This window comes from Thermobacillus sp., from assembly GCF_003390775.1.
In the GTDB taxonomy this organism is placed as follows: Bacteria; Bacillota; Bacilli; order Paenibacillales; family Paenibacillaceae; genus Thermobacillus; species Thermobacillus xylanilyticus.
This window is the reverse complement of the sequence record NZ_QEWA01000059.1, coordinates 1-43,158: the sequence shown is the minus strand read 5'-3', so window position 1 is coordinate 43,158 and position 43,158 is coordinate 1. Positions and strand designations below refer to the sequence as shown.

The 43,158-nt window shown below is 60.3% G+C and carries 38 protein-coding genes, 14 tRNA genes, 1 rRNA gene and 3 pseudogenes; 9 read left to right on the top strand and 47 right to left on the bottom strand.

The window, feature by feature from the left end:
* Window positions 1-240: transposase (locus C6W55_RS16845; RefSeq protein WP_286893971.1), on the top strand; the 240-nt coding region annotated here is incomplete at its 5' end.
* Here the strand turns inward: C6W55_RS16845 and C6W55_RS16840 are convergent.
* From C6W55_RS16840 to C6W55_RS16800, 9 genes are all read right to left on the bottom strand, one after another.
* The gene (locus C6W55_RS16840; RefSeq protein WP_286893970.1) at window positions 146-829 is read right to left on the bottom strand and encodes a reverse transcriptase domain-containing protein; all 684 of its coding nucleotides are present in this window, start codon (window positions 827-829) and stop codon (window positions 146-148) included. The two genes, C6W55_RS16845 and C6W55_RS16840, sit on opposite strands and share 95 nt — an antisense overlap.
* 732 nt (window positions 830-1,561) lie before the next feature.
* Window positions 1,562-2,386: a carbohydrate ABC transporter permease gene (locus C6W55_RS16835; RefSeq protein WP_015255648.1), complete on the bottom strand. Its 825-nt coding sequence runs from the start codon at window positions 2,384-2,386 to the stop codon at window positions 1,562-1,564.
* Complete coding sequence (locus C6W55_RS16830) at window positions 2,383-3,267, bottom strand: carbohydrate ABC transporter permease (RefSeq protein WP_015255649.1); 885 nt, start codon at window positions 3,265-3,267, stop codon at window positions 2,383-2,385. Before C6W55_RS16830 ends, C6W55_RS16835 begins: the two co-directional genes overlap by 4 nt.
* A gap of 112 nt (window positions 3,268-3,379) precedes the next feature.
* On the bottom strand, window positions 3,380-4,675 hold the full coding sequence (locus C6W55_RS16825) for an ABC transporter substrate-binding protein (protein ID WP_286893968.1): 1,296 nt from the start codon (window positions 4,673-4,675) through the stop codon (window positions 3,380-3,382).
* Window positions 4,676-4,807: 132 nt separating this feature from the next.
* Window positions 4,808-5,944: a response regulator transcription factor gene (locus tag C6W55_RS16820; protein ID WP_213485660.1), complete on the bottom strand. Its 1,137-nt coding sequence runs from the start codon at window positions 5,942-5,944 to the stop codon at window positions 4,808-4,810.
* A 20-nt stretch (window positions 5,945-5,964) separates the two neighbouring features.
* On the bottom strand, window positions 5,965-7,770 hold the full coding sequence (locus C6W55_RS16815) for a cache domain-containing sensor histidine kinase (RefSeq protein ID WP_286893967.1): 1,806 nt from the start codon (window positions 7,768-7,770) through the stop codon (window positions 5,965-5,967).
* 236 nt (window positions 7,771-8,006) lie between these two features.
* Complete coding sequence (locus tag C6W55_RS16810; RefSeq protein ID WP_286893965.1) at window positions 8,007-8,324, bottom strand: hypothetical protein; 318 nt, start codon at window positions 8,322-8,324, stop codon at window positions 8,007-8,009.
* Window positions 8,317-8,703 carry a BlaI/MecI/CopY family transcriptional regulator gene (locus tag C6W55_RS16805; protein ID WP_213485657.1) on the bottom strand — a complete coding sequence of 129 codons (387 nt, stop codon included), beginning with the start codon at window positions 8,701-8,703 and terminating at the stop codon, window positions 8,317-8,319. The genes C6W55_RS16810 and C6W55_RS16805 overlap by 8 nt, the downstream gene beginning before the upstream one ends.
* Window positions 8,704-9,162: 459 nt before the next feature.
* Entirely contained in the window at window positions 9,163-10,185 is a 1,023-nt protein-coding gene (locus tag C6W55_RS16800; RefSeq protein ID WP_286893964.1) for an alpha/beta hydrolase, read from the bottom strand.
* A gap of 88 nt (window positions 10,186-10,273) precedes the next feature.
* On the opposite strand from C6W55_RS16800, the gene C6W55_RS16795 reads away from it, so the two are divergent.
* Window positions 10,274-11,068 carry a helix-turn-helix domain-containing protein gene (locus tag C6W55_RS16795; RefSeq protein ID WP_286893963.1) on the top strand — a complete coding sequence of 265 codons (795 nt, stop codon included), beginning with the start codon at window positions 10,274-10,276 and terminating at the stop codon, window positions 11,066-11,068.
* Here the strand turns inward: C6W55_RS16795 and C6W55_RS16790 are convergent.
* From C6W55_RS16790 to C6W55_RS16760, 7 genes are all read right to left on the bottom strand, one after another.
* Window positions 11,038-13,245 carry a glycoside hydrolase family protein gene (locus C6W55_RS16790; protein ID WP_286893961.1) on the bottom strand — a complete coding sequence of 736 codons (2,208 nt, stop codon included), beginning with the start codon at window positions 13,243-13,245 and terminating at the stop codon, window positions 11,038-11,040. The genes C6W55_RS16795 and C6W55_RS16790 overlap by 31 nt on opposite strands.
* A gap of 22 nt (window positions 13,246-13,267) precedes the next feature.
* Window positions 13,268-14,794 (bottom strand): carboxylesterase/lipase family protein, encoded by a 1,527-nt coding sequence (locus tag C6W55_RS16785; RefSeq protein WP_286893959.1) that lies wholly within the window; start codon window positions 14,792-14,794, stop codon window positions 13,268-13,270.
* 93 nt (window positions 14,795-14,887) lie between these two features.
* Window positions 14,888-15,814: a carbohydrate ABC transporter permease gene (locus C6W55_RS16780; RefSeq protein WP_213485648.1), complete on the bottom strand. Its 927-nt coding sequence runs from the start codon at window positions 15,812-15,814 to the stop codon at window positions 14,888-14,890.
* A 2-nt stretch (window positions 15,815-15,816) separates the two neighbouring features.
* Window positions 15,817-16,773, bottom strand: a complete 957-nt coding sequence (locus C6W55_RS16775) for an ABC transporter permease (RefSeq protein ID WP_015255660.1) — start codon at window positions 16,771-16,773, stop codon at window positions 15,817-15,819.
* A gap of 86 nt (window positions 16,774-16,859) precedes the next feature.
* The gene (locus C6W55_RS16770; RefSeq protein ID WP_015255661.1) at window positions 16,860-18,560 is read right to left on the bottom strand and encodes a type 2 periplasmic-binding domain-containing protein; all 1,701 of its coding nucleotides are present in this window, start codon (window positions 18,558-18,560) and stop codon (window positions 16,860-16,862) included.
* Between the two features lie 399 nt (window positions 18,561-18,959).
* A complete protein-coding gene (locus tag C6W55_RS16765; protein WP_286893958.1) occupies window positions 18,960-19,232 on the bottom strand; it encodes an alpha/beta hydrolase fold domain-containing protein in 273 nt (90 codons plus the stop codon).
* Complete coding sequence (locus C6W55_RS16760) at window positions 19,177-19,704, bottom strand: alpha/beta hydrolase (RefSeq protein ID WP_286893957.1); 528 nt, start codon at window positions 19,702-19,704, stop codon at window positions 19,177-19,179. Before C6W55_RS16760 ends, C6W55_RS16765 begins: the two co-directional genes overlap by 56 nt.
* Before the next feature lie 305 nt (window positions 19,705-20,009).
* Between C6W55_RS16760 and C6W55_RS16755 the strand changes: the two genes are divergently transcribed.
* From C6W55_RS16755 to C6W55_RS16740, 4 genes are all read left to right on the top strand, one after another.
* The gene (locus C6W55_RS16755) at window positions 20,010-20,432 is read left to right on the top strand and encodes a MerR family transcriptional regulator (RefSeq protein WP_286893955.1); all 423 of its coding nucleotides are present in this window, start codon (window positions 20,010-20,012) and stop codon (window positions 20,430-20,432) included.
* A 10-nt stretch (window positions 20,433-20,442) separates the two neighbouring features.
* Window positions 20,443-21,369, top strand: a complete 927-nt coding sequence (locus tag C6W55_RS16750; protein ID WP_286893954.1) for an NADP-dependent oxidoreductase — start codon at window positions 20,443-20,445, stop codon at window positions 21,367-21,369.
* A 113-nt stretch (window positions 21,370-21,482) separates the two neighbouring features.
* The gene (locus tag C6W55_RS16745; protein WP_286893953.1) at window positions 21,483-22,340 is read left to right on the top strand and encodes an NAD-dependent epimerase/dehydratase family protein; all 858 of its coding nucleotides are present in this window, start codon (window positions 21,483-21,485) and stop codon (window positions 22,338-22,340) included.
* 4 nt (window positions 22,341-22,344) lie between these two features.
* A complete protein-coding gene (locus tag C6W55_RS16740; RefSeq protein ID WP_286893951.1) occupies window positions 22,345-23,691 on the top strand; it encodes an MFS transporter in 1,347 nt (448 codons plus the stop codon).
* Window positions 23,692-23,731: 40 nt separating this feature from the next.
* Here C6W55_RS16740 and C6W55_RS16735 read toward each other — a convergent pair whose 3' ends face one another.
* The 5 genes and pseudogenes from C6W55_RS16735 to C6W55_RS18195 form a co-directional block, all read right to left on the bottom strand.
* A complete protein-coding gene (locus tag C6W55_RS16735) occupies window positions 23,732-23,980 on the bottom strand; it encodes a VOC family protein (RefSeq protein WP_286893950.1) in 249 nt (82 codons plus the stop codon).
* 54 nt (window positions 23,981-24,034) lie between these two features.
* On the bottom strand, window positions 24,035-24,961 hold the full coding sequence (locus tag C6W55_RS16730) for a MerR family transcriptional regulator (RefSeq protein WP_286893948.1): 927 nt from the start codon (window positions 24,959-24,961) through the stop codon (window positions 24,035-24,037).
* 95 nt (window positions 24,962-25,056) lie between these two features.
* Window positions 25,057-25,407 (bottom strand): c-type cytochrome, encoded by a 351-nt coding sequence (locus C6W55_RS16725; RefSeq protein ID WP_286893946.1) that lies wholly within the window; start codon window positions 25,405-25,407, stop codon window positions 25,057-25,059.
* Between the two features lie 175 nt (window positions 25,408-25,582).
* The gene (locus C6W55_RS16720; protein WP_286893944.1) at window positions 25,583-26,047 is read right to left on the bottom strand and encodes a DMT family transporter; all 465 of its coding nucleotides are present in this window, start codon (window positions 26,045-26,047) and stop codon (window positions 25,583-25,585) included.
* Between the two features lie 22 nt (window positions 26,048-26,069).
* Window positions 26,070-26,240, bottom strand: a pseudogene (locus C6W55_RS18195) (EamA family transporter); the annotation flags it as partial.
* A gap of 69 nt (window positions 26,241-26,309) precedes the next feature.
* Here C6W55_RS18195 and C6W55_RS18190 point away from each other — a divergent pair.
* A pseudogene (locus tag C6W55_RS18190) lies at window positions 26,310-26,513 on the top strand (LysR family transcriptional regulator); the annotation flags it as partial.
* A pseudogene (locus tag C6W55_RS16715) lies at window positions 26,465-26,932 on the top strand (LysR substrate-binding domain-containing protein); the annotation flags it as partial. The pseudogenes C6W55_RS18190 and C6W55_RS16715, both read left to right, overlap by 49 nt.
* On the opposite strand, the gene C6W55_RS16710 reads toward C6W55_RS16715, so the two are convergent.
* On the bottom strand, window positions 26,824-27,537 hold the full coding sequence (locus C6W55_RS16710) for an MBL fold metallo-hydrolase (protein ID WP_286893940.1): 714 nt from the start codon (window positions 27,535-27,537) through the stop codon (window positions 26,824-26,826). The pseudogene C6W55_RS16715 and the gene C6W55_RS16710 sit on opposite strands and share 109 nt — an antisense overlap.
* A gap of 187 nt (window positions 27,538-27,724) precedes the next feature.
* On the opposite strand from C6W55_RS16710, the gene C6W55_RS16705 reads away from it, so the two are divergent.
* The gene (locus C6W55_RS16705) at window positions 27,725-29,131 is read left to right on the top strand and encodes an MATE family efflux transporter (protein WP_286893938.1); all 1,407 of its coding nucleotides are present in this window, start codon (window positions 27,725-27,727) and stop codon (window positions 29,129-29,131) included.
* 62 nt (window positions 29,132-29,193) lie between these two features.
* Here the strand turns inward: C6W55_RS16705 and C6W55_RS16700 are convergent, their stop codons facing one another.
* The 25 genes from C6W55_RS16700 to C6W55_RS16580 form a co-directional block, all read right to left on the bottom strand.
* Window positions 29,194-30,261: a serine hydrolase domain-containing protein gene (locus C6W55_RS16700; protein ID WP_286893936.1), complete on the bottom strand. Its 1,068-nt coding sequence runs from the start codon at window positions 30,259-30,261 to the stop codon at window positions 29,194-29,196.
* A gap of 173 nt (window positions 30,262-30,434) precedes the next feature.
* Complete coding sequence (locus C6W55_RS16695) at window positions 30,435-30,695, bottom strand: dihydrofolate reductase family protein (RefSeq protein WP_286893934.1); 261 nt, start codon at window positions 30,693-30,695, stop codon at window positions 30,435-30,437.
* 27 nt (window positions 30,696-30,722) lie between these two features.
* On the bottom strand, window positions 30,723-31,268 hold the full coding sequence (locus C6W55_RS16690; protein WP_353682052.1) for a GAF domain-containing protein: 546 nt from the start codon (window positions 31,266-31,268) through the stop codon (window positions 30,723-30,725).
* Between the two features lie 14 nt (window positions 31,269-31,282).
* Entirely contained in the window at window positions 31,283-33,508 is a 2,226-nt protein-coding gene (locus tag C6W55_RS16685; protein WP_286893932.1) for a heavy metal translocating P-type ATPase, read from the bottom strand.
* A gap of 124 nt (window positions 33,509-33,632) precedes the next feature.
* Complete coding sequence (locus tag C6W55_RS16680) at window positions 33,633-33,833, bottom strand: cation transporter (protein WP_015255709.1); 201 nt, start codon at window positions 33,831-33,833, stop codon at window positions 33,633-33,635.
* Window positions 33,834-33,855: 22 nt separating this feature from the next.
* The gene (locus tag C6W55_RS16675; RefSeq protein WP_286893972.1) at window positions 33,856-34,173 is read right to left on the bottom strand and encodes a metal-sensitive transcriptional regulator; all 318 of its coding nucleotides are present in this window, start codon (window positions 34,171-34,173) and stop codon (window positions 33,856-33,858) included.
* Window positions 34,174-34,929: 756 nt separating this feature from the next.
* Window positions 34,930-36,690 (bottom strand): thiol reductant ABC exporter subunit CydC, encoded by a 1,761-nt coding sequence (gene cydC, locus C6W55_RS16670; protein ID WP_286893931.1) that lies wholly within the window; start codon window positions 36,688-36,690, stop codon window positions 34,930-34,932.
* A gap of 3 nt (window positions 36,691-36,693) precedes the next feature.
* Entirely contained in the window at window positions 36,694-38,529 is a 1,836-nt protein-coding gene (gene cydD, locus C6W55_RS16665) for a thiol reductant ABC exporter subunit CydD (RefSeq protein ID WP_286893929.1), read from the bottom strand.
* Window positions 38,529-39,542, bottom strand: a complete 1,014-nt coding sequence (cydB, locus tag C6W55_RS16660; RefSeq protein WP_286893927.1) for a cytochrome d ubiquinol oxidase subunit II — start codon at window positions 39,540-39,542, stop codon at window positions 38,529-38,531. The genes cydD and cydB overlap by 1 nt, the downstream gene beginning before the upstream one ends.
* The gene (locus C6W55_RS16655; protein ID WP_015255715.1) at window positions 39,529-40,959 is read right to left on the bottom strand and encodes a cytochrome ubiquinol oxidase subunit I; all 1,431 of its coding nucleotides are present in this window, start codon (window positions 40,957-40,959) and stop codon (window positions 39,529-39,531) included. Before C6W55_RS16655 ends, cydB begins: the two co-directional genes overlap by 14 nt.
* Before the next feature lie 281 nt (window positions 40,960-41,240).
* Window positions 41,241-41,326 (bottom strand) — tRNA-Leu (locus tag C6W55_RS16650).
* 21 nt (window positions 41,327-41,347) lie between these two features.
* Window positions 41,348-41,424: transfer RNA gene (locus C6W55_RS16645), tRNA-Arg, on the bottom strand.
* Between the two features lie 15 nt (window positions 41,425-41,439).
* Window positions 41,440-41,513 (bottom strand) — tRNA-Cys (locus C6W55_RS16640).
* A gap of 11 nt (window positions 41,514-41,524) precedes the next feature.
* Window positions 41,525-41,599: transfer RNA gene (locus C6W55_RS16635), tRNA-Gly, on the bottom strand.
* 6 nt (window positions 41,600-41,605) lie between these two features.
* A tRNA-Gln gene (locus C6W55_RS16630) sits at window positions 41,606-41,680 on the bottom strand.
* Window positions 41,681-41,690: 10 nt separating this feature from the next.
* Window positions 41,691-41,766, bottom strand: a tRNA-His gene (locus tag C6W55_RS16625).
* Between the two features lie 20 nt (window positions 41,767-41,786).
* Window positions 41,787-41,860, bottom strand: a tRNA-Trp gene (locus tag C6W55_RS16620).
* 39 nt (window positions 41,861-41,899) lie between these two features.
* Window positions 41,900-41,975: transfer RNA gene (locus C6W55_RS16615), tRNA-Thr, on the bottom strand.
* 87 nt (window positions 41,976-42,062) lie between these two features.
* A tRNA-Asp gene (locus C6W55_RS16610) sits at window positions 42,063-42,139 on the bottom strand.
* 37 nt (window positions 42,140-42,176) lie between these two features.
* Window positions 42,177-42,253 (bottom strand) — tRNA-Met (locus C6W55_RS16605).
* A gap of 41 nt (window positions 42,254-42,294) precedes the next feature.
* Window positions 42,295-42,370 (bottom strand) — tRNA-Val (locus C6W55_RS16600).
* Window positions 42,371-42,452: 82 nt separating this feature from the next.
* Window positions 42,453-42,527, bottom strand: a tRNA-Glu gene (locus C6W55_RS16595).
* Between the two features lie 18 nt (window positions 42,528-42,545).
* A tRNA-Ser gene (locus C6W55_RS16590) sits at window positions 42,546-42,636 on the bottom strand.
* A 6-nt stretch (window positions 42,637-42,642) separates the two neighbouring features.
* A tRNA-Asn gene (locus C6W55_RS16585) sits at window positions 42,643-42,718 on the bottom strand.
* A gap of 151 nt (window positions 42,719-42,869) precedes the next feature.
* Window positions 42,870-43,158: ribosomal RNA gene (locus C6W55_RS16580) — 23S ribosomal RNA — on the bottom strand; the annotation flags it as partial.

Genomic DNA, 43,158 nt, shown 5'->3' with positions numbered 1-43,158 from the left:
GAACAAGTGGCCGAGTTGGGATATGTCCTTCATTTGCGTTCGCGCGGCGAAGAGAAAGAAGAAAAAGCGGCGATTCCCGGATACCGGGCCAGACGATGGGTGGTCGAACGGACCCACTCCTGGATGAGTCGCTTTCGCCGCTTGCTCATTCGTTGGGAAAAGAAAGTGGAGAACTACGAGGCCATGCTCCATTTTGCCTGCGCCTGGATTTGTTTCCGCTGCGCAGAGGTTTTCGGATAGGTACTAAGTAGAAGCTGCCGCCGTCCATTACGCCTGCTTGCAGGAAACTTGACAGGAGCCTTGGCACACTGCCGTCCACTACTTCTTCCCTCACCGCCTCGATCAATTTGTCGTGCGGGATCGTGTCGAAGCAGCTTTTCAGGTCGGCATCGATAACGTACCTGTATCCCTGTCTCAAGTCTTCTCGGATTCGTTCCAATGCCATGTGTGCACTGCGCCCCGGTCGGAATCCGTAACTGCGTTCCCTGAACTTCGATTCGAAGATCGGTTCCAGTATGCGCCTTGCCGCCGCTTGCACCACTCGGTCTCCTACGGTCGGTATGCCCAGAGGTCTCTGTGTTCCGTCGGCTTTCGGGATATAGACGCGTTTTACCGGTTTCGGTTCGTACGTCTTGTTGCGCAGGGCGGTCTGAAGGGCTTCCAGATTGTCCTCCGGATTCGACTCGAATGCCTTGATGGTCACTCCATCCACGCCAGGCGCTCCCCGATTCGCCTTCACCTCTTGAAAGGCCTCCGCCAGGTTTGGCATCGCCCATATTTTGTCGATCAGGCTGTACCATTTGCGCTTCTTTGGCTCATGTACTCCCACACGAAAGCTCCTCTTCGTCCGTTCTTTTCATCTGTTCGGTTGCTTCCTCTCCTTTGTTCTCCGTCGTTAGCCGCTCATTTCCCCGGCAGTACGGTGCGTCTCAGAGAGTACTCCGCCCCGGACGGCCTACCCTATTGTTCGGCCCCGGTTCTTCGCGCTTCCTGGCTCCCCGGCTCCTGTCTGGACACATGATTTCACTTGACGTTCGTTGCTTTTCTTCCACGGTTCCGGGCTTCGCATCAAGTCCCCGCCTTTTGAGTCGGGGCTTGCACTGGCGACGTGTTGCGCCAGTTCACCTGCCATTGCGGCTTTTCCGACAGGCTTATTCACTACTATCCCTTCGTCTGACTGCTCACCGTCCGTAGCTGTGCCTCGGCCGTCGCGACCTTGTTCACAGGTTACCGCTATGCGGGAACGATGAGCTCTCCTTGGGTCACGCCACCGGCTTTCCCCCGAACCCAGCCCTCTTAACTTACGGAGCATATGGTGGTATCGGACATCCCCACTTTTCGCAAGGTCATCCGTCTCCGTCAGCCAACATGGTTTAGCCGCCTGTTCCGGGGTTTGCCTTCAGGCCCTCCGCACGCATCCTCGCGGACTACGCACTGCCTGTCAGCTATATACTTCCGCCACCTGCGGTGTATTCGGGACTTTCACCCGTTAGCACGGTGCGCTGCCAAGCGCACGAAAAACGGCCCCAGACATCGGCTGAGGTCGCATTCTTGCAGATCGTCATCCTTTCACCGCGCCGGCCGCGATGCCTTTGACGATATGTTTCTGCATGAGCAGGAAGAAGATGAAGATCGGGATCAGCGTGATCACCGTAAGCGTCATGAACATCGGCCATTGGACGTTGAATTCGCCCTTCGCCTTGTAGATCTGCAGGACGAGCGTCGACTTGGAGGACGAGTTCAGGAACAGCATGGGCGCCAGAAAGTCATTCCAGATCCACATCGTCTCGAAGATGACGCTCGTAATCGTAATCGGCTTGAGCAGCGGCAGGATGATTCGCCAGAAGATGCCCCATATGCTGCAGCCGTCGATCACGGCGGCCTCGGACAAATCCCGCGGGATTGTCTTCATGTAGCCCGTCATCAGGAAGAAGACAAACACCGATCCGCTCGTATACAGCATGACGAGGCCGTAGAGCTTGTCGATCAAGCGCAGGTCGGTCATCAATTGAAAGAGCGGGATGAGCGTCGCCTGGAACGGAATCATGAATCCCGCAAGCAGATACAGCATCGCGAGCCGCGTAATCCGGTTCGAGTTGAACACGACGGGGTACGCGCCCATGGCGCCGATCAGCACGATCAGCACGACGGAGAACAAGGTGACGGTCAGCGTGTTGCCGAAGCTTCGCAGCACCGCCGTTCCCTCGAACACTTCGATATAATTTGTAAAAATCCACTTCGACGGCAGAGCGATCGGGTTCTTGGCCGTCTCCTGCATCGTCTTGAACGTGTTGATGATGATCAGGTAGAACGGGAAGAACGCGACGATTCCCGCAGGGAGCATCAGGAGATCGAGCAGCCAGTTTTTTTTGTTGGATTCCGTCATTGCAAATGCTGCTCCCTTCGCTGCATGATCGTGACCTGGAAGACGGCGATCGAAAGCACGATCAGGAAGAATACGATGGACATCGCCGACGCAAGGCCGTACTGGGTTTCCGTGATCCCCCGAAGCACGATGACCTGGGTGATCGTGTACGTCTCGTAGCCCGGCCCGCCCTTGGTCAAGGCGAACGGAATTTCGAATACTTTGAGCCCGCCCGTGAGCAGCAGCATGACGCTGATCGTCATGGCGGGCGCAAGCAGCGGCAGCGTAATGTGGCGCACCTGCTGCAGCCGGCTCGCCCCGTCGATCGCGGCCGCCTCGTAATATTCTTTCGGGATCGATTGCAGGAACGCCAGATACAGAATGGCATGCCACCCGGTGATCGCCCACGTCGCCACGACGACCGTGGACAGCTTGGCGAGCAGCGGGTCCGCCAGCCAGGGCTGCGGCCCGATGCCGAACACTTCCCGCAGAATCGTGTTCATCACGCCCGATCCGATCGGCGCCAGAATAAATCCCCAGATGTAGGCCAGCAGCAGTCCGCTCGGGATCGAGGGGAAGAAGAAGACGGCGCGATGCAGATTCCGGGTCAGAAATTTCCGGTCCAGGATCATGGCGAGCGGAATCGCCAGCACCGTCACGAGCAGCGCCTTGGCGAATGTGAAGAACAGTGTGAACGAGATCGCGGACAGCAGGGCGTCATCGGCGAAGATCCGCATATAATTTTTCAACCCGACGAAATCATAGACTTTCGAATAGCCGTCGAAATTCGTAAAGCTCAGGAAGAACGCCTTGAGCAGCGGGTAAATCGTAAACAGGGAGTAAACGACCAGGATCGGTACCAGGAACACCAGGTACTGCGCTTGGCGGACGATTCGGGTCATAAACAGCCTCCTCAGTGGTCTGCGCTACATGACCGTTGCACTTCGCAAGCAACGATCGTGATGAAAAAGAGGGTAGTAGGTGATCCTATACCCTCTCTACAGGACTCGCGATTTATTTATTTTCCATTTCCTGAAGCTTCTTATCGAGCAGCTCGACCGCCTCTTCCGGCGTAATCTTGTTCATCGCCATATCCTGAATGGCGATCAGGAACTGGTTGCGGAGCGCTTCCTGATGCCGCGCCCACGACACCATCGGCAAGTAGATCCGGCCTGCCATCAATCCGTCGTTGTAGGCCGGCAGATACGCCGGATGCACATTGGTGGTGTAGCCGTGCGCCGTAATGATGCCGCCCGTTCCTTCTTCGAATTGCCGGAGTCCCTCTTCCGTGCTGAGATATTCGAGGAACAGCAGCGCTTCTTCCTTGTGCTTCGTCTTGCTGTTGATGGCGAAGCCTACGCCGGGCGCCCCGTTGTAATACTTGTTGCCCGGCTCCTTGCCCGGAATCGGCATAATTTCAAACTCGATGTCCGGGTTGGTCGCCTCGATGGTGCTGATGTTCCACGGACCGCCGGGAACCATCGCGACGTTGCCGAGGGCGAATTCGTTCATCACCTGCTCGCTCGTCAAGCCGATCATGTCGGGGGTCAAAATTTCATTGTCGATCAAATCTTCCTTCCACATCTTCAGCACTTCCGTCCAGCCTTCCGCGAACGTCGTCTCCCCGTTGAACAGCTTCTCGTCGAAATCGGGATCCTTCGTCAACACGTTCGCGCCGAACATGGCGGAATGAACGATCGTAATGTCATGCATCCGGTCGTACAGCGGACGGATGCCGGCTTCTTTCAGCTTCAGGCAGATCTCGACGAATTCGTCCCATGTCTCCGGCAATTTCTCGATGCCGGCCTGTTCGAACAGCTGCTTGTTGTAGAACAGTCCGCCGGCCCATCCCGTCTGCGTGAAGCCGTACGTCCTGCCGTTCTTGCTCAGCATCGGTTTGTTGCTGTCCAGCATGACGGACATGAACGGCTGGTCGGTCAGATCCATCGCGAAACCGCCGTCGATGATCTCGTTGCGGTTCTCCGCGGCGATGATGAAAATATCCGGCGCCGTATCCGACAGCAGCATCGTCTGCAGCTTCGCAATATAATCGGTGACCGGCGGCGCGAACGAGAAGTCGAACGAGATATGGGGATATTTCGCCTTGAACCCGTCAAGGACCGGCTTCATCTCCTGTTCGTTGTTCCACGACAGAATGCTGAGCGTAACCGGTTTCGGCGCATCGGCGTCTTTGGACTCGCCGCCGCTCGTCCCGCCGTTCGTTCCTTTATTGCCGCTTTGACCGCATGCCGTCAGCACGAGTGCAGCACACAGGATGACCATCAATGGCCATGTCAATCTTTTGATCATGCTTGCGCATCCCCCTGTCCGTTGTTTTGTAAGCACTTTCAATTTCTACATGTTGAAGTATAATGGAGCCTGCTCCGAATCGGAATTCAAAATCTTGCGGGTCGAGTTGTCAATTGTTGCGCTTTCGGACGTTCAGCGGGCTTCGGCATGTCTGCGGCGGTACTCCTTGGGCGTTATGCCGTAAAACTTTTTGAACGCGCGGCTGAAATGGCTTTCGTCCAAAAATCCGGTCCGCTCCGCGATGAGGCTGTTCTTCCATTCCGTACCGGCGAGCAGTTCGGCGGCTTTCTCCATCCTCACTTTCATGACATATGACCAATAATTGACGCCGAACTCCTTCTTGAACACCCGGCACAACTGGTATTTGTCGATCCGGAATCGATCCGCGACGGACTGCAAGGTCAGGTCTTCGTGAAAGCTGCCGTCGATATGCTTTTTGATCCGCCTGATCGTATCCTGGAGCCTGGAGCCCGTCTCGGCGGGCGCCGCCGCGGCCCGGGCGCTCTCCGCGATCAGCTGCGGCAGAACCGCGGCATCCTGGGCGACCGAGCTGATCCCGATCGGCGGCGGCGAGCCGCATGGCGCATCCGGAAGCTGAAGAAGAGACTCGATGAACTCCCGCAGCATGCCGCCTGACAATGGATCCTTTCCGCCGACCAGGACCACGCTTCCATGTTTGCTTTTGCCGGCAATCGCGCATTTGAATGAACCGGCGGCCTGTTCCTTAAGCCAGCGGGCATAATGGCCGTCCGTCGCACCGTCTGCGCAAGTGATCACGGCGAATCGGTCGATCCCGAGGTAATCGAACCCCTTGCGAATCGTCTGCAGCGCTTCGGCCTCCATCTCCCCGGTATACAGCATCCGGTCGAGCTCGGCGCCGATCGTCTGCCGGAAGGCCGCTTCGGACTCCCGGATCAACTCCTCGAGCGCGTTTCGGAGCTGCACGGCGTCGACCGGTTTCAGCAAGTAACGGGAGACCTGAAGATGAATCGCGTCCCTCGCATATTCGAACTCGTCATAAGCGCTCAGGATGATCGTTTTCGGCGAATGGCCGGACTGCCTGACCCGCTTGAGCGATTCGATCCCGTTCAAGATCGGCATATGGATGTCCAGGATCAGGATATCCGGATGGAATGCCGCGACCTTGGCGGCCGCTTCCTCGCCGTCGTAGGCATGCTGCACCTCCGTAAATCCCATCGCGCCCCAGTCCATGACCTTGTCCAGATATCGGTGGAGCGAAATTTGATCGTCCGCAATCAGCAGTTTCATGTCCGCAACCTCCCTGACATTCAAACTTTCGGCAGCACGACGTAAACGGCCGTAAACGCTCCGGATTTGCTTCGGATCCGCAATCCGTAATCCGGTCCGAATTTCAATCGGATCCGCTGGTTGACGTTGTAAAGGCCGATGTGTTCCGGCCTGTGGTCCGGGTCATCGAGCTGCGCCCTCAACATTCGGAGTTGCTGCCGGGTCATGCCTTTGCCGTTGTCCCGGATGGCGACCAGAATCCCTTTCTTGACCGATACGGCGCCGATCCGCACGCGGGCTGACACCGGATTTTCCCCGAAACCGTGAAGCACGACGTTTTCGATGATCGGCTGGAGAATCAACTTGATCGTTCGGTGTTTCAAAATCTCCTGGTCCGGGATGCGGTACTCGATATCGATCCGGTTGTCATACTTTTTGTTCAGGATGTACAGGTAATCTTTGACGTTCTGAATTTCCCGCCCCAGTTCGACCATTTCTTCCGATTGCTTCATGGAATACCGCAGCAAGCTGCTCAGCGAGAGCACCAGATGATTCGATTCCTCCGTGCTGCCGCATACGATCTCGGTCTGCAAGAGCTGCAGCGTATTGAACAGAAAGTGCGGATTGATCTGCGATTGCAGCGTTTTCAATTCGGCATCTTTGCGCGCAAGTTCCGATTGGTAGTTTTGTCTGACCAGCGTCTGGATCCGGAGGACCAGTTCCTTGAACTTGCCGCCGATCACATTCAGCTCGCGGTATTTGTAATGGTTCGAAATGACATAGACGCTCTCTTCGCCGATTTTGTCCAGTGCGGAGAGCAGCCGCCCGAACGGCCGGGAGATGCGCACGGTGATCACGATGGAAATCAGCAGGTTGAGCAGCAGACAGAGATAAATAAACCCGAACAGATTGGATTTCAGCGAATCCGCCTGCCCGCGGATCACGGACATCGGGATCGTCGACACCATCTTCCACCCCTTGACGGTTGTCGGGTGGAAAGTCACCAATGTCTCCCGGCCGTCAATATCCGTAATGAAGCTGCCGGATTCTTCGGCATGGATCCGCTCGATGCCCTTGAACGCCAAGCGGGTGCCGATGGCTTCGGCATCTTTGTGCACGATGATGGTCTGCCGGCTGTCGATCATGAACACGGACTGATTGTTCTGATTGGCGGTCAACTCGAACATGCCGCTGACCTTGTTCAAATCAAGATTGGCGATGACCGCGCCGATCGGCTTGCGGGTGTGATCGTTGACGGGCAGGGCGATCGAGAGCGTAGGCTGATCGTATTTCGAAATGTATTTCTCCATGTAATAGTCCTGCTTGTGGAGCCCGAGCGGGATGAAGCCCCTGTTCGGGGTCCCCGACACCGCCTGCCTGAACCAGTCCTGTTCGGTGAACGGATAATTCCAGCGCAAGGTAATCCGGCCGTCCAGGTTGTTCACATAGCCGTTTTCGCCCAGGATCAGGATGTCGCTGATGAACGATTGCAGCGATGTCACACCGAAGGCGACATCCGCAAGATTCCGCTCATGCTGGATGCGGCCTTCGACATCCAATTGTCTGCCCGGATTCATCAACGCCCTGACGGAATAATGGCCCGCGAGAATCACCAGCGGACGCGTCGCCTCTTCAAGATTGAAGCTCAGCCCTCTTGCCGCTTGTTCCATGATCTTGTAGCTGGATTGCGTCAATTCCTCGGTAAGGCTCGCCGTGGAATCGCGGATGGACAGCAGCCCGAGAAGGAGCAGCAGCAAGATGTTCACGGTCAAAAAGGAGAACATCATCGTCCGGATGATCGATTTGCCCTTCAGGTAACGCCTCAGCACATCCATGATCCTTGACATCGTCCATGCTCCCCCCGGTCAACAAGCCGCGGACAATCCATTCAGCTCGTTTTATATTGTAAAACCAAGTTTATAAATATTGATAAAAAATTGGACCCCGCCGCATTTAATCATCATTTTCGTCAGTGTACCGCATGATCGTCAAGACTTTTTATTTTGCCCGGCGGCATGATTGCATGAAAAAGCGGCATGCTCTCCATGAAGAAAGCATGCCGCTCGTTGCATCACGCGATGATTTACGAACGAATTTGATAATGAACCGGCAGCTCCACCTTTTCACACGATGCCGTTTTCGATTCGTTTTGCAGAATGAAATAGTAATGGCCGTCTTCGGGAATGTTGCCCGTCTGTTCCGCCGTGCTCAGATGGCTTGCTTCCGGAACGGCCGTTGGTTCCCGCCATTTCCGGCTCACCCGTTCAATCAGCGCATCGAACGGAGACTCCGCCGTATTCGGGACGATGCCCGGCGCCAACGGGATGAAAAGTTTCAACAACAGGTACAGGATGGACGCTGCGACCGACATCAGGAGCAAAGCATAACAGAAATCATTCATGCCGGCCTCTCTGCTCTTGCAATCGTTTCATCAATGCTTCAATATCTTCCTTCGTCAGATCTCCGCTGTCGCACAGCGTGTTGATCAAGCCGAACACGGAACCCCGATGAACATCCCGGATAAACCGTTTGGTTTCGAGATTCAGGTATTCCTGTTCGGTCAAACAAGCCTCATAGTGATTCGCCCTTCCTGCCCTTGTCGCTTTGACCATGCCCTTTTCCATCAAACGCGCCAAAAACGTAATGACGGTGTTTTGCTTCCATGCCTTGTCTTCCGGCAGTCTGGTCAAGATTTCAGCCGTCGTTACCGGGCGGGCACAGGACCAAATGATGTCCATAATTTGTTTCTCGGCTTCGGACATTTTCTGCAGTTTTTCCATGGTCACCCTCCTTTTCCATTGTAGGTTAAATTAAATCTACATGATGTAGTTTTATTGGTCAACACCATCAAAACGTCAAGAAGATCGCCACGATCCTGGCCAAGAAGACAGGATAAAGCGATCTTCTTTCATTCCATGTTCCAATAAAGCCCTTAAAATCACTCAAGTCGCAAACCATTCCTTGAAGGCTTGGAAAGCAATAAAGCTTAATATCCACGTGCGCGAACCTTGATATTCATTTCGGATCCGTCAGTTGTATATACACCGTCATCCTCGGCGCGAGCCTTCAAGCCGGCCGTGGAACTGTACCGGCAGGCGGCGAAGCAGGCCGGCCATGATCCGGCCGCCCTGTCCGTCGCGACGACCCCGATGTTGTACGCGGCGGAGAATTCCGGCCGTCCGCAAGTATACGGCAACGGCTCCGGCTTCCGGGAACGCGCCGGGCGGCGCCGCCCTCCGTCAACGGAACGCCAGCCGGGCGAAATTGTACGCGCCGTGGTTCCACACGCCGAAATCGTGCACGCCGCCGGGAATGACAACCTGGCGGAGGCCGCCGAGCTTGTCCCCCGCGGCTTCCGCGAGGCCTTCGATCGCATCGTTATACACCGGGAAGGAAATCTCGTCCCGGTCGCCGCAGGTCATGTACAGCAGATCCAGCCGGAACGCCGAGGACCCGAGACTTTCGCCCAGCACGCGTCCGCCGCTCGACGTCGGCGCGTTCGAGAACGCGCCGGCGTACGCGAACAGATCGGTCATGCCCGGCGCGCGCACCGTCGTGTCCAGCCCGTTCCGCCAGTTGTGCCGGTTCTCCGTGTACGCCACCGAATCGCACCGCCAGCCGCCGATGACCAGGTTCAGCACCTGCATGCCGCCCATGGACAGGCCGGCGATCGCCCGATGCCGGCGGCTTGCGGAGATTCCCGCAGACGACGTATCCGCGATGTCTGCGTATGTCCGGTATTTCGATTCGATGAACGGAATGAGGTCGTACCGCAGTTCGTAGTCGAAATAATAGAAGCCGAGCAGGTTCGTACCCTCTGCGTTGAAGGACCGGTCGGCGTAATCATGGGCGCTGCGCCCGTTGGGGAACACGGCGATAAGCGGCTCGATCTCGCCTTCCGCGATCAGATGGTCCAGCAGATTGCAGATGGCATGCCGCCCGTCCGCCTCGCCGCTGCCCCGCAGCCATTCATATTCATCCCCGCCCACGCCGTGAAGCAGATACAGGACGTTGTAGCGCCGTCCGGGCTCCCGGTCGTAGCCGGCGGGCAGATAAACGTTGCATGTCTTGACGATGGCCTCGCCCCGCACCGTCTCCCTGCCCGCTTCCGCCGCGTCGGCCCGCACGTCCGTCACGAGTTGCCGGGACGCATTGATATAGTTTCGCACCGGATACGAAACTTCCGTCAACGTGCCCTGATGTTCCTTCGCAGCCGCCCGCAGCGCGCCTGCCGGAATGTCCATCACTTGCCTGACTTCCATGCCTGTCCTCCATTCACTCCATATTGACCTGCCCCGATCCGTTCCTTTACGCTGTAGATATCCTTCACGCCGATCCGGAGGGGTTCGGATGATCCATGTGTTGTACGCGCATTGCGATATGGCACACGACGGCCCTCATTTCGTCACCGACGTGCCCGCCGGCACGCACTGGCTCCTCGTCTTCACGAAGACCCCGGCCCTGTTCTGGGTGGAAGGGGAACTCAGGGAATACCCGGCCTACAGCGCCGTTCTCTACCGCCCGGGCCAGAAAGTTTACTATCGCGCGTCCGGGGACCGGTTCGTGAACAACTGGATCCGCTTCACGACGGACGAGCCTTTTGTGACGGAAACCCCGGTGCCGTGCGGCGTTCCCTTTTCCCTGGATGATCCCGACTACTGCCACAAGCTGTTCGAGCTGCTCGTCATCGAGCACAACTTCAACAAGAACTGCAAGGACTCCTCCATCCGGTGCCTGCTCCGGACGCTGTTCAACAAACTGCTGGAGTCCTGCTTCCGCAACGACATCACGCCGCAGCACTACAACCTGCTCAAGCTGCGCGTCGCGATCCAGAACAACCCGGGCGATCACTGGACAATCCCCCGCATGGCGGACTATCTCAAGATCAGCCCGGGCTATCTGCAGTCCATCTACAAGAAAACATTCGGCGTCTCCTGCATGGACGACGTCATCCAGAACCGGATCCGGCTGGCGAAGGAGTACCTGTACTACGGCTCCCTGAGCGTCGCCGAAGTCGCGTTCCGGTGCGGCTACCGCAACGTGGAGCACTTCAGCCGGCAGTTCAAGCGGCTGACCGGGCTCACGCCGCGGGAATACCAGAAGCGGGGCGAAAGTCAGCCCGCGCTTCCCGAGAGTCCGTCATAAATGCGATTGCGCCTTGCCCTCTCCTCCGGGCTGAGCTTCTGGGCGTCCGCGATTTCGAAGACGCCGAACGTGTCATACAGCCTGAGGAGCGGCTCGGCCTGAACGAACGTGCACCAGGGCAGCCAGTGGTAGTGGCTCTGCAGCGTCTGGCTCGTGAAATTGCCGCTCTCGTGGCCGATGCCGGGCATCGCGTAGCCGACGCTTCCGTCGATGTCGGTGGACTGCCGGGTGTTCTTGTGCAGGAACTCGGCGAAGTCCAGATAGTGCTCATCGCCGGTGATCAGATACAGCCGGTAATAGGTGTAGGAGCACGCGGCCATGTAAACGTCGGCCCCGCCGCCGATCGTGATGATGCTCTGCCCGCTGATGCGGTACTTGTTGAACGGATGCTTCGGCCACGGCGTGCGGACCGGGTACGACCACGCGTACGTCCACGTCTCCGTATAGTCGGCGGCGCCGACCGCGGCTTCGAGCCATTTTGCCCCGCCGGTCAGGTCGTACAGCGCCAGAAATCCGAACAGCGCGTAGATCCCGGCCTCCTTGTCCTGGATGTCCAGGTTGTCGCATGTGCCGCCCCGGTATTCCAGGTTCCGGTAATTGTTGTCGTACGCCCATTCACCGGCCCGGAGCGCCGCCGTCTTGTACTTCTCCTCGCCGGTCGCGAGATGGAACTGGACCAGGAAGCGGATGACGCTGGGCGTGTTCGATTTCGAGTCCATCCGGACGGAGCCGTCGGTGTTGTACGCGCGGTAGAAGCTGCCGTCCTCGTTCTGCATCTTCACCAGCCAATCGGCCGTCTTCCGGCAAAAATCCAGCCAATCCGCCCGCTCCTCGCCCCGTCCCCGCATGTAGAGGTACGCGTCCAGGATCGCTTCGATCCCGTCGGCCAGCATCCGCACATAATGCGGGTACGGCTCGAATCCCTGAATGTTCGGATTGTAGCACATGTGCGGCAGGCCGGACTCGGTCATCGCCGTCCGGACCCAGAAATCGAGGATGCCGATCCCCTTCTCCCGGGCTTCGGCATCGCCTGTCATGTCGCCGTAGCGCAGCAGCAGATAGCCGATTCCCGGCTGCTGCCCGACGAACCCGAACTGGAACGAGACCGTCGAGATGTCCATATGGGGCAGCTGCGCGGCGAACGGCAGGCCGTATGAGTCGCCGTATTTCCGGGTGTACCGCTCCAGATGCTTCATGCAGTTGTGATAATGGCGCTCGTTGTCCACCTCGAACAGCCGGTCGCGCATCCGTTCGTACACGATCCGCCAGTTGTCCCGCATCATGCGCTGGAAGCTGTCGTAGCGGCCGAATTGGACGGCCACGGCGTAATGCTGCTCGAACCCGTCAACGACCGGATGGTTGATGCGCCGGAATGATTTCGTTTTCCCGCGGTAATCCAGCCCGAGGAACCGATTCCGGGAGGGCAGCTGACCGTCGCAGCCGGGGTAGACGTAATCGATTGACAAACCGTCGACCTTTGTCTCGAACGGCTTGCGCACGGGAAATCCGTAGTACATGTAGTTCAGGGTGAGGCTTTCCGGCCGGCTCATCCCGATGGCGCCGGTCGTACACTTCGGGTCGGTATGGTTTTCCGCCCGGAGGATGTCCGTGGACGGCATCGTCACGTCCGCGGCCCAGCGGGACAGCGACGCCGTCTCCCCCGACCGGGTGTGCTGCATGGCGAACAGCGGCAGCGCATAGCACGTCTCCATCCGCCAGAAATACTCGCAGTCCAGATCCTTGCCGATGACGGTGTCGGGCGCGAACTCGTTCTGCTTGTACCAGACGCCCGGCGCGAAGCACCAGTAGTCGCGGGGATCGTCCGACTCCGCCATCACGAACGAGATTTTGGTGGAAAAGCCGAGATCGTCCGCCGCCCGCAGCACTTTCACGCGACGGCTTACCTTGAACCCCGTCCCGGCGGCCTCATAAGTGTCCATGAACGCGAACATCGAGCCCGAAGGCACGGTGAGTACGCCGCCTGCGACGACCCGCCCGCCGTCTTCGGCGACATCGTCGTACGCCCCGTCATAGAATTCGTTCACCGCGAAGACCGTCTTCACCGTCACGAACATCGGCCGCCTGTTGTAATACAGCATCTTGCCGTCCCGATGCACCTCGACGCCGCCATCCTTGAACAGCAGCGTGTAATCGCCGCTCACCAGCCGCACGGCCATCCCTCCCCGATCATGATGTCGTTTACTTGCGCTTGAAATACTGCTCGACCAGGAACCGGATCATCTCTCCCGGCTGCTCCCTGACGAATTCCGACTTGTCGCCGAACACCATCGCGTACGGCGCTTCCTCCGTGTACGGCTCCCACCGCGGGAGATCTTCACCCGTCGAATCGGGGCCGTTCGGATCGCCCGAGCGGATGAAGTGCGCCCAATAGTTGCACATCTGGCGCGCCAGATCGTAATGCTTGCCGACGAACGGCCGCCAGCACTTCGCCAGCGTCTCGAAGAAGAACCAGAGATCGACCGAATGGAACGTCCCGGGGTTGTCCCAGCCCGGAATTTCCGCGTCGAATTTGTAATAGTACAGCGGCGTGCCGGCGCCGGCTGCGGCATTGGCGCGGGAAGCGACGCGTATCGCGTATTCGATCGTATTGACCGACGCCGCCTTGAGCGCCTGCTCCAGATCGCCCGAATCAGCTCCGCACAACGCGAGGAACCGGTCCGCGTCTTCGCCGAACACGCCTTCGGCCATCTGCCGGAGCTCGTCGATCGAGCCGACTTGCGGCCGGCTGATGAACTCGTCGGTCGTGTTCCCCCACAGAATGGGAACGTTCCAGCGTTCATTCCGGAGGAACCGCTCGAACGGATGGCCGACGCAGAACTTGTTGTCGACGACGGCGCCCCAGAACCGCTTGTACTCGACCATCTTGTCGCGGATGTACACCGCATCGAGCTTGCGGGCTTCCGCCAGCGAGGAGACGCCGAGATACTCGAAGAACTTGATGCCTTCCTGCTCGGCTTCCGCGAGCGTCTCCCGCACGCCGGGACCGCGCTGGCCCGGATACACCGGCGAGAAGATGCCGCTCATGATGATCGCCTTGTTGAACAGGCCTTCGTTCTGCGGCGAGGTGAGCTGGGCGAGGACGCTGCCGCCGCCGGCGGACTGGCCGCCGATCGTGATATTGTCCGGATCGCCGCCGAACGCCGCAATGTTGCGCTTCACCCATTGCGTGGCGAACTGCTGGTCGAGATGGCCGAAGTTGGCGGGGGCGTCCGGCGATTCCGCCGTAATCTCCGGATGACACAGAAATCCGAACACGTTCAGCCGGTAGTTGATCGTGACGACGACGATGCCCCTGCGGGCGATGCGCTCGCCGTCGAACTCCATCTCGGACGCATGCCCGACCTGCAGCCCGCCGCCGAAATACCAGACGAACACCGGCAGCTTCTCGTCGGGACTTTTCGCCGGCGTCCAGATGTTCAGGTACAGGCAATCCTCGCTCATCGCGATGTCCGGATCGACGGCCCATTCACGGGTGTAGATGTTGTTGACATCGATCTCCTGCCGAACCTGCAGCGGGATCGGCGAGAACTCGTACGCTTTCAGCACGCCGTCCCAGTTCTTCGCGGGCTGCGGCGCCCGCCAGCGGTTCTCCCCGACGGGCGGAGCGGCGAACGGGATGCCCTTGAAACTGGTGATGCGGGGATCCGCTGCCGGAAGCCCCTGGACATAACCGTTTTCCGTTTTTGCGATTCTGAGACTGACCATGCGAACGTCCTCTCCTCTCCATGCCTTTGTGCTTTTTAAAGGGCGCACCGGATGCCGATGCGCCTCGTCTGACTCCAATGGCCGTCCGGCAGCTCACGCCTTGATCGCGCCGATCAGCATCCCTTTGACGAAGTGCCGCTGCAGGAGCGGGAACACGCACATGATCGGGAGCATCGAGGCGATGACGGCGGCCATTTTCATCCCTTCCGTGAACTGTTTGTCCGTCTGGATGTTCGACACATTGAGCTGCTGGCTGATCTGCGAGTCGATGACGATCGACCGGAGCGCCAGCTGCAGGACGGTAAGATTGCCCTTGCGGATGAAAATCATCGCGTTGAACCATTCGTTCCACCGGTCGACCGCGTAGAACAGCGTCATCGTCGCCATGATCGGCATGGACAGCGGCAGGATCACCTTGAGCAGAATCGTCCATTCACCCGCGCCGTCCAGCTTCGCCGATTCCGACAGGGCAATCGGCAGATTCGAGAAATAGTTCATCATGATGATCAGATAGAAGGCGTTGATGCCGTATGCGAACACGACCGACCAGAGCGAGTTGATCAGATGGAGCTGCTTCATCAGCAGGTACATCGGAATGATGCCGCCGTTGAACATCATCGTGACGACGACGAAGAAGATGAAAAACCGCTTGAACGGGTAATCCGGCCGGCTCAGCCCATACGCCATGCTGGTCGTCAGGAACAGGTTGATCGGCACGCCGATGAGCAGCAGGATCGTGGTCGTGCGATACCCCGTCCAGATCCGTCCGTCTTCGAACATGGCCTGATAGTTCTCCAGCGTGAATTCCTTCGGGAACAGCAGGATCGACGTCTTCAGATACTCCTGTTGGGTGACGAACGAGATCGCAAGAACGTTGATGAACGGAATGACAATCAGCAGCGCCAACACGCCAAGGATGATGACCAGGGCAATGTCCAGCGGCTCGATGCGGTTATGACTCGAACGTCTGCGCCGGACGGTTTGCCGGGCAGGTTCGGGCATCGTTTTGACCTCTGCCATATTCACGCCGCTCCTTTCGCACGCGCGCGGGCTGCCTTGCGGATCGGCGGGAAGAGCCCCTCCGAACCGAGCATCTTGCAGATGCGGTCGGCCAGCAGCAGCAGCGCGAAATTCACGATCGACCGGAACAGGCTGACGGCGGTCGAGAACGAGAAGTCCGCCGCGGACTGGAACGTGATCCGGTAGATGTAGATGTCCAGAATTTCGCCCGCCTTCGCGGTCGCCGCGTTGCTGATGTTGAAGATCTGGTCGAAACCGGCGGTCATGATATAGCCCGTCGCCAGAATCAGCATGACGACGATCGTGTTCATGATGCCGGGCAATGTGATGTACCACATCGTCTGCAGCCGCGTCGCGCCGTCAAGCTGCGCCGATTCGTACTGCTCCGTATCAATGCCCGAGATGGCGGCCAGATAAATGATCATCGTCCAGCCGGCGTTCTTCCAGTTGTCCGTAATGTAGAGCAGCGGGCGGAAAATGGTCGTGTTCCCCAGGAAGTTGACCGGATCACCGCCGAACATTCGGATGATGCCGTTCACCATCCCCTGCATGTCGAGAAAATTGATCAGGACGCTGGCCACGATAATCCAGGACAGGAAGTGGGGAAAAGTGAAAATGGTCTGGACCGTTCTCTTGAACCGGCGCATGCGCAATTCGTTCAGCAGCAGCGCCAGAATGATCGGCACCGGAAACGTGAACACGATCCGGCCCAGATTGATCCAGATCGTCCGCCAGACCGATTCCATGAAGGCCGGATCGCGAAAGACGTACTCGAATTTCTCGAAACCGACCCACGGACTGCCGAAAATGCCGAGATTGGCCTTGTACGTCTTGAACGCCAGCGTCAGTCCGTACATCGGAATGTAGGCGAAGATCACGAACCAGATGACGCCGGGCAGGAGAAGCATGTACGTCTCCTTCGACCTGATGATGCGGCGAATCAAAGCGTTGTTGTCCATAGGCAACTCCCCGAAAGGCAAGCGCCGGGCAAATCGGCCGCGATCTGCCCGGAACCGCCTGGATTACGAATTCAGCCTCACGCGTTTCAGCCGCCGAACTTCTCATTCAGCTCGTCGAGGACAGGCTGGATGAGGGGCATCTTCGAATCGACCCATTTTCTCCAGTTCTCCTCGATGTCGCCCGACTGCGTGATGAGGTTTGCGTATTCGGTGTAGTAGTCGATTTCCGCCCTTCTCTTGCTCGGCGAATCGTAGGTGTAGTAATCCCAGTCGATTGCCGTGAACGTCTCCGGCGTCGCGATCTCGGTCCGCTCGCGATACACCTTCTTCGACAGTTCCCGCAGCCGCTCGTCGGTGTTCGGGTTGTCGAAGGCGAAGTCGTCGAACAGGATAATGCTGCCGAGCAGATAGCCCCAGGACGGATACTTGCCGGTCGTGCCGGCCAGCGGCTTGCCTTCCTTCTCTTCGTCGTAGAGGGAGACGATGTTGCCGCTGTCGTCGTACGTCCAGTCGACGTCCTTCAGCCCCATGTTCGTGATGATGTAACCTTCTCGCGTCGCGTTGTAGTCGAGAATGTCCATGTAGCGCTCGAACACTTCATCCTTGATATCCGGGCTGAAGATGATCGTGCCCCAGTAGTTGATCAGGTCGACCTGATGGTAGTTGCCGTCTTCCCCGAGCACCGTCGCCAGAATGATGTTCTCGTACGGGTCGATGCCCAGGTTGTTTTTGAAGTCGTTGTAGTACGGCTGCAGGTTCGACGTCGGCGCCTGGAAGAACGTCGCGCCGGCGATGCCCTGCACGTTGAAGTACGCGCCGTGCTCCTCGTTCTTGACCGTGTAGAAGTCCTGCGCGAGCAGCCCGGACCGGTACGCCTCAGAGAAGAGCTTGAGGCCCCGCAGCGTGTCTTCCGACGCGCCGCCCCACTTGTACTGGCCGTCCTTGTCCTTGTAGAAGCTGTTCCAGTACGTGCTGTTCCGCGCGACGAACAGGTCGACGGCGTGGTTCGTGTTCTCGGCGATCGGGATCAGCTTGTCGCCGACGTTGCCGGGATCCTTATCCTTGACCAGTCGTGCGAACTCCATGATCTCCGATACCGTGTAGGCCGATTTGACCGGGAAGCCGACCGCCTCCGCCCAGTCTTTCCGGATGAACACGGACGGGTGGTTCGGCAGCGGATCGCCGGGCAGATTGTCCATGAACCGCGCGCGCGGAAGGAAGTACGTGCCGCCGAACACTTTCTCCATCTGCGGCCCGAGCGTCGTCCGCTCATAGACGGCCGCCAGGTTCGGCCAGCGCTGCTTCCAGTCATCGGGCAGCCGCTTGATCAGTCCCTGTTCGACGAAAGCCGCCGCGTCCGCGTGGATGTAGTTGTACACCGCGACGTCCGGCATGTCACCCGAGTTGATCCAGATGCGCATCCGCTCGTTCCAGTTGTCCCAGTTGAGCGCCGCGACGTCCATCTCGTAGTTGAATTTCTCGGAATAATACTGCGCGAGCGGGTCGCCCTTCGTGTAGTCGTAGCCTTCGATCGCCTGGACCGACGCGTAGCTGAACTTGACCTTCTTCGACAAGTCACTCTGCGGCTTCCATTCGCCGTCCGCGCCGCCTTCGGTTTCCGTTCCTGTGCCTGAATTCGAAGCGTTATTGCCGTTCTGCGTTGTGGATGGGGTAGTGGACGAGTCGGACGGCTTGTTGTCATCCGACTTCTTGCTGCAGGCCGCGGCGCTGAGCAGCACCAGCAACACGGCAAGTACGATGCTTACCGGTCTTGCCAATCTTGACATGCGAACACCCCTTTATTCCTGTTGGAATTTTATTTTTTATAACGGCCGGCCGAAGGGGCGGACCGCTATAAACGGAGGTCGGTTGTCTTTCCGCTTGCCATGCACGCATCCGATGGTTCAGCATGATCAAACCTATTCTCATATTTGTTTTATATTGTCAAACATGGTTTGATAGTGAATTGATAGCGTTTACATATCTGTTGCTTGGTAGTCAGTATAAGATTCCGAGCTTGGGCAGCACAATGATGTATTCTCATTGATTTTTGATCTATCCTCATATCGAGATGTGCAATTCCATCCACCCGAGCAAAAAAATAACGCCGGAACGGCGCTGCGAGATTCGGGTCCGATTGAAAATCAGAAATGAAACCCGGTATGAAAGTGCGAATATGGCAGTGTTTATGAGAAAATGCTCTCAATGAACGCCCCGGCTTCCTCCCACGCCTCGTTGGCTTCCTCCAGTTCCGGGAACAGCATCTGAAACACATGGAACATGCCGTCATAGGTCGTCTGTGTAACGTCCACGCCTGCCTTCTCTGCTTTCTTCGCCACCTTCAGCGTATCGTTCAGCAGCGCCTCATCCCCGCCGACCTGCATGAGCATGGGCGGAAAACCGTCATATTCGCCATAGACGGGCGAAATGTACGGATTGTCCGCGCGGTCGTCTCCCACATAGGGCGGCACCCAGCGCCTGTAGTCCAGATCCGTCCACGCCGACATGGTGATCAGCGCCGCCGGCATTATCGTGATCCCTGAGATACAGCGCGGTCGCGAGCGTCAGCCCGCCGCCCGCCGAATCGCCCGCCACGATGATGTCTTCCGGCTCATAGCCCTGATCCAGCAGCCAGTTGTAGGCAAACAGCGCGTCTTCCAGCGCCGCGGGGTACGGATGCTCCGGCGCGACCCGGTAGTCGACCGTCAGGACGCCCGCGCCGCTGATCTCGGCGTACTTCACCGCCGCGCGCCGGTACGTCGTGCCGTTTACCGCCAGCGAACGGTTGTACGCCCCGCCGTGCAGCTGAAGCACCGCCTTGTCCGGCTTTTCCCCCTTGGCCTGCACCCATTCCATGGCGATGCCGTCAACTTCGATTTCTTCGAGCGTGTACCCGTCCGGCATCGTCCACTCCGCGTTGAGCTGCCGCAACAGTCCGACATTTTCATTTTGTCCGATATTCGTGATGCTGCGCGGAAGACTCCGCTTCTATTCCTTCGGAACCTGAGACCAGATCCCGACGCCGATCGCCCCCGTCATGATGAGAGCAAGAAGCCATTTCATCGCCGTTCGGCCCATCGGGCCGCCTCCCTCCTGGTCGTTCCTCTTCAACTCGAACGTGTTTTGGCTTGCCGGTTTGGCAACTTTTAGACGACCTCCGCGGCGCTGCGGTTCATCATGCCGATCCGGAACCGGCCGCGCCCCTTTTGCTTTTCCCCGATGCCGGAGGCTCCGGGATGTCCAAGGATACGCTGCGGTATTACGACAAGATCGGGCTGGTGAAGCCGGTCCGGGAAGGCAACCGGTATCGCATGTATTCGGCGGAGGAACTAATCGACCTGATGAACATCCAGATCATGCAGTACGCGGGCTTTTCGCTCGAGGAGATCAAGGGGTGGATCGACTTCCGCAGGATGGAGCGGATCGATCCCGAAACGTGCGCGGAAGCGGCCGCGTTCCTGGAAGCGAAGCATGCGGAGATCCGCCGGAAGATGGAGCATCTGGAGCAAGTGAGCCATCTGCTCCGTCTGGCCGCCGACACGATGCGGAACTACAATCCCGAAAGCGATGCGCGGCTTGCGGTGCATGTCCGCGAGCTGTACCGGGATATCCGCGCCGGCGGACAACCCCATCAAGAGGAGGTGTGCGACAAATCATGAGGATCCGCAGATGAAGGCGATCCGGTTTTCCGTCTTCGGCGGACCCGAAGTGCTTCGTCTGGAGGAAGTGCCCGTACCGGTGCCGGGTGAAGGCGAGGTGCTCGTCCGCGTCCACGCCGCGGGCGTCAATCCGGGCGACTGGCAGATCCGGTCCGGACTGGCCGGCGACCGCTTCGGGCTCCCCTATATTCCCGGCTGGGACGTGGCGGGGACCGTCGCCGCGGGCGGCGCGGACGCCGGCTTCCGGCCGGGCGACGCCGTGTACGGGATGACGGCGGACAGCGGCGGCTGCGCGGAATACACGGTTGTGCCCGCCGGACAGCTCGCGCGCAAGCCGTCTGCGGCCACGTTCATCGAAGCGGCGGCGCTGCCCCAGTCCGGCTTCACCGCCTGGCACGCGCTGTTCGAGCAGGGACGGCTGGAACCCGGCCAGACAGTGCTGATCAACGGCGCCGCAGGCGGCGTCGGCCATCTGGCGGTGCAGCTCGCCCGCTGGAAGGGGGCGCGCGTCATCAGGACGGCTTCCGCCCGGAACGAGCGCTTCCTGCGGGAACTGGGCGTCGACGAATTCATCGACTACGCGGCCGGAATGCCGGCGGAGCTCGAGGGCAGCGCGGACCTCGTCCTCGACACGGCGGCCGGCGGCGACCGGGATTGGCTCATCGACGCGCTGAAACCGGGCGGCCGGCTTGTGCCGATCGTCTTCGGCCGTCATTCGGCCGGGAAGGCGGCGGAAGCGGCGGTCGAAGTTCAGGAGGTGCAGTTCCCGCCCTTCTCCTCCGCCGTGCTGGATCAACTGTCCAGTCTGGTCGACGAAGGCAGGCTGCACGTGTCGATCGATTCGGTGTTTCCGCTGGAAGAGACGGCGAAGGCGCACGTGCGGAGCGAAAGCCGGCGGGCACGCGGGAAAATCGTGATCTGCGTCCGGTCCGGGTAAGCGGCAGCCGCATGGTTGTGTTCAATCGGTCTTCACTTTGCTATACTGATGAAAATTGCTGCGCGGGAATTCAAAAGAATTTCCGCGCATATTTGTCTGAGGAGGTTGATGTCATGCGTATCTTTGTGGCGGGAGCGAGCGGCGTGATCGGACGGCGGCTGCTGCCGAAATTGGCCGCGGCCGGACACGACGTGACCGGCCTGACGCACCGCGCGGAGAACATGCCGCACATCGAAGCCGCCGGAGCGCGCGCGGTCGTGGCGGATATTTTCGATCGCGATAGCGTGATGCGCGCGCTGGAAGCGGCCCGGCCGGATGTCGTCATCCATCAGCTCACGGCGCTGAAGGAATGGAACCTCGAAGACAACGCGAACATTCGCAAGACGGGAACGCGGCATCTGGTCGACGCCGCCCTCGCCGCCGGAGCGAAGCGCATGACCGCGCAGAGCATCGCCTGGGCGTACGAGCCGGACGAATCGCCCGCTTCGGAGACGGACGGGCTGGACCTCCGCGCGGCGCCGCCCCGCAGCACGACGATCGAAGGCGTCGCCGCGCTGGAGCAAGCCGTCCAAGAGATGCCGTCTTCTGTGATCCTGCGATACGGCATGCTGTACGGCCCGGACACCTGGTACGCTCCGGACGGGCTGATCGCGGACCGGGTGCGCCGGCGCGAGATGCCGGCCACGGACGGCGTCACCTCGTTCCTCCATGTGGAGGACGCGGCGCAGGCGGCGGTGCTGGCCCTCGATTGGCCCGACGGCATCGTCAACATCGTCGACGATGAACCGGCCGCCGGCACGGAATGGCTGCCGCATTACGCCGCCCTGCTCGGCGCTCCCGCGCCGGAGCTGAAGCCCGGCCGCGGCGGATGGGAGCGCGGCGCATCGAACGCGAAGGCGCGCCGGGAGTACGGTTGGACGCCCATATACGGAAGCTGGAGGACCGGATTCGAACAAAGCCTTGCGAGGTGATGCCATGGAAGCAAGCGAAGCATCGAAGGGAGGCGGGCGTTCGGCAGGGAGCGGGCAGGCATCGAACGACAAGCATTCGGCCGGCGGCGGGTTCTTGACGCACGGCGGGCATACTGCTGACGGAGGGCATGCGGCGGCCGTTGGACCGGAGAAGGCCGAAGCGCCGGCGGCGGGCCGGACGTACCGGATGTCGACGAGCATCCTCGTCTGGTGCGCCCTCGCCGTGGTGTCGAGCCTGTACATCACCATCCCCCTTACGCCGCTTTTCGCCCGGCAATTCGATGCGCCCCTGCAAGCGGCAGCGTGGACGGGAAGCGCGTTCTCGCTGGCCTACGCCGTCGGCCTGCTGCTCTGGGGCACGCTGTCCGATCGTGCGGGACGCAAGCCGGTCATCGTATTCGGCCTGCTCGCCCTCGCCGTCATTTCCCCGCTGATCGGACTGGCCGGCACCCTGCCCGCGCTGATCGCGCTCCGGGCGGTCCAGGGGCTCGCGGCGGCGAGCTTCGCGCCTTCCGCGCTGGCGTATGCGGCGGAGATGTATCCCCCCGGCAGAAGCGTCACCGTCGTCGGGCTGATCACCACCGGTTTCATGTCGGCCGGGGTGGCGGGGCAGATCTACGGCAGCTCCGTGGGCGAATCCTGGGGATGGACATATGTCTTTTATTTGCTCGGCGGAATTTATCTGTTGTCGGCGGTTTGGCTCGGAGGGTGGCTTCCCGGGGGTAAGAGACCGCGCAGGAACGAACGGTTGCCGGATCTTCTCCGCCAATTCGGCTCCCTGCTGAAACAAAAAAAGCTCCAGGCGTGCTACCTGATCGCGGCGACCTTCCTGCTGGCCTTCGTGGGGATGTATACGGGGCTTGAAGCGGTGCTGACCCGGCAGCCCTTCGCGCTCGGGTCCGGTCAGATGCTGCTTGTCCGGGCCGCCGGCCTGCCGGGCGTGCTGCTGTCGCCCCTTGCGGGCCGGCTGGCTGCCAGACTCGGTCTGCGCAAAGTGCTGCAGGCGGGACTCGCGATGGCGGTCATCGGGCTGGCGTCCATCGCCGGCGGCTTGATGCTGCCCGCCTTCACCCTGCCGATCGTCATCCCGATGAGCCTCATGCTGGCGGCGGGCATCGCGATCGCCATCCCTGCGCTCATCGCCATCATCGGCACGCTCGGCGGAGAAGCCCGGGCCATCGCCGTAACGCTTTATACGTTCATCCTGTTCATCGGCGCGACGCTCGGCCCGCTCGCGGTCCTGTGGACGCTCCAGACGACCGGCCGGGATTACGCGGCGTTCGTCCTGCTCACGGCCCTGATGCTCGCCGGCTGGGCGGTTTCCCGGCGCCTTCCGGCCCCGGACCGCTGACGGCGGACGTGACGGCCGGTCTCTTTTTCCGCAGATTGCTTCAGGATGCGACCAGCGTCTGCGACAGTTCGAAGCAGTGGCCGTCCGGATCCTTGAACGCCGCCAGCTTCACGAAATCGGGAATCGTCCGGATCTCGCCCGTAAAGGTTACGCCCCGGGCCGAAAGCGTCCTGACCGCCTGTTCCACATTCTCGACCTCGAATACGGTCGACGTCGTGATCGGCACGACCTCTTCGGCCTCCGTGAAGCCGATGGTGCAATCCTTCGTGTTCGTCGTGATGATGGCCATCCTGTTTCTGGCAAAATGCGCGGACACCGGTTTCTTGCAAATTGCGATTTTGAGTCAGAATACCAAAGCGCCGTGGTCCTCGTACCGGATGCCCGTATCGCGCTGCAGCCGGTCCAGCGTCTCCAGATAGCTTGTGTATTCGGGGCTCAGCACGCGCATCTGCCCGATGAAAACCGTGAAGAACCCCGCGCGATCCAGACTTTCCTTGAGCTGCCGGGCGTTCTCCGCCTGCATCCGGCCGTCGGGCCACGAACGGAAAAATTCCGCTTGCTGCTTAAGCTCCTCCTTCAGCTTTTCGTACTCCGCCTCCGTCGGGGCAATGTAGCGCTGCTGCATCTCCCGGTAGGCGGCCGCGATCTCTTCGAATTCGCTGTCGTCGAGTTGATTGATCTGCCCGGCCATCGGCTCCGGGATTTCGAACGACTCCATGCTGTCAACATAGTCGACCAGCCGATCCCAGGCCGCCTCCTTGTCGGCTCCCTCAAGCGGCCCGTCCAGGAACGCGCCGAAATGCAGCGCCATGAACTTGCCCATCGCGCCGGGGAACAGCTCCAGCAGCTTGCGCCGCATGTAGTCGCCCCGGCGTTTCCGCTCCTCTTCCGCCGCGGCGGCGAACCGGATCGCCTCGTCCATCCGGGACTTGCCGCCGTCTTCCGGCGACTGCTCGGCCGCCTCGATCAGGACGAGCAGCGCGCTGCGGCGCTGGTTCAGCTCCTCCGCCTCCGCTTCGGTCTCCGCCAGACGCTTGCGCAGGAGCCCGGCCGCCCGTTCCGGATGAAGGATCAGCTCCCGGATGTCCCGGATCGGCAGGCCGAGGCTCCGGAGCAGCCGGATGTACCGCAGCCGCTCGACGTCTTCCCGGCTGTAAATCCGGTACTGGTTATCCGGATCGACGGCCGGGGTGATCAAGCCCGCTTCCTCGTAATAGTAGACGGCCTTGCGCGTCAGGCCCGTGAGCCGCATCACGTCCTTGATTCGCATCGGTCCATCGCCTCCCTGACCCCACGATACACGTTTCCCCGAGGGAAAAGTCAAGGGGCGGATGCGAATCCGGCCCCTGAATCGGTGAACCTGCTCTATTGCGCGTTTAACCATTCCACGAGGGCCTGGATTTCCTCGTCGGACAGACTGCCGCCGAACGCGGGCATCTGTCCGCGACCCTCCTTGATGACCGTGAACAGTTCATCCGCGCTCAAACGCTGGTCGACGTTCTTCAGTTCGGGTCCGAAGCCTCCTCCGAGGTCGGCGCCGTGACAGGACACGCAATTGGCTTTGTAGACCGCTTCCGCCTGCGCTGCCGTGCTGTCCGCCGGCGCCGTATTGTCCGGCTCCCGCGTGTCCGCGCCGTCATTGCCGCCGCATGCCGACACGCCTAGTCCAAACGCGGCAAGCAAGACGGCAGCGAGCCAAACCTTTCGTTTCACCATTCGTTCAAACCCCCCGAAGATGATCGGCAGCCGGCGGAAGGCCAGGCTGCCCGTTTCTTATTATGGTTCATCTTGCCGGTCGTTTATGACGGCACCGGGGGCTGGTCCGTCTCCGATACGCCACCTTACCGAAGGGAGGTTTACGTCTTCTCATCGAACATAACCTTCAATACGGTCAACGCCTTAAGATAGTCCCTGTCTGTAAAATCCCGCCCAGGACGAGCAGACCGCCCATGCCGAACATCGACGGAATCCGCTCCCCCAGCGCCGCCCACGCCAGCCAGACGCCGACGAACGGCTGGATGAACAGGAACAACCCCGCCATGCCGGACGATAAAAGCTCCATCCCTTTGTTCCACAGATAGAAACCGAGCGCGGTGGCGATGGCCCCGACGTACAGGACGCCGTGCCACACCGCTTCGTCCGCGGAGAAGCGTACGCCTTCCGCCGCGATTTCCCGGATGCTGAACGGCAGGGTGAACAGCGCGCCGAACCAGAGCGCCCATAACGTGACCCGCATGGCGGAATATTTGGCGAACAACCCGATGCCCCAGATCGAATAGAGCGCCCACGACACGGAAGCGACCAGCAGCAGGACGTCGCCGGGTCTCCCGGAGCGCGATCCGAACCCGGTCGGCAAGCGGAATCGGCTTCCGTTCCCGCTTCGCTCCCGGAGCCAGCGCCATCGTCATCACGAGCGCGGCCGCCGCAAACCGGACCAGCGTGAACGTCATCGGGGGAATCTCCCGCAGCACCGATTTGCTGACGACCTGGCTGATGCCCCGGAGCGCCGCGGCCGCGATCAAACATAACGCACCCGTCGTTTTTTTCATCCTGAACACTCCGCATGGTCCGGCCCACCGAAAAATGATGATTGATTTCGGAACCCGGACTGGTTAAAGATGATGCACAAAACCGAACGCAAGGTGAAGCCTATGAACACGCTGTGGATCCGGGCTTTTCTGGAAGCATCCGAACACAAAAGCCTGACCCGCGCCGGCGAAAAACTGTATCTCACGCAGCCCGCCCTGACCAAGCAGATCCGCAATCTGGAGGAATGGCTCGGGGCGGAACTGTTCCGGCGATCCGCGCAGGGCGTCGAACTGACGGAGGAAGGCGCCCGGTTCCGGGAACGGATTCTGCCGGTTCTGGCGGAGATCGAGTCGATCCGGAACGACCTGTGGAGCGCGCGCCAGGCTGCTCCGATCCGGCTGGGCACCCTTCCCGGTCTGGCGGCGCACTATCTGCCGCCGAGACTTACGGAACTGAAGCGGCAAGGCATCCGCGCGGAAATGAAAGTGCTGAACTCGACGGAAGAGATCATTTCGCAGCTGGCGAACTGGACGCGGGCATCGGCCAGAAAACCGCCGCATGCCCGAAATCGTTCTGGACCGCCGATCTGTTCCGGGAGCCGTTCTATGCCGTCGAGCCGGACACGCACCGTATGTCCCGGCGAAAATCGGTCACCCTGGCCGATCTGAAAGAAGAAGCGCTGATCGTGTACCCGGCGTCATGCGATGTCCGCCTGACCGTCGCGGAGGCCTGCCGGATGAACGGATGGGAGCCGGTCATCGCGCTGGAAGTGGCGTTCGGCCCGACGAGAACGATCTGCCTCATGCCCCCCCCCGCCGGACAACGGGCAGAAGACTGCTGGACTTCCTCACCGGTTTCCCGCGAGATAGAGGACGGGTTCGCCTTCGCTCCCAGGACAAAACCGGACACCGGCCCCATCTTCTGCGCCATCTCGTCCGTGCCGTGCCGTCCCCCGGTCCGCGTCAGCCGGATGCCGCTCCAGACCGCGCTCTCCCTCACGGCAACCATATTCCGGAATCCCCTTTCGGACAATTTCGCTTCGTCCTCCGCTTGGCAGAAGATTGGCAGATCTTTGGCCAGCTCCTCGACAGCTGCATCGTCCAGATGATCGCGGTGGGTATGCGTCACGATCACGCCGTCCAGATCCCCGAAGCCCGGGAATCCGGCCGGCAGATCGACGAGCGGATTTCGCCGGTCATTTGCCGCAGGGGCGGCCGGGGCCAGCGCGCCTGCCGGGCTCAGCATCGGATCCACCGCGATGGTGAAGCCGCTCATCCGCAGCACCAGCGTGGCATGGCGGACAAGCTGAATCTTCATCTGCGGTACCTCCTACGTTTTTTCCGAGTGTAGCACGGAGGTTTTCTTTGCGGAAATTCCATTCCGTTGGGAGGCATAACGAAATGTTATACCCCTGCGGCATTTCCATTTCTCCCCTCGCCGGGTGTATAATAGCTGGAGACTAACGGGCGTTTGTCCCGACGGGAAAGAGGAGACCGCACATACCATGCCAACGTCACGGTCCAAGGCGGCCGCGCCCAGCCTGACGGAAGGGCCGATCGCCAAAACGCTGTTCGTCTTTTCGCTGCCGATCTTGCTCGGCAATGTGTTGCAGACGCTGAACGGTTCCATCAACTCGATCTGGGTCGGCCGCCTGCTCGGCGAGACCGCCCTGGCGGCAACGTCCAACGCGAACTTTCTGATGTTCTTCCTGATCAGCGCCATCTTCGGCATCTCGATGGCGTCGGTCATCCTGCTGGGGCAGAATCTGGGAGCGCAGCGGATTCAAGAAGCGAAAACAGTCGTCGGCACCAGCACCAGCTTTTTCTTCATCCTGTCCATCATCACCGGCGCGCTCGGCATCCTGTTCTCGCCGCTCATCCTCGAGCTGCTGAACACGCCGGAGGAAGCCATGGACATGGCGGTGATCTACACGCGCATCATGTTCGCGGGCACGCCGTTCATGTTCGGCTTCAACCTGATCATGGCCGTCATGCGCGGCGCCGGCGATTCGAAGACGCCGTTCTATTTCCTGCTGCTGTCCACCGTGCTGGACATCGGACTCAATCCGCTGCTGATCCGGGGATACGGCCCGTTCCCCGAGATGGGCATCGCCGGTTCCGCGACGGCCGCGCTGATCGCCCAGTTCGTCAGCCTGATTCTGCTTCTGGCGTATCTGTACGGCAAGCAATACTTCCTGCGGATAACGCGGGACGAACTGCACCTGCTGCGCATGAACTGGCGGATCGTCAAGCTGACGATCCAGAAAGGCATCCCGATGGGCCTCAACATGGTGATCGTGTCGCTGAGCAACCTGCTGCTCATCCATATCGTGAACGGCTACGGCACCGAGGCGACGGCCGCGTTCGGCATCGCGAACCAGATCTCGAGCTATGTCCAGATGCCCGCACTGGCCATCGGCGGCGCGGCCACCTCGATGGCTGCGCAGAACATCGGCGCGCGCCGTTGGGATCGGGTGGGCCGCATTACCGGCGTCGGCATCGGTTTCAACGTGCTGCTGACCGGCGCGCTTGTGCTCATCCTGCTGCTGTTCAACCGCGAGACGGTCAGCCTGTTCCTGTCGGGGGACACCGGCGCAATTGAAATCGGCATGCATATCAACAACTTGACGCTCTGGTCGTTTATCATTTTCGGCATCTTCAACGTGATGGCCGGTGTCGTCCGCTCGGCGGGGGCCGTCATGGTGCCGATGATCATCTCGTTCATCGCCCTTATGATCATCCGCATCCCGCTCGCTTCGGTACTCGGGAATTATTACGGCCTCGATGCAGTCTGGTGGAGCTTCCCGGCCAGCTTCGCGATGGCCGCGCTGCTCAACGCCCTGTACTACAAGTTCGGGGGCTGGCGGAAAGCGAAGTTGCTCGAGCAAGCGAGCGGCGCGTCGCCGGCGTAAGGCGCATGAGGAACGAAGCAGCCCGCATCCGGCAATCGGATGCGGGCTGCAATTGCTTGGGATCAATCGATGCACGCGTACGCCGCGTTGCGCACGCGGTGATGGACATACTCGTCGTAGATCGAAGGATACATCTGTTGCATGAAGACGATCGACACGCCTTCGGCCGGATCGATGGACGTCCAGGTGCCGGCGGCTCCGCTCCACCCGAATTCACCGATGGAGCTGTTGGCGCCCGCCGCGGCCGGATCGACAAGCGTCCGCACGCCGAGCCCGTAGCCGTAGCCGGCATGATGCCCGTTGGCGAAATCGTTCATCTGCTGCTCGTTCAGGTGGTTCCGCCGCATCAGCTCGATCGTCTTCCGCCCGATGATGCGCTCGCCGTTATACACGCCGCCGCAGGCGAGCATCTGCGTGAAGACCGCATAATCCCGGGCCGTGGAATAGAGCCCGACGCCGCCTCCCTCGTACTTCGCCTCCGGATGATGGAGAATATCGATCGGTCCGGGCACTTCGACAAGCTTGCCGTCTTCTGACTTCTGATACACGGACGCCATCCGTTCCGCAATATCGCCCTTGAAGCGGTAGCCGGTGTCCTTCATTCCCAGCGGATCGAAAATTTCCTCCTGCAGAAACCGTCCGAGCGTCTTCCCGGAGATGACTTCGATCAGCGCCCCGAGCACATCATGGCTGTAGCCGTACAGCCAGCGGGTTCCGGGTTCGAAGGCGAGCGGCACCTGCGCCTTCGCCATCGCCCGCACTTCCGTCTGCAGATCGTAGTTGCCGTGCGTCTCCCGCAGCTCGTCGAGCACCCGGCGGATTTTCCGCTCCGGTTCGGAGTCGCCGAAGTGGTAAGGCATTCCGGACGTCATGGTGAACAGGTGCTTGATGCGAATCGGATTCCCGGCGGGCTCATAGTCGATCCCGCCGTCCGGCAGCTTCCGGACCACCGACGGTCCCTCGTATTCCGGAATGTACGCGGCGAGCGGATCGTCCAGCAGGAAATGCCCGCGCTCATACAGCATCAGCGCCGCCGTGCATACGACCACCTTCGTCATCGAGAACAGGCGAACCGGCGAGCTGACCGCGGCCTGCGAACGAAACGAACCCGTTGAAATCCTGTGCCGCATCTGCGGGCAATCCTACAGGTTCACGCCGGAAGAGATCAAAGCACTTCTGGCACGCGGTTCGCATGCTCAGGGCCAGGGCCTCACCCCGCCGTAACCTACCGCTTTCCGCGGCTGGCTGTCCTGAAACGGAAGGAGCCCGCCGTGACGGCGGGCTGCCTCGTGATGGTCAAGCTTTAGTCCTGCCGCCGGATGCGGCCGGCAGCGGGAACGAGAGGCTGATGCCGAAGCAGTTCCCCCGCCAGCCGGCCGCCGCCGCTCAGCCACAGGTTTTGGTACTTGCCTTCGTTTTTCAGCTTGCGGGTAAATGACGCGGCATCTTCCCGGACCAGCTCGACTTTGTCATTGGATTCGAAGTTCAGCTCGCGGGAGAAGACGAAATGCTTCAGATCGGGGTGAACCGCCTGCGCAATGCCGGACGGTTCCCCTGGCATCAACCCGTACTGAGCAGCCCGGCATGATCGTCATGCGCTTCGTCCGGACAAGTCGGCCTGCACGCCCTGCCGGCGAAGCTCGGCGATCGCGCTGCCGATCTGGAAAGCGAAGGACTGCAGCAGCGCCAGCTCGTCTTCATGAAAATGCTTCTTGCCGGGCGCGGCCACATTGAGCACGCCGAGCCGCTTCTCCCCGGCCGTCAGCGGTACGGTGGCGTGGTGGGTGATGCCGCCCGTGTCGCCCCGCCGATGCGTCACCGCGTCCTCGAGCCTTTTGCAGTTCAAAATGTTGACCGCCTTGTCCAGCCGGTTCTCCCAGAACCGATCCAGGCACCAGCAGGTCCCGCACCGCATATGACGCTTGTCTTCCATTTCAAGTGCCGGCGGCAGGCCGGCATCGGCGGCCAATTCATATTGCCCGATGCCGTCCGACAGGAAGATCCAGCCGGCTTTCAGGCCGGTCAGCTCCAGCAGCTTCTCCAGCACGGTGTTGAGCGTCGGCATGAGCTCGTTGGAACGGTTCAGCGTTTCCGCGATTGTTTTCAGGGTCACCAGTTCTTCGATCCGGTGCTCCATCCTCCCGCCTCACCTCACACTTTCACCCGCTGCAGGCGCAGCGCGTTCAGCACGACCGACACCGAGCTGAGCGCCATCGCGGCGCCGGCCACCCACGGCGCGAGAAAGCCCGCCGCGGCGACGGGAATGCCGAGGGAGTTGTAGGCGAGCGCCCAGAACAGGTTCTGCCGGATGTTCGTCATCGTCTTGCGGCTCATGCGGATCGCGTCGGCGATGCCGTTCAGATCGCCGCGCATCAGGGTGACGTCCGCCGCTTCCATCGCGACGTCCGTTCCCGTGCCGATGGCGATCCCGATATCGGCCGTCGCCAGCGCGGGCGCGTCGTTGATCCCGTCGCCGACCATCGCCACTTTCCGGCCCCGGGCCTGCAGTTTCTTCACTTCCTCCGCCTTGCCTTCCGGCAGCACCTCCGCCAGCACCTTGCCGATGCCGGTCTGCCGCGCGATCGCCCGCGCGGTCCGCTCGTTGTCGCCCGTGATCATGATGACCTCGATGCCCATCGCCTGAAGGCGCGCCACCGCTTCCCGCGACGTTTCCTTGATCGTGTCGGCCGCCGCCACCAGTCCGGCGTACTGGCGCTCGATGGCGATCAGCATCGCGGTCTTGCCCGCTTCCTCGAGCTGCGCCATCGCCGCCTCCGCCTGATCCGCCGGCACCCCGTACCGGTCCAGCAGCCTGCGATTGCCCGCGAGCACTTCTTTCCCTTCCACGACGGCGCGGATCCCGTGCCCGGGGATCGCCTCGAACGCCTCGGCCGCGGGCAGTTCGATGCCTCTGGCGACAATGCCCGCCACGATCGCCTCGGCGAGCGGATGTTCGGAAGGCTTCTCGGCCGCGCCGACCAGGCGCAGAAATTCGGTCTCGTCCGGCATGACGGGGACCACGTCCGTCAGTTCGGGTTTGCCCTTCGTCACCGTGCCGGTCTTGTCGAGGACGACCGTGTCGATGCGGTGAGTCAGCTCCAGATGCTCGCCGCCCTTGAACAGAATGCCGAGCTCCGCCGCGCGGCCCGACCCCGCCATGATGGATGTCGGCGTCGCCAGGCCGAGCGCGCACGGGCAGGCGATGACCAGGACGGCGATCGCCTTCCGCAGCGCGCCGGCGAAGTTGCCGGCATCCGCCCAGAAGAACCAGATCAGGAATGTCAGCAGCGCAATGCCGACGACGATCGGGACGAATACGCCCGAGATGGCGTCGGCCACCCGCTGGATCGGCGCCTTGGAGCCCTGCGCTTCCTCCACGACCCGGATGATCTGCGCCAGCGCCGTATCCTTGCCGACCTTCGTCGCCCGCACCTTCAGCATGCCGTGCTTGTTGACGGTCGCGCCGATGACGGTATCGCCCGCGCGCTTCTCTACGGGAATGCTTTCCCCGGTCAGCATCGACTCGTCGACCGACGAGCTGCCTTCCACTACTTCCCCGTCGACCGGAATTTTCTCGCCCGGCCTTACGAGGACGATGTCGCCGACGACCACTTCGTCCGCCGGGATCCGGATCTCCTCGCCGCTGCGGATGACGAGCGCCGTCTTGGCCCTGAGTCCCATCAGCGTCTTGATCGCTTCGGACGTGCGCCCCTTCGCCAGCGCTTCGAACAGTTTTCCGAGGACGATCAGGGTGATCAGGATCGCGCTCGTCTCGTAATACAGCGCCGGGGCATGATGCCGCATATCCGCGCTTGCCCACTCCAGCGTCAGGAACAGGCTGTACAGGTAGGCGGCCGAGGTGCCGAGCGCGACCAGCACGTCCATGTTGGCGCTCCGGCCCAGCAGCGCCTTCCAGGCGCCGACGTAGAACGGCCCGCCGATCACGAACTGGACGGGAGTGGCGAGCGCGAGCTGCACCCACGGATTCATGAACCACGAGGGCACCCAGATGAACGACGTGAACGAGAAATGGCCGGCCATCGCCCACAGCAGAGGGAACGACAGAACGGCCGAGATCACGAACCGGCGCGTTTGCCGCTTGATCTCCCGCCGCCGGCGGTCCTTCGGGTCTTCCCGCTGCTCCTTCGGGATCGCCTGATAGCCGAGCTGCTCCACCTTGCGGATCATGTCTTCGACGGTCACGGCCGAAGGCGAATATTCGATGCGCGCTGTCTCCATCGCGAGATTGACGTTGGCGCTTGCGACGCCGGGCAGCCGGGAGAGGCCCTTCTCGATCCGGTTGGCGCAGGCCGCGCAGGTCATGCCGGTGATCTGGAATTGGGCCTGCTTCATCTCGCGGGTTTGTTCCGCTTCCATGGGATCAACACTCCCGAATATACCCCCACAGGGTATATAATTGGTCAAAAAAAGAGGCTGAAAGGCAGGGCCGCCCGGCCCGCTTGAATCCGAACCGGACGGCTCCGCCCGACCGGGCCCCGCGTCACACGACGTCGTAGCCCTGATCCTCGATCGCTTGCTTGAGCTGTTCAAGCGTCACGGCGTTCTCGTCGTATTCAATCGTTACCGTGCCGCTTGCCAGGTCCACCGTGCCCGCGGCGCCGGCTTGCTTGACCGCCGTCTCGACGGCGTTCACGCAATGGCCGCAGGACATGCCTTCCACCTTGAGCGTAACCTTCGTCATATCGCACATCTCCTTCGTCTTATTATTTTAACAGTTTGTTCACGGTGGTGAGCAGTTCGTCGATGACCTCGAGATCGCCTTCCTGAATCCGTTCCACCACGCAGCTTCTCATGTGCCCGGCCAGCAGCAGTTTGCCCACGCTGTTCAGCGCCGCCTGCACGGCCGAAATCTGGTTGAGGACATGATCGCAGTACGTATCCTTCTCGATCATTCCCTTGATGCCGCGGATCTGCCCCTCAATCCGGTTCAGCCGGGTGATGAGATCCGTCTTCAGTTTCTCGGAATGATGGCTTCTCCTGTGCTCATCGTGCGAATGGACATGCGCTTCCGCATCGTGCATGGATTCCAACGTCCCTCACCCCCGTCGCCTCTAATACTATACCCCCCTACTGTATAAGTCAAGATGATCTCCAATCCATTTTCACCGTCTGCACCCCACCTTTTCACAATTGAGGAAAATGCCGCAGCATCACTTTTACTGTTGCATCCCGCGCCCGCGTTTATACGGTTTGGGCAGCCTGCACCGCCTTTGCGCCGTCCGTCCGTTGACATCCGGTTCCGCCGGACAACGGCGAACATCACCGGGATCATCGGCCAATGCAGGTCGGGATCCGGGAGCGGATATTGCATGAGCGTCATGTACAGCCAGGAGACAAACATAACCGCCGGTATGAGAAAAAGGGCGGGCAAATACCAAACGTTCCTCCGGACCGATCGCCAGTCGGTGAGCCGACGGAACAGATCACGGACCCCCTTCCCTTTTTCCCGCCGATAAGCCAGGATGCACGCGGTGATCAGCGGAAAGAAAGCCATCAGCGAACTGACCGGAAGATTAACCGGAATGTCGGGCCCTTCCCCGATGAGCTCAACCAGCAGCCACAGGACGGCGGAAAACGCAAAAACCATCAAACAAAACAGGAAAGATGTTTTCAACGATGGCACAGATGTTCGCATGAATCGCAACTCCTTCGAGAGCCTTTTATTTCATAGACAAAGCTCACATGCATCATGTGACAATTGCGTTCACGGCGAACAAACCGGCATCTGCCGTCCAACGTCTAATATAATTTTAGCCTTGATACGGGTCGCGGCAAGTTTACGGACGGTCCAGCGCGTAAAGCTTGCGGTATCGTTCATGGTCCCGCAAAAGCTGCTCGTGCGTTCCCTGCATCGCGATGCGGCCCCGGTCCAGAAAAACGATCCGGTCCATGCGCTCCATGCCGGCCAGGTGATGCGTAATCCAGAGCAGCGTTTTGCCGCGCAGCGCCGTGAACAGGGTATCGAGCAGATCGCGTTCGGTCACCGGGTCCAGTCCGACCGTCGGTTCGTCAAGCAGGACGATCGGGCGATTTTGCAGCAGCACGCGCGCCAGAGCGATCCGCTGCCGTTCTCCGCCGGAGAACCGGACGCCCGCTTCCCGCACCCTCGTCCCGAGGCCGTCCGGAAGCGCGGCGATCAACTTGCCGAGCCCCGCCAATTCCGCCGCTTCCCGGACTTCATCGTCCGTCGCGTCCGGCCGGCCAAGGCGGATATTGTTCGCAATGGTCGTGTCGAACACATAGGGCTGCTGGTTCAGGACAGCGAACGGGCGCGGCGACTCATTGTTTTGGATCTGTTGGACGGAGACACCGCCTATCGTGATCGAGCCGCGGTCGGGCGCCAGCTCGCCCTGGATCAGGCTCAGCAAGGTGGTTTTGCCCGCGCCGCTGCGGCCGATCAAGGCAACCTGGCTGCCGGCGGGGACATGCAGATCGATGCCGTGAAGCTGCCAGCCGTCCGTTCCGGGGTACCGGAAGCTCACGTTGACCAGACGCAGACCGGATGCATCCCGTCCGGCTTCGTCGGCGCCTTTCATCGAACCGGGCCGTGCCGGCGCCGTGTCTCCCGCGGCATGTTCGATTTCCTTCAGCCGTTGGACGGACTCCCGGTAATCCGTCGTCCGCATGACGGATTCTCCCGCTTTCACCAGCGCATCCATTAATGGGAATCCGACGAGCGCGAAAGCGGCGATCCATTCGGGACTCATGGCTCCTTTCGCGCTTTGCGCCGCGGCCCAGAGCGTCAACATGATGACGGCTCCGCAGGTCAGGCATTGAGCCAGCCACCCGGTCCGCCACTCCATGCGCCGCACGTTTCGATCCGCGGCGGCCATTTGCGCCTGACGCTGCTTGAAAGCGGAGAGAAAACGACCGGTGCGGCCGCTCAGGATCCAATCGCTCATGCCGAAAACGCCGTCCGTCAATTCCCGGTAAGCCAGGTTCCGCCGCGCCTTGCTTTGCATGCGCGTTCCGCGCGACACAAGCAGGGCAAAGACGGGCAAGGTGATGAACAGAAATCCGCAGTACATCGCCATCCAGAGGGCGAACCGGCCGTCCATCCGTCCAAGTATGACAATGCCGGCTCCATAGAGCAGCACGACCGCGGCCGCCGGCAAGATGAGGCGAAGGTAAACATGTTGCAGCTGTTCGATGTCCTCCGCCAGCATGCCGAGCAAATCGCCCGCCCGATGGCGGGAGCGAAGCCGCAGCGCTTGCGGTTCGATGATGCGGTATAGCCTGACGCGCAGGCGGGACAGGATGCGCAGCACCGCATCGTGGCTGATCAATCGCTCGAGGTACTGGACGACGGCTTTGCCGAAGCCGAACGTTCGAACGAGCACGATCGGAACATAGACCATCAAGACGTTTTCGGGCCGCAGGGCGGAACGGGAGATCAGGTAGCCGGAAGTGAAGACCAGCGCCGCGGCGCAGGCAACCGCGAGGAGGCCCGCGATCGCGGCAGCCATGAAACGCCACGGATATGCTCTCAAATTCGGAAAAATCCATCCGCCGTCGCGGTTTGCGATTGTTTTTTTCACTGGTTACCCGCCTTTCCCCGAAGCAGCTTCCAGCATATTCCGATAGACGCCTTGACGGGCCAGCAGCTCTTCGTGCGTGCCGGCTTCCACAAGACGGCCGTCCTTGAGCACCCAAATCCAGTCCATCGCCTTCATCCAATGCAGCCGATGGGAGGCCAGAAAGACCCGGCGTCCGGCAAACATGTCCAGCATGGTCTCCTTCAATTCCAGTTCGGTCTCGAGGTCGAGATGGGCGGTCGGTTCATCCAGCAGCCATACCGGCCGGTTGCCGACAAGCGCCCTGGCGAGCGCGATGCGCTGGGCTTGACCGCCGCTCAAGGAGCGGCCTCCGTCGCCAATACGTTCATGGATGCCGTCCGGCAACGAGGCGATCAGATCGCCCAGTCCGGCACTGGCCAGCGCCCGCATCACCTGCTCGTCGGACGCATCCGGCTCGTAGAAGCGCACGTTATCCGCGATCGTTGCGCTGAACAGGTAAGGGTGTTGGGGGATATACGTCAGCTGCTGCTGCCATCTTTGCCTGGTGCCTTCGGTCAGCGGCAGGCCGTCGATCCGGATATGTCCCGACGAAGGAGGCAGAAAACCGCCCAGCAAATGAAGCAGCGTCGTTTTGCCGGAACCGCTCATGCCGACGATGCCGACTTTGTGAATATGGCTGCCAATGGAGGACGACAATCCGTCCAGACGCGGCAAACCGGCTTCTCCGTCAACCTTGACATCCGACAGTTGAATCCAGGCTTGACCGGTGTCCGGCCCGGCCGGGCTGTGCGCTTGCTCCTCCCGCTTTTCGGCGGCGCGCAATTCCGTCCCGCCTGCACCGCTGATCCGCGCCGCCGAACCGCTGGTCCGTGCCTCCGAATCGCTGATCCGTGCCGCCGCGACGCGCTCTTCCGGGCCGCGCTCGTCCGCGACGACATCGCGGATCGCCGTCCAGGCTTCCTTGCCGTCCAGCGAAGCGTGATAGTCCGCGCCCAGCATGCGCACGGGCAGGAAATATTCCGGCGCGAGCAGCAGCACCGCCAGAGCGGGTTCCAGACCGATGCCGCCGCCGATCAGGCGAAGGCCCAGGCTGACCGCGACAAATGCCACCGACAAGGTGCTGAAAAAATCGAGCGCGAACGAGGACAGAAACGCCACCCGCAGCGTCCGCATCGTCGCCGACCGATACCGGTCGCTGACCTGTTCCACGACGGCTGCGTAATCGCGGCTGCGGCCGAGAAATTTCAGCGTCGCCAGGCCGCGCAGCACATCGGTGAAATGGCGGGCCAGCACCTGGAACGAGAGCCATTGCCGGTCCGCCATGCGGCGGGCGGCAAAGCCGAGCAGAATGAAAAAGCCGATCAGCACGGGCATCGTAACGGTGAGAATCAGCCCCGACGCGATGTCCAGGACATACACCGCGGCCAGAACCGAAATCGTCACGAGCCCCATGTCCATGGTCCGGATGACGGTCAATTCCAGGTACGCGCGGAAACGGTCAACGCCGTCCATCGCCAGCGTGACGAGCCGGCCGCTGCCTGCCTGAGCGGCGTAATCCGGTCCGCGCTCGAACAGCCGCTCCGTCAGCCTGAGCCGCAGCGACTCGCCCGTCCGCTCCGCGAACCTCCCCGCGCAAAGCCGCTGCAGCCATACCGCCGAATGGCGAACCATCCAGGCGGCGGCAAACCATGCGAGCGGGCCAATCGCCTCGTCGATCGTCCCGCCCTGAAACAACAGCGCGACCGCTTTCGCAAGCCCGAGCGCCTGCCCGATCATTGCCGCCGCTTGGATGAGCGACAGCGCCCCGACGGCCGCCAGGACCGGCCTGATCCCCCTCAACGCCAGAATCGCCTTGTCCATCAGTACTCCAGATGATCACGGGCGCTGACCCGTTTGCGGAACACATAATAGCTCCACGCCTGATAACCGAGGACAAACGGCAGCAGCACAGCGGCCACGATCGTCATCGCCTTCAGCGTATAGGGGCTGGAGGAGGCGTTCGACACCGTCAGGTCATAGGCGCTGCCGAACGAACTGATCATCACCCGGGGGAACAGGCTTGTGAAGTGCGTCGCAACCGGCACCAAAACCATAAGTCCGGTCATCGCGAACGCCCAACCTTCTTTTTTACGATACAGAAAATATCCCGCCAATCCCGCCGCAATCAGACCGACAGTTCCCGACATCGCCCACAGCGGCATCCGTCCTTCGAACAAATCGGTCGCCGCGAGCGCCCAACCTGCGAGCACCGCGAGCATCAATGCGACCCAGGGAAGCGTCTTGAGCGCCTTCTTGCGCGCGCGTTCGCGCAGCTCCCCGGTGGTCCGGAGCGTAAGGAAGGCCAGACCGTGAAGCAGGCACAGACCGGTGACCGTAAGCCCGCTCCACAGCGTAAAGCCGTTCACCCAATCGCCGAAGGCCGCCCGCATGTTCATGTTGTCCCCGATCGGCACTCCTTTCGCCAGGCTGGCGAACAGCATGCCGAACAGGAACGGCGGCGCCAAGCTTCCGGCGAAGATGGCCATATCCCAGCCCCTCCTCCACCGCTCGCTTTCCGATTTTCCGCGAAATTCAAAGGCGCAAGCCCGGCCAATCAAGGCCAGCAAGATCAACGTCAACGGGACATAATACCCGCTGAACATCGTGGAATACCAGTGCGGAAACGCCGCGAACATCGCGCCGGCCGCCGTGATGAGCCACACTTCGTTGGCATCCCAGAACGGGCCGATCGTATTGATCAGCACCCTGCGTTCCATATTTCCCTTTGCGAGCCATCGTGTGGACATGCCAACCCCGAAATCGAATCCTTCCAGGAAGAAAAAGCCGGCAAACAATACCGCGATCAGACCAAACCAAAGATCATGGAGCGACAACCTGACCGCCTCCTTTTTCCGGGTATGCCCCATAAGGATCAAAATCATGCTCCCGCGAGTCACGGTCCGGCTCTTCCCCGGAAACCGGGCCTTTGCGTGCCGTCCGGATGAACAGCCAGACCAGCAGGGCCAGCAGAATCAGATAGACCGCGGAGAAGGAAATGAGAGAGAACCAGATCTGACCGGCCGTGACATTGGGTGAAACGGAATCTTCCACCTTGAACAATCCGAACACCGTCCAGGGCTGCCTGCCGATTTCCGTCATGATCCAGCCTGCCGTGTTGGCGATGAAGGGCAGGAAGATGGCGCCGATCATCGCGCGGAGATACCAGCGGGGCATTTTATCCCAACGCTTGCGCAACGCCATAAAGGCGCCGTACATGCCGAGCAGAATCATCAAGACGCCGCTGCCCACCATGACGCGGAAACTCCAGAACGTCGTGCGAACCGGCGGAATGTAGTTTCCCGGACCGTACGTTTGCTCATACTCCGCCTGAAGTTCATTCATGCCCGGTACGGAGCCGGAAAACCGGCTGTACGACAAGAAGCTGAGCAAATACGGAATTTTGACTTCGTAGCGGTTCTCACGGGTTTCCGGATCAATGACCGCAAAGACCGTCCAGGGCGCCGGATCGCTGCTCCTCTCCCACAGCCCTTCCGACGCGGCCATCTTCATCGGCTGGGTGTCCATGAGATACTGGGCTTGGGAGTGGCCGAACAGCGCAATGGCGATCGAAGCGACAAAGGCGACAATGACGGACAGCTTGAAGGACGTGCGGAAGAAATCGACATTGCGTTTTCTCAGCAAACTCCAGGCACTGATGCCGGCCACCAGGAATGCTCCGGTCGCGATCGCCGCCGAGACGGTGTGCGGAAACTCCCAGATCAGCTGACCGTTGGTCAAGAGGGCCGCGAAATCGGTCATTTCCGCTCTTCCGTCGCGGATGGCGTAACCGACCGGACGCTGCATGAACGAGTTGGCCGCCAGAATCCAGAACGCGGACAACATCGTGCCGATCGAAACGAGCCAAATGCAGGCCAGGTGCACCTTCCGGGACAGACGATCCCATCCGAACACCCACAGACCGATAAACGTCGACTCAAGGAAAAAGGCCAGCAGCGCTTCAATCGCGAGCGGCGTCCCAAAAATATCGCCGACAAAACGCGAAAATTCCGACCAATTCATGCCGAACTGAAATTCCTGCAAAATCCCGGTGACAATGCCCACGGCAAAGTTGATCAGCAAGAACTTCCCCCAGAATTGAGCCATCTGCTTGTACTTGTCGTTCTTCTTGACGACGTACATCGTCTCCATGATCGCGACGAGCAACGACAGGCCGATGGAGATCGGGACGAAGATAAAGTGAAAAATTGTGGTCGAGGCAAACTGCAGCCTCGCAAGATCCAGCACGTCCATGGACGAAGCCCTCCTTCTCGTTGATCATCTCCATGACTTCGAATATTTTATGAAATTTTTCACTTTGATAGTGACAAAGACGACCTTGCCTCTGCGTACATTGGAGACAGCGTATCAATTGGCTGTTTCCTTGCCGCTCACCATTAGTATAGACCACACGGTTGACTGTGACATTAATCACAATTGACAGAATGGTGATCGGATGTTGATCATTGTGTGAAAATCAGCAAAATGCAGAAAGGCTCTTGAGATCCGACCGATCTCAAGAGCCGATATTACGATGGTGCTGGTGAAGGGACTTGAACCCCCACTCCCTCGCGGGAAGCGGATTTTGAGTCCGCCGCGTCTGCCATTCCGCCACACCAGCGCAATTGCGATTAATTGAAAATGGCGTGCCCTAAGAGATTCGAACTCCTGACCTTTTGATTCGTAGTCAAACGCTCTATCCGGCTGAGCTAAGGGCACGCGTATGGAGATGAATGGAGGCGCCACCCAGATTCGAACTGGGGATAAAGCTTTTGCAGAGCTCCGCCTTACCACTTGGCTATGGCGCCATAAATAAGAATGGAGCGGACGACGGGAATCGAACCCGCGACCCTCGCCTTGGCAAGGCGATGCTCTACCGCTGAGCCACGTCCGCATAAAGTGGCTGGGGATCTAGGATTCGAACCTAGGAATGACGGAGTCAAAGTCCGTTGCCTTACCGCTTGGCTAATCCCCAGCGTAAGATATGGGGCGATCGATGGGACTTGAACCCATGAATGCCGGAGCCACAATCCGGTGCGTTAACCCCTTCGCCACGACCGCCATGAAAGAAAATTGGATACTGGCAGGGGCAGCAGGAATTGAACCCACACTAACGGTTTTGGAGACCGCTGTTCTACCTTTAAACTATGCCCCTGTGTGAGGAATTGATGCGTCTATCCTCTGTGTCGCAATATGGTGCCGGCGAGAGGACTTGAACCCCCAACCCACTGATTACAAGTCAGTTGCTCTACCAATTGAGCTACACCGGCGCGTACCATTCCGTATGGAATCGAACCGCCGACACGAGGAATCCGGTCCTCTGCTCTACCGGCCGGGCTGCCCGGCATGATGAAGGATGGCGGAGCCGACGGGATTCGAACCCGCGATCTCCTGCGTGACAGGCAGGCATGTTAGGCCTCTACACCACGGCTCCGTGTTCATCAATGCTCGGTTGCCCCGATAGAGAGAAATGGTTGCGGGGGCAGGATTTGAACCTGCGGCCTTCGGGTTATGAGCCCGACGAGCTACCGGACTGCTCCACCCCGCGTCGAGATCGTTGGCAGCCGCTTCGCCGCAGCCTTGCAACGATGGTGGAGGCTGACGGGATCGAACCGCCGACCCTCTGCTTGTAAGGCAGATGCTCTCCCAGCTGAGCTAAGCCTCCGTGAACCCGCGCCTTCCGGCGCGTGACAAATTATAATATACTACAACTTGATCCGATAAATCAAGTCTGTTTGTGAAGGAAGTGGTGACCCGTAGGGGATTCGAACCCCTGTTACCTCCGTGAAAGGGAGGTGTCTTAACCCCTTGACCAACGGGCCGCATTGAAGGAAAGTTAATGGCGGAGAGCGAGGGATTCGAACCCTCGATACGCTGTTAACGTATACACGATTTCCAATCGTGCTCCTTCGACCACTCGGACAGCTCTCCATGAGATGGCTCCCCGAACAGGACTCGAACCTGTGACAACTCGGTTAACAGCCGAGTGCTCTACCGACTGAGCTATCGGGGAACAGCGTCAACGGTATTCTCTCTGCTCAGGATGCCTTGCACCCTGAAAACCGGATGCGAATGATTTGCTTCAAGCTGAACCCGTTTCCGGGGCCCCCGCAAAGTAATCGGACTACGCTTCGAAGACGAATCGTCACTTTGTGGGGTATTTTTAGGATAAGCCCTCGACCGATTAGTATTCGTCAGCTCCACGCGTTGCCGCGCTTCCACCTCGAACCTATCAACCTGGTCATCTTCCAGGGGTCTTACCTTTACAGCGGGAAATCTCATCTTGAGGGGGGCTTCGCGCTTAGATGCTTTCAGCGCTTATCCCTTCCGTACTTGGCTACCCAGCGGTGCTCCTGGCGGAACAACTGGTACACCAGCGGTACGTCCATCCCGGTCCTCTCGTACTAAGGACAGCTCCTCTCAAATTTCCTGCGCCCGCGACAGATAGGGACC

Excerpts from the sequence above, each read along its gene's own strand:
- C6W55_RS16780 (WP_213485648.1), bottom strand. The coding sequence starts at position 15,814 with ATGGCAGAGGTCAAAACGATGCCCGAACCTGCCCGGCAAACCGTCCGG.
- C6W55_RS16745 (WP_286893953.1), top strand. The coding sequence starts at position 21,483 with ATGCGTATCTTTGTGGCGGGAGCGAGCGGCGTGATCGGACGGCGGCTG.
- C6W55_RS16770 (WP_015255661.1), bottom strand. The coding sequence starts at position 18,560 with ATGTCAAGATTGGCAAGACCGGTAAGCATCGTACTTGCCGTGTTGCTG.
- C6W55_RS16815 (WP_286893967.1), bottom strand. The coding sequence starts at position 7,770 with ATGTCAAGGATCATGGATGTGCTGAGGCGTTACCTGAAGGGCAAATCG.
- C6W55_RS16775 (WP_015255660.1), bottom strand. The coding sequence starts at position 16,773 with ATGGACAACAACGCTTTGATTCGCCGCATCATCAGGTCGAAGGAGACG.
- C6W55_RS16710 (WP_286893940.1), bottom strand. The coding sequence starts at position 27,537 with ATGAAGATTCAGCTTGTCCGCCATGCCACGCTGGTGCTGCGGATGAGC.
- C6W55_RS16755 (WP_286893955.1), top strand. The coding sequence starts at position 20,010 with ATGTCCAAGGATACGCTGCGGTATTACGACAAGATCGGGCTGGTGAAG.
- C6W55_RS16810 (WP_286893965.1), bottom strand. The coding sequence starts at position 8,324 with ATGAATGATTTCTGTTATGCTTTGCTCCTGATGTCGGTCGCAGCGTCC.
- C6W55_RS16740 (WP_286893951.1), top strand. The coding sequence starts at position 22,345 with ATGGAAGCAAGCGAAGCATCGAAGGGAGGCGGGCGTTCGGCAGGGAGC.
- C6W55_RS16795 (WP_286893963.1), top strand. The coding sequence starts at position 10,274 with ATGATCCATGTGTTGTACGCGCATTGCGATATGGCACACGACGGCCCT.
- C6W55_RS16690 (WP_353682052.1), bottom strand. The coding sequence starts at position 31,268 with ATGGAGCACCGGATCGAAGAACTGGTGACCCTGAAAACAATCGCGGAA.
- C6W55_RS16700 (WP_286893936.1), bottom strand. The coding sequence starts at position 30,261 with ATGCGGCACAGGATTTCAACGGGTTCGTTTCGTTCGCAGGCCGCGGTC.
- C6W55_RS16835 (WP_015255648.1), bottom strand. The coding sequence starts at position 2,386 with ATGACGGAATCCAACAAAAAAAACTGGCTGCTCGATCTCCTGATGCTC.
- C6W55_RS16800 (WP_286893964.1), bottom strand. The coding sequence starts at position 10,185 with ATGGAAGTCAGGCAAGTGATGGACATTCCGGCAGGCGCGCTGCGGGCG.
- C6W55_RS16680 (WP_015255709.1), bottom strand. The coding sequence starts at position 33,833 with ATGACGAAGGTTACGCTCAAGGTGGAAGGCATGTCCTGCGGCCATTGC.
- C6W55_RS16825 (WP_286893968.1), bottom strand. The coding sequence starts at position 4,675 with ATGATCAAAAGATTGACATGGCCATTGATGGTCATCCTGTGTGCTGCA.
- C6W55_RS16675 (WP_286893972.1), bottom strand. The coding sequence starts at position 34,173 with ATGCACGATGCGGAAGCGCATGTCCATTCGCACGATGAGCACAGGAGA.
- C6W55_RS16655 (WP_015255715.1), bottom strand. The coding sequence starts at position 40,959 with ATGGACGTGCTGGATCTTGCGAGGCTGCAGTTTGCCTCGACCACAATT.
- C6W55_RS16820 (WP_213485660.1), bottom strand. The coding sequence starts at position 5,944 with ATGAAACTGCTGATTGCGGACGATCAAATTTCGCTCCACCGATATCTG.
- C6W55_RS16785 (WP_286893959.1), bottom strand. The coding sequence starts at position 14,794 with ATGGTCAGTCTCAGAATCGCAAAAACGGAAAACGGTTATGTCCAGGGG.
- C6W55_RS16790 (WP_286893961.1), bottom strand. The coding sequence starts at position 13,245 with ATGGCCGTGCGGCTGGTGAGCGGCGATTACACGCTGCTGTTCAAGGAT.
- C6W55_RS16730 (WP_286893948.1), bottom strand. The coding sequence starts at position 24,961 with ATGCGAATCAAGGACGTGATGCGGCTCACGGGCCTGACGCGCAAGGCC.
- C6W55_RS16805 (WP_213485657.1), bottom strand. The coding sequence starts at position 8,703 with ATGGAAAAACTGCAGAAAATGTCCGAAGCCGAGAAACAAATTATGGAC.
- cydD (WP_286893929.1), bottom strand. The coding sequence starts at position 38,529 with ATGGACAAGGCGATTCTGGCGTTGAGGGGGATCAGGCCGGTCCTGGCG.
- C6W55_RS16705 (WP_286893938.1), top strand. The coding sequence starts at position 27,725 with ATGCCAACGTCACGGTCCAAGGCGGCCGCGCCCAGCCTGACGGAAGGG.
- C6W55_RS16725 (WP_286893946.1), bottom strand. The coding sequence starts at position 25,407 with ATGGTGAAACGAAAGGTTTGGCTCGCTGCCGTCTTGCTTGCCGCGTTT.
- C6W55_RS16750 (WP_286893954.1), top strand. The coding sequence starts at position 20,443 with ATGAAGGCGATCCGGTTTTCCGTCTTCGGCGGACCCGAAGTGCTTCGT.
- C6W55_RS16685 (WP_286893932.1), bottom strand. The coding sequence starts at position 33,508 with ATGGAAGCGGAACAAACCCGCGAGATGAAGCAGGCCCAATTCCAGATC.
- C6W55_RS16735 (WP_286893950.1), bottom strand. The coding sequence starts at position 23,980 with ATGGCCATCATCACGACGAACACGAAGGATTGCACCATCGGCTTCACG.
- C6W55_RS16830 (WP_015255649.1), bottom strand. The coding sequence starts at position 3,267 with ATGACCCGAATCGTCCGCCAAGCGCAGTACCTGGTGTTCCTGGTACCG.